56 protein-coding genes (2 of these 56 running past the window's edge) are annotated in these 56,328 nt (G+C 64.6%); 19 read left to right on the top strand and 37 right to left on the bottom strand.

What is annotated here, in order from left to right; all coding sequences use genetic code 11:
• Positions 1–376, bottom strand: partial view of an SDR family oxidoreductase gene (locus tag ABZ293_RS26390; protein WP_355184833.1) — the 5' portion only. It extends 317 nt beyond the left edge of the window; the window shows 376 of its 693 coding nt (coding positions 1–376); the start codon lies at positions 374–376; the stop codon falls past the left edge of the window.
• A gap of 361 nt (positions 377–737) precedes the next feature.
• Between ABZ293_RS26390 and ABZ293_RS26385 the strand changes: the two genes are divergently transcribed.
• Entirely contained in the window at positions 738–1,346 is a 609-nt protein-coding gene (locus tag ABZ293_RS26385) for an alcohol dehydrogenase catalytic domain-containing protein (protein WP_355184831.1), read from the top strand.
• 193 nt (positions 1,347–1,539) lie between these two features.
• Here ABZ293_RS26385 and ABZ293_RS26380 read toward each other — a convergent pair whose 3' ends face one another.
• Genes ABZ293_RS26380 through ABZ293_RS26365 form a run of 4 tightly spaced genes read right to left on the bottom strand, consistent with a single transcriptional unit; the run spans position 1,540 to position 4,678 of the window.
• Positions 1,540–2,700, bottom strand: coding sequence for an acyl-CoA dehydrogenase family protein (locus tag ABZ293_RS26380; RefSeq protein WP_355184829.1), 1,161 nt, complete (start codon positions 2,698–2,700; stop codon positions 1,540–1,542).
• Positions 2,691–3,734, bottom strand: coding sequence for an acyl-CoA dehydrogenase family protein (locus ABZ293_RS26375; RefSeq protein ID WP_355184827.1), 1,044 nt, complete (start codon positions 3,732–3,734; stop codon positions 2,691–2,693). The genes ABZ293_RS26380 and ABZ293_RS26375 overlap by 10 nt, the downstream gene beginning before the upstream one ends.
• A gap of 42 nt (positions 3,735–3,776) precedes the next feature.
• A complete protein-coding gene (locus tag ABZ293_RS26370; protein ID WP_355184825.1) occupies positions 3,777–4,238 on the bottom strand; it encodes a hypothetical protein in 462 nt (153 codons plus the stop codon).
• Positions 4,239–4,252: 14 nt separating this feature from the next.
• Positions 4,253–4,678: a hypothetical protein gene (locus tag ABZ293_RS26365; protein WP_355184823.1), complete on the bottom strand. Its 426-nt coding sequence runs from the start codon at positions 4,676–4,678 to the stop codon at positions 4,253–4,255.
• A 268-nt stretch (positions 4,679–4,946) separates the two neighbouring features.
• On the opposite strand from ABZ293_RS26365, the gene ABZ293_RS26360 reads away from it, so the two are divergent.
• Positions 4,947–5,978 (top strand): TylF/MycF/NovP-related O-methyltransferase, encoded by a 1,032-nt coding sequence (locus ABZ293_RS26360; RefSeq protein ID WP_355184821.1) that lies wholly within the window; start codon positions 4,947–4,949, stop codon positions 5,976–5,978.
• Between the two features lie 99 nt (positions 5,979–6,077).
• On the opposite strand, the gene ABZ293_RS26355 is transcribed toward ABZ293_RS26360, so the two are convergent.
• A complete protein-coding gene (locus tag ABZ293_RS26355; RefSeq protein WP_355184819.1) occupies positions 6,078–7,745 on the bottom strand; it encodes an AMP-binding protein in 1,668 nt (555 codons plus the stop codon).
• An 88-nt stretch (positions 7,746–7,833) separates the two neighbouring features.
• Between ABZ293_RS26355 and ABZ293_RS26350 the strand changes: the two genes are divergently transcribed.
• Entirely contained in the window at positions 7,834–8,931 is a 1,098-nt protein-coding gene (locus ABZ293_RS26350) for an acyltransferase domain-containing protein (RefSeq protein WP_355184815.1), read from the top strand.
• A 29-nt stretch (positions 8,932–8,960) separates the two neighbouring features.
• Here ABZ293_RS26350 and ABZ293_RS26345 read toward each other — a convergent pair whose 3' ends face one another.
• Positions 8,961–9,752 (bottom strand): hypothetical protein, encoded by a 792-nt coding sequence (locus ABZ293_RS26345; RefSeq protein ID WP_355184813.1) that lies wholly within the window; start codon positions 9,750–9,752, stop codon positions 8,961–8,963.
• Positions 9,753–10,130: 378 nt separating this feature from the next.
• Here ABZ293_RS26345 and ABZ293_RS26340 point away from each other — a divergent pair, with 378 nt between their 5' ends.
• The gene (locus tag ABZ293_RS26340; RefSeq protein ID WP_355184811.1) at positions 10,131–11,312 is read left to right on the top strand and encodes an acyl-CoA dehydrogenase family protein; all 1,182 of its coding nucleotides are present in this window, start codon (positions 10,131–10,133) and stop codon (positions 11,310–11,312) included.
• Between the two features lie 22 nt (positions 11,313–11,334).
• Positions 11,335–12,417: an acyl-CoA dehydrogenase family protein gene (locus ABZ293_RS26335; protein ID WP_355184810.1), complete on the top strand. Its 1,083-nt coding sequence runs from the start codon at positions 11,335–11,337 to the stop codon at positions 12,415–12,417.
• A 90-nt stretch (positions 12,418–12,507) separates the two neighbouring features.
• Here ABZ293_RS26335 and ABZ293_RS26330 read toward each other — a convergent pair whose 3' ends face one another.
• The 15 genes from ABZ293_RS26330 to ABZ293_RS26260 form a co-directional block, all read right to left on the bottom strand.
• Complete coding sequence (locus ABZ293_RS26330) at positions 12,508–13,446, bottom strand: thioesterase family protein (RefSeq protein ID WP_355184913.1); 939 nt, start codon at positions 13,444–13,446, stop codon at positions 12,508–12,510.
• A gap of 2 nt (positions 13,447–13,448) precedes the next feature.
• The gene (locus tag ABZ293_RS26325) at positions 13,449–14,327 is read right to left on the bottom strand and encodes a beta-ketoacyl synthase N-terminal-like domain-containing protein (protein WP_355184808.1); all 879 of its coding nucleotides are present in this window, start codon (positions 14,325–14,327) and stop codon (positions 13,449–13,451) included.
• Positions 14,324–15,445 carry a beta-ketoacyl synthase N-terminal-like domain-containing protein gene (locus ABZ293_RS26320; RefSeq protein ID WP_355184806.1) on the bottom strand — a complete coding sequence of 374 codons (1,122 nt, stop codon included), beginning with the start codon at positions 15,443–15,445 and terminating at the stop codon, positions 14,324–14,326. Before ABZ293_RS26320 ends, ABZ293_RS26325 begins: the two co-directional genes overlap by 4 nt.
• Before the next feature lie 37 nt (positions 15,446–15,482).
• Entirely contained in the window at positions 15,483–17,153 is a 1,671-nt protein-coding gene (locus ABZ293_RS26315; RefSeq protein ID WP_355184804.1) for an NAD(P)/FAD-dependent oxidoreductase, read from the bottom strand.
• Positions 17,140–17,823, bottom strand: a complete 684-nt coding sequence (locus tag ABZ293_RS26310; protein ID WP_355184802.1) for a DsbA family protein — start codon at positions 17,821–17,823, stop codon at positions 17,140–17,142. The genes ABZ293_RS26315 and ABZ293_RS26310 overlap by 14 nt, the downstream gene beginning before the upstream one ends.
• The gene (fabG, locus tag ABZ293_RS26305; RefSeq protein WP_355184800.1) at positions 17,820–18,584 is read right to left on the bottom strand and encodes a 3-oxoacyl-[acyl-carrier-protein] reductase; all 765 of its coding nucleotides are present in this window, start codon (positions 18,582–18,584) and stop codon (positions 17,820–17,822) included. The genes ABZ293_RS26310 and fabG overlap by 4 nt, the downstream gene beginning before the upstream one ends.
• Positions 18,581–19,672: a beta-ketoacyl synthase N-terminal-like domain-containing protein gene (locus tag ABZ293_RS26300; protein WP_355184798.1), complete on the bottom strand. Its 1,092-nt coding sequence runs from the start codon at positions 19,670–19,672 to the stop codon at positions 18,581–18,583. The genes fabG and ABZ293_RS26300 overlap by 4 nt, the downstream gene beginning before the upstream one ends.
• 55 nt (positions 19,673–19,727) lie before the next feature.
• The gene (locus ABZ293_RS26295; RefSeq protein ID WP_355184911.1) at positions 19,728–20,960 is read right to left on the bottom strand and encodes a beta-ketoacyl-[acyl-carrier-protein] synthase family protein; all 1,233 of its coding nucleotides are present in this window, start codon (positions 20,958–20,960) and stop codon (positions 19,728–19,730) included.
• A 13-nt stretch (positions 20,961–20,973) separates the two neighbouring features.
• Entirely contained in the window at positions 20,974–21,225 is a 252-nt protein-coding gene (locus tag ABZ293_RS26290; RefSeq protein ID WP_355184796.1) for an acyl carrier protein, read from the bottom strand.
• 423 nt (positions 21,226–21,648) lie between these two features.
• The gene (locus ABZ293_RS26285; RefSeq protein ID WP_355184794.1) at positions 21,649–21,924 is read right to left on the bottom strand and encodes a hypothetical protein; all 276 of its coding nucleotides are present in this window, start codon (positions 21,922–21,924) and stop codon (positions 21,649–21,651) included.
• 25 nt (positions 21,925–21,949) lie between these two features.
• Entirely contained in the window at positions 21,950–24,751 is a 2,802-nt protein-coding gene (locus ABZ293_RS26280; protein ID WP_355184792.1) for an aminotransferase class I/II-fold pyridoxal phosphate-dependent enzyme, read from the bottom strand.
• Between the two features lie 250 nt (positions 24,752–25,001).
• The gene (locus ABZ293_RS26275; RefSeq protein ID WP_355184790.1) at positions 25,002–26,207 is read right to left on the bottom strand and encodes a cytochrome P450; all 1,206 of its coding nucleotides are present in this window, start codon (positions 26,205–26,207) and stop codon (positions 25,002–25,004) included.
• A 229-nt stretch (positions 26,208–26,436) separates the two neighbouring features.
• Positions 26,437–27,708, bottom strand: a complete 1,272-nt coding sequence (locus tag ABZ293_RS26270) for an ABC transporter substrate-binding protein (protein WP_355184788.1) — start codon at positions 27,706–27,708, stop codon at positions 26,437–26,439.
• 37 nt (positions 27,709–27,745) lie between these two features.
• Positions 27,746–28,522, bottom strand: a complete 777-nt coding sequence (locus ABZ293_RS26265) for an ABC transporter ATP-binding protein (RefSeq protein ID WP_355184786.1) — start codon at positions 28,520–28,522, stop codon at positions 27,746–27,748.
• Entirely contained in the window at positions 28,519–31,206 is a 2,688-nt protein-coding gene (locus ABZ293_RS26260; protein WP_355184784.1) for an ATP-binding cassette domain-containing protein, read from the bottom strand. The genes ABZ293_RS26265 and ABZ293_RS26260 overlap by 4 nt, the downstream gene beginning before the upstream one ends.
• A gap of 399 nt (positions 31,207–31,605) precedes the next feature.
• On the opposite strand from ABZ293_RS26260, the gene ABZ293_RS26255 reads away from it, so the two are divergent.
• Positions 31,606–32,586, top strand: a complete 981-nt coding sequence (locus ABZ293_RS26255) for a hypothetical protein (RefSeq protein ID WP_355184783.1) — start codon at positions 31,606–31,608, stop codon at positions 32,584–32,586.
• On the opposite strand, the gene ABZ293_RS26250 is transcribed toward ABZ293_RS26255, so the two are convergent.
• The 3 genes from ABZ293_RS26250 to ABZ293_RS26240 all read right to left on the bottom strand — a co-directional run bounded on the left by ABZ293_RS26250 (position 32,564) and on the right by ABZ293_RS26240 (position 35,438).
• Positions 32,564–33,544 (bottom strand): AraC family transcriptional regulator, encoded by a 981-nt coding sequence (locus ABZ293_RS26250; protein WP_355184781.1) that lies wholly within the window; start codon positions 33,542–33,544, stop codon positions 32,564–32,566. The genes ABZ293_RS26255 and ABZ293_RS26250 overlap by 23 nt on opposite strands.
• 18 nt (positions 33,545–33,562) lie before the next feature.
• Positions 33,563–34,810 carry a hypothetical protein gene (locus tag ABZ293_RS26245; RefSeq protein ID WP_355184779.1) on the bottom strand — a complete coding sequence of 416 codons (1,248 nt, stop codon included), beginning with the start codon at positions 34,808–34,810 and terminating at the stop codon, positions 33,563–33,565.
• Between the two features lie 97 nt (positions 34,811–34,907).
• Positions 34,908–35,438 (bottom strand): hypothetical protein, encoded by a 531-nt coding sequence (locus ABZ293_RS26240; protein WP_355184777.1) that lies wholly within the window; start codon positions 35,436–35,438, stop codon positions 34,908–34,910.
• Between the two features lie 562 nt (positions 35,439–36,000).
• Between ABZ293_RS26240 and ABZ293_RS26235 the strand changes: the two genes are divergently transcribed.
• On the top strand, positions 36,001–36,624 hold the full coding sequence (locus tag ABZ293_RS26235) for a three-helix bundle dimerization domain-containing protein (protein WP_355184909.1): 624 nt from the start codon (positions 36,001–36,003) through the stop codon (positions 36,622–36,624).
• A gap of 10 nt (positions 36,625–36,634) precedes the next feature.
• On the top strand, positions 36,635–36,889 hold the full coding sequence (locus tag ABZ293_RS26230; protein WP_355184907.1) for a class I SAM-dependent methyltransferase: 255 nt from the start codon (positions 36,635–36,637) through the stop codon (positions 36,887–36,889).
• Positions 36,890–36,910: 21 nt separating this feature from the next.
• Here the strand turns inward: ABZ293_RS26230 and ABZ293_RS26225 are convergent, their stop codons facing one another.
• The gene (locus ABZ293_RS26225; RefSeq protein WP_355184774.1) at positions 36,911–38,656 is read right to left on the bottom strand and encodes an MOSC and FAD-binding oxidoreductase domain-containing protein; all 1,746 of its coding nucleotides are present in this window, start codon (positions 38,654–38,656) and stop codon (positions 36,911–36,913) included.
• Between the two features lie 89 nt (positions 38,657–38,745).
• On the opposite strand from ABZ293_RS26225, the gene ABZ293_RS26220 reads away from it, so the two are divergent.
• Positions 38,746–39,423, top strand: coding sequence for a TMEM175 family protein (locus tag ABZ293_RS26220; RefSeq protein WP_355184772.1), 678 nt, complete (start codon positions 38,746–38,748; stop codon positions 39,421–39,423).
• A gap of 9 nt (positions 39,424–39,432) precedes the next feature.
• Here ABZ293_RS26220 and ABZ293_RS26215 read toward each other — a convergent pair whose 3' ends face one another.
• The 5 genes from ABZ293_RS26215 to ABZ293_RS26195 form a co-directional block, all read right to left on the bottom strand.
• Positions 39,433–40,311, bottom strand: a complete 879-nt coding sequence (locus tag ABZ293_RS26215) for a DUF427 domain-containing protein (RefSeq protein ID WP_355184770.1) — start codon at positions 40,309–40,311, stop codon at positions 39,433–39,435.
• A 101-nt stretch (positions 40,312–40,412) separates the two neighbouring features.
• Complete coding sequence (locus ABZ293_RS26210; RefSeq protein ID WP_355184768.1) at positions 40,413–41,285, bottom strand: alpha/beta hydrolase; 873 nt, start codon at positions 41,283–41,285, stop codon at positions 40,413–40,415.
• 27 nt (positions 41,286–41,312) lie between these two features.
• Complete coding sequence (locus ABZ293_RS26205; protein WP_355184766.1) at positions 41,313–41,780, bottom strand: hypothetical protein; 468 nt, start codon at positions 41,778–41,780, stop codon at positions 41,313–41,315.
• 254 nt (positions 41,781–42,034) lie between these two features.
• Positions 42,035–42,736, bottom strand: coding sequence for a cupin domain-containing protein (locus ABZ293_RS26200; RefSeq protein WP_355184764.1), 702 nt, complete (start codon positions 42,734–42,736; stop codon positions 42,035–42,037).
• A gap of 154 nt (positions 42,737–42,890) precedes the next feature.
• Positions 42,891–44,063 (bottom strand): serine hydrolase domain-containing protein, encoded by a 1,173-nt coding sequence (locus tag ABZ293_RS26195; protein ID WP_355184762.1) that lies wholly within the window; start codon positions 44,061–44,063, stop codon positions 42,891–42,893.
• A gap of 156 nt (positions 44,064–44,219) precedes the next feature.
• Between ABZ293_RS26195 and ABZ293_RS26190 the strand changes: the two genes are divergently transcribed.
• Together ABZ293_RS26190 and ABZ293_RS26185 are read left to right on the top strand one after the other, a co-directional pair.
• Complete coding sequence (locus tag ABZ293_RS26190; RefSeq protein ID WP_355184760.1) at positions 44,220–44,867, top strand: GNAT family N-acetyltransferase; 648 nt, start codon at positions 44,220–44,222, stop codon at positions 44,865–44,867.
• 268 nt (positions 44,868–45,135) lie between these two features.
• Positions 45,136–46,020, top strand: a complete 885-nt coding sequence (locus tag ABZ293_RS26185; RefSeq protein ID WP_355184758.1) for an NAD(P)-dependent oxidoreductase — start codon at positions 45,136–45,138, stop codon at positions 46,018–46,020.
• Between the two features lie 65 nt (positions 46,021–46,085).
• Here the strand turns inward: ABZ293_RS26185 and ABZ293_RS26180 are convergent, their stop codons facing one another.
• Complete coding sequence (locus ABZ293_RS26180; protein WP_355184756.1) at positions 46,086–47,135, bottom strand: LLM class flavin-dependent oxidoreductase; 1,050 nt, start codon at positions 47,133–47,135, stop codon at positions 46,086–46,088.
• Positions 47,135–47,647, bottom strand: a complete 513-nt coding sequence (locus ABZ293_RS26175) for an SRPBCC family protein (protein WP_355184754.1) — start codon at positions 47,645–47,647, stop codon at positions 47,135–47,137. Before ABZ293_RS26175 ends, ABZ293_RS26180 begins: the two co-directional genes overlap by 1 nt.
• Before the next feature lie 116 nt (positions 47,648–47,763).
• Here ABZ293_RS26175 and ABZ293_RS26170 point away from each other — a divergent pair, with 116 nt between their 5' ends.
• Positions 47,764–48,294, top strand: a complete 531-nt coding sequence (locus tag ABZ293_RS26170) for a helix-turn-helix domain-containing protein (RefSeq protein WP_355184752.1) — start codon at positions 47,764–47,766, stop codon at positions 48,292–48,294.
• A gap of 161 nt (positions 48,295–48,455) precedes the next feature.
• Here the strand turns inward: ABZ293_RS26170 and ABZ293_RS26165 are convergent, their stop codons facing one another.
• Positions 48,456–48,731 (bottom strand): hypothetical protein, encoded by a 276-nt coding sequence (locus ABZ293_RS26165; protein ID WP_355184905.1) that lies wholly within the window; start codon positions 48,729–48,731, stop codon positions 48,456–48,458.
• A 298-nt stretch (positions 48,732–49,029) separates the two neighbouring features.
• On the opposite strand from ABZ293_RS26165, the gene ABZ293_RS26160 reads away from it, so the two are divergent.
• The 6 genes from ABZ293_RS26160 to ABZ293_RS26135 all read left to right on the top strand — a co-directional run bounded on the left by ABZ293_RS26160 (position 49,030) and on the right by ABZ293_RS26135 (position 52,600).
• Positions 49,030–49,179, top strand: coding sequence for a hypothetical protein (locus tag ABZ293_RS26160; protein WP_355184750.1), 150 nt, complete (start codon positions 49,030–49,032; stop codon positions 49,177–49,179).
• A gap of 179 nt (positions 49,180–49,358) precedes the next feature.
• Complete coding sequence (locus ABZ293_RS26155; RefSeq protein ID WP_355184748.1) at positions 49,359–50,207, top strand: SAM-dependent methyltransferase; 849 nt, start codon at positions 49,359–49,361, stop codon at positions 50,205–50,207.
• 77 nt (positions 50,208–50,284) lie between these two features.
• Positions 50,285–50,644 (top strand): hypothetical protein, encoded by a 360-nt coding sequence (locus ABZ293_RS26150; protein WP_355184746.1) that lies wholly within the window; start codon positions 50,285–50,287, stop codon positions 50,642–50,644.
• A 79-nt stretch (positions 50,645–50,723) separates the two neighbouring features.
• Positions 50,724–51,179 carry a MarR family winged helix-turn-helix transcriptional regulator gene (locus ABZ293_RS26145; protein WP_355184744.1) on the top strand — a complete coding sequence of 152 codons (456 nt, stop codon included), beginning with the start codon at positions 50,724–50,726 and terminating at the stop codon, positions 51,177–51,179.
• Positions 51,176–51,598, top strand: coding sequence for an organic hydroperoxide resistance protein (locus ABZ293_RS26140; protein WP_355184742.1), 423 nt, complete (start codon positions 51,176–51,178; stop codon positions 51,596–51,598). Before ABZ293_RS26145 ends, ABZ293_RS26140 begins: the two co-directional genes overlap by 4 nt.
• A gap of 15 nt (positions 51,599–51,613) precedes the next feature.
• Positions 51,614–52,600 (top strand): zinc-binding dehydrogenase, encoded by a 987-nt coding sequence (locus ABZ293_RS26135; protein WP_355184740.1) that lies wholly within the window; start codon positions 51,614–51,616, stop codon positions 52,598–52,600.
• 15 nt (positions 52,601–52,615) lie between these two features.
• On the opposite strand, the gene ABZ293_RS26130 is transcribed toward ABZ293_RS26135, so the two are convergent.
• The gene (locus ABZ293_RS26130) at positions 52,616–53,632 is read right to left on the bottom strand and encodes an NADP-dependent oxidoreductase (protein ID WP_355184738.1); all 1,017 of its coding nucleotides are present in this window, start codon (positions 53,630–53,632) and stop codon (positions 52,616–52,618) included.
• A 483-nt stretch (positions 53,633–54,115) separates the two neighbouring features.
• Between ABZ293_RS26130 and ABZ293_RS26125 the strand changes: the two genes are divergently transcribed.
• The gene (locus ABZ293_RS26125) at positions 54,116–54,763 is read left to right on the top strand and encodes a hypothetical protein (protein WP_355184736.1); all 648 of its coding nucleotides are present in this window, start codon (positions 54,116–54,118) and stop codon (positions 54,761–54,763) included.
• A 4-nt stretch (positions 54,764–54,767) separates the two neighbouring features.
• Here the strand turns inward: ABZ293_RS26125 and ABZ293_RS26120 are convergent.
• Positions 54,768–55,591, bottom strand: a protein-coding gene (locus ABZ293_RS26120) for an IS5 family transposase (protein ID WP_355184734.1) whose coding sequence is annotated in 2 segments (ribosomal slippage) — positions 54,768–55,241 and positions 55,244–55,591 — 822 coding nt in all. Because the reading frame shifts where the segments join, the coding sequence is not laid out codon by codon here.
• Between the two features lie 70 nt (positions 55,592–55,661).
• Positions 55,662–56,328: the 3' portion of a phytanoyl-CoA dioxygenase family protein gene (locus tag ABZ293_RS26115; protein ID WP_355184732.1), read on the bottom strand. Its footprint extends 230 nt past the window's final position; 667 of the gene's 897 nt are visible here — the last part of the coding sequence; its start codon lies beyond the right edge, outside the window — the gene reads right to left on this strand; the stop codon is at positions 55,662–55,664.

Genomic DNA, 56,328 nt, shown 5'->3' with positions numbered 1-56,328 from the left:
AGTAGGGAATATCCGATTCTTGGATGAGCTTCTCCTGGGCGACCTTCGCCCGTAGGTAGCCGCTTTCCGGTAGCTGGTCGGCACCAACGATCGACACCGCGACGTAGTGCCTGACGCCGGCGGCCTTCGCGGCAGCCTCCAAGTTAGTAGTCGATTTTGTGAAGAACTCCATCGCGGGATCGTCGTCGAACGAGGGTGAGTTGGATACGTCAACAACCACGTCGGCACCGGTTAGAACGTTGGCGAGGCCTTCCCCGGTAAGTGTGTTGATGCCGGTCCTAGGCGACGCTGGCACCGCCTCATCGCCGTGGTCCCTCAGTTTGTCAACCACTTTTGACCCCAGGACACCAGTGCCACCAATCACAACGATCTTCATGGCTTTCCTTTCCGGATCTCTTCCGGGGCATATGAAGCCAGCCGGTCACAAGTGACAACCTGCGTGCACGAGATTTACTTGGTGATCCGCAATATTGGCGTAGAACCAGGCTAAGCCGTCCGTGGTGGGTTCCACAGTGAAGATTGCCAAAAACCTGCTTCCTAATGGACTCCGGCACGATCGGAAAGCACGTGGATCTTCGATCCGGCTTTGCCACGGTCGACCTGGCTCGGCACGACCACCGAGGGTCTCACCGGGCAGGACGGCGATCGTCCCGCGCTTTCCCATAGATCATGCCGCCGCGACGGTACAGTCGGGGCTAGGTTGGAATGTCCCAGGTCACGTCGCTGTTGGACCGGGCATGCGTGCGGTCGTCTACTCCGAGACCGGCCCGTCGTCGGTCCTGCGGCTGGTGCAGCGCCCCGAGCCCATTCCGGGTCCGGGCGAGGTGGCAGTCCGAGTTATGCGTGCGGGCGTCAACCCGACGGATTGGAAGTTCCGCGCGGGTCTGGCGAATATCGTCGGCGAGGTCCCGCCAGGGCAGGACGGCGCGGGCGTCGTGCAGGCGGTCGGGGCGGGCGTCGAACGGTTCGCGGTGGGCGATCGGGTGTGGCTGCTGCTGGCACAGCACGGCCGGGCCTACGGCACCGCGACCGAGGTGACGGTGCAGCCGGTGAACCATGTCGCGCCATTGCCGGAGGGGGCGTCTTTCGATCTGGGAGCCTCGTTGGGCACGCCCTTCGTGACCGCGCACCGGGTGCTGACCTCCGGGGTCGTGTCACGGCTTGCGCCCGGCTCGCTGGCGGGGCAGGCCGTGCACGACATCACCGCCGCACTCGCCGACAACGCCCTGCACGTCGGAGAACACGCCGGCCTGCCGCTGCACCACTACGACCTGCCCCGCACCGCAGCCGCCCACGACGCCGTCGAAGACGGCGCGATCGGCAAAGTTCTGCTCGACCTCGACTGAGCGGCATCGAGCGACGCTCGCCCGATGACAGATCGCTGCCCGAAACCTGCTGCGACAAACCAGGATTCACGCCGCAAGCAGGCCGGAACACTGAAATCCGACCGGTGCGGGCCCCGGCTCCGCCGCGGCGTCCAAGGCCACCACCCCCGCGCGATCGCCGCCCGGACTCAACCGTCCCGGACACCACAGAAAGCTACCTGCGGGTGACTTTGGGCAGGCCCAAGCCGACCTCGGAAACTATGTCCCGCATCACCTCATTGACGCCGCCACCGAATGTGATCACGACATTCCGTTTGGCATGAACGTCCAACGCTTTCAGGGCCCGCGCGGTGGCTGGGTCACTGAGGTCTCCCCAGGCATAGATGATGTCTTCGGCGATGCGCGCGACACGTTGCACCCGAGTGGTGTGGAAGACCTTGGAGGCCGCCGCATCCGCCTGACTGGGCCCGTCCGGTCCGGTCGATGCCACTACCCGCCAATTCATGACATCGTTGACCTTCAGCACCGCGAGAATCTCGCCCAGGCACTCCCGTACATCGTCTCGATCGAGCGCCCCTGATGAGACGGCCCACTTGTGCACCAGATCGTAGATGGCAGCGATCCGGCCGGATGGGCTGAGCATTACCCGCTCGTGATTGAGCTGGGAGATCAGATATTTGACGCCTCTGTTCTCCTCGCCGACCAACATCGATGCCGGTACCCGCACATCGTGGAAATAAGTGGCGTTTGTGTGATGCGCTCCGTCGAGTGAAATGATCGGGGTACAACTGAACCCCGGATCCGCGGTGTCGGCGATCAGTATCGACAGGCCGCGGTGCCGCGACTCGACGGTGCCGGTTCGAGCGGCCAGCCAGATGTAGTCCGCGGTGTGTCCGCCGGTCGTATAGGTCTTCTGGCCGTTGATGAGGTAGGAACCGTCGCTTTGCTTCTTCGCGGTGGTCGACAGCGAGAACAGATCGGTGCCGGCGTCCGGCTCGGTGTAGCCGATCGCGAATTCGATTTCACCACGCAGAATTCCGGGCAGAAACCGCTCTTTCTGCTCGACTGTTCCATAACGCAGCAGCGTCGGGCCGACGGTCTGCAAGGTGACCGACGACAGCGGGATGCTCGCACGTACCGCCTCGGACTCGAAGATCTGCTGTTCGAGCGGGCCGAATCCCTTGCCCCCGAACTCCTTCGGCCACCCCACCCCCAGCCAGCCGTCTTCGCCCAACTGTCGCACAATCCGTTTCGCCACCATGCCGTGCCGGTCGTCCAACAGGGTCCGCGCATCCTCTTCACTTACGAGAGTTTCGAAGTACGAACGGATCTCGCGCTGCAATGACCGCTGTTCCGGTGTCAGACCTATGAACATCGTGTACCCAACCTCTCGAGATTCTGCCTCTCACCGCCGCAGTGCCGGACCACGTCCTTGGCCAGTGAGAAGTACCTGTGCATCGGATAGGTGACGTCGACACCCAGCCCCCCGTGCAGGTGGTGGCACATCTGCATCGCCGCGCGGCCCTCTGCGGCAAACAGGAAAAGTGCCGCGTCCAGTTCGGTGCTCGCACAGCCGCCGTTGTCGATAGTCCAGTTGCAGAACAACGACACCGATTCCAATGCGGTGGCAAGAACGTAGACGTCAGCGATCTCTTGTGAGGCTGCCTGGAATGTCGACAGTGGGCGCCCGAACTGAGTTCTCGACCGCAGGTGCTCGGCGGTGAGTTTCAGTGCGCCACTGAGCAGCCCGCTCGCATAGGACAGGAAGACCGCACGATAAAGGTCGGCATACAGTTCCTGTGCATCGGCATTCACGGACAACAGCGTCGTGCATCGCGCGTCGGCGAGCTCGAATTGCATATCGACGGGGGCGTCGGCTTGTTCAGTTCCCAGTGAACATTCGATCGCGGTCGCGGTTATCGTCTGGTCATCGATATCGACCAGAACCGGTCCGCTCGTGGTGGGCGCGATAAGCCACCGTGCCTGCTGCGCGTGTGAAGCAGCAGCGAATCGACCGGTGATCGTTTGACCTTGCGCTCCCGGATCGGCTGTCGTCGTAGGGAGTTCACCGCCGCCCGCGATACCCGCACTGACTGCCGTCATCTGTCCGTCGAGCACGCCTTTGCACCAGTCGGTGATATTCGCGCTCGGTGATCGCGAGGCCACCAGCCCGGCGATGCCCGCTCCCAACAACGGCGTTGTGAGAGCGACTTCGCCCAGGGCGCGAGCCACGATTCCCACTTCGACAGCACCCAGACCGGCGCCACCGAATTCCTCCGGGAACCCCAGCACGTGCAGGCCGCCATCGCACAGCATCCGCCACGCGTCGGCAGAAGTCGGTTCCCGCGAAAGCACACCGCGGACCGCCTCGTCGACGGCGAACTGTGTCTCATCGAATCCGAAATCCATTTACCAGCCTTCTCGATAGAACAGACGTAAATCGACCGCGCATCAGGTAATTCGCCCCTTGGGACGCAAGGCCAGAATTACCTGCTCGATTCGCATCACCGTGGTGTCGTCGACGGTGCTGTGCCCGCTGATGATCGCGTTATCTCCGATTACGCGGTCGATTCGCACGTGGTGGTACACGACATCGCCGGGATCGACGGGTCTGTCGAAGCGCACACCGGACAAGCCGCCGAGGATGGGCACCTCATCGGCGATGCCTTGCCCGGGACGCCACGCCTGTGCCAGCAATACCGCAGCCGCCTGACCGAATGACTCCACCAGTAGCGAACTGGGATACGAATAATCGAGCCCGTCCACGCCTTCGTACCACACGGCTTCCACCGTTATCGCCTTGATGCCGGTGACCCGCTCCCCCGGCACCAACTCGACTATCCGGTCGAGCAGCAACGCCGGCGGCCGGTGCGGGAGTAGTCCCATGATCTGTGCCGGCCCGAATGCATCCATAACGCGTGGATTCATTACGCACGCCTGTCATATCGCAGCCGGACCCGAGCCGCCAATTCCGGCTCACCGTCTCCGCGCACCGACCGGATGGTAGCCACGCACCGAAAACTGTCATCGGCGGCAGTTGTTCGTCCCGCCACAACGATTCGGTGATCGGGAAAGACCGGATGCAGGAATCGAGTGTGCTCGATCTCGGTGAGCAGCATCGATATGCCGTGTGCGGCGGCGTGAGAAACAGCTACGCGGTGGACCGATTCGACGAGACACACACCGGGGAAGATGAGAAACCCCGGGTAGTGCCCTCGAAAGATCGCCTCGTCGGCACTGACGGTCCAGGTCGCACAGAATTCCTGTGGGTCGGCGTGCTGCTGCCAATCGATCGGTGCACGGACCGGACTCGCGTTCGGCACGCCACCTTCCACGCGGTCGAGAACACGCATCGTCTCCTGCCTCCTGGTACGAGTGCGAGCGATACCGTCGGATGAGCGGGTATCGGGGATCCAGCCGAATGTAGGCGCGTGCTGGACACTCGCACCGCGAGTGGCACATAGCGGCCAGCGCTGCGTATTACTGCCCGGCCCGAGGCGACATCTTCCTGCGAGCGGGCAGGCTCTCGATCCGCTGGCCGGTAGATCTCTAATTTCCTCGGTCTCCCGCTGCGGCGCGCAGCTGCGTGTGGTGATCGGCCAGGTTACGACGGGAGAAGCCATGACGATCTACCAGACGCGGCCCGGTACGTTCCTCGCGTGGGGAACAGAGGGCGTTCGCCTGGGGCACAGCGACAGTCCACTCGACCTGCGGCAGGTAACGCCCACAATTGCCGATTTGCTATCCCGCTTCTCCCAACCAGCGCAGGTCGATCAGGTTGTCGCTGAGCTCGAAGCCCACGGCGCGAGTGCAGCGGTGACCAGGGCCGCAATCGAACACCTCGTCACGGCCGGGCTCCTGCGTGATAGTCAGGACCAGCAGGCGTCCAATCCCTCGCTCCGGGTGGCGGCGATGGAGGTGCCTCGGGCGCTGGGTACCTTCCCAGACATCCGACAGCTCGACCCGCAGTTCGTCGAACTGTACGAGAGCCTGCAGCACACCACTCAGACCTCGGTATCGATGAGCTACGCGCTGCGGCTCGCCACGAAATACGTCGCCGACGCCCGGATTCCGGGTGATGTCGTCGAATGCGGTGTGTGGCGGGGAGGCAGCGCGGCTATCGCGGCGGCGACATTGGTAGCGGCGAAGGACCTCGACCGCACAATCTGGCTGTACGACACTTTCGCCTGGACCTGGGATCCGCCATCTGAGGTGGATCAACTGCAGCTTCCGTCTGGGGCGATGAAGCTCGGGGACCTCCTAGCCAGTGTCACCGACAGCGTGCAGGACGAAGGCAGTGACCAGCAATCGGTGCTCGACACAGTGTGCGGCACAGGGTATCCGAGCTCGCGGGTCCGCTGCGTCGAAGGTCTCGTGCAGGACACGATTCCCGAGCAGGCGCCCGACAGCATCGCCATTCTGCGACTGGACACCGACCTCTACGACTCGACGCGCCACGAACTCGAGCACCTGTATCCGCTACTGTCGGTGGGTGGCGTGCTGATCGTCGATGACTACGGGAAATACAGCGGGGCAACCCAAGCGGTCGACGAATACTTCGCGAAAGTGAACGAACCTGTGTTGCTGCATCGTATCGACACACAGGGCCGAATCTGTGTAAAGGCCTCCGCGACAACCAGTCCGGCGAAATAACACCGTATATGCGGTGGTCCGGGCACATCGGCGTACGCGGACCACCTACCCGCCAAGGGGCGCCATGTGAGCGAATACGGCCCGGCCCCCGATACTCGGTCAGCACGGCGAACGTCCGTACTTCGCGAACTGTGCGATTATTTCGGCCTTGTCGGCCTCACTCGCGCGGTGATAGTGAAACGACTTGCCTCGACGAATATAGATCGGGTCATGGACCAGCCAAGCGGCCCTGCGCAAGGCGGGCTTGTCGACTTTGCGCGTGGCGGTCACCGGCATCCGGTGGATGATCCGCACATATCGCGGCGCCCACTTGGTGCCGAGATCGCCTTGCCCGCAAAGGAATACACCGAAAGCCTCGGCATCGAACCTGGCATCGTCGACCAGTTCGAGCGCCGCCATTACCTGATCTCCGGTTCGTTCGTCGGCCACCGGATACACCGCGACGTGCGCGAGGCCCGGAAATCGTGCGAGTATTCGCTCCACCGGCGCTGTGGAGAAGTTCTCACCGTCGACTCGGATCCGGTCCCCGGACCGCCCGGCGAAATAGAAGAACCCGGCCTCATCTCGATATCCCAGATCGCCGCTGCGAAATACATTGCAGTGTAACCGATCTCGATCTGCTTCGGGATTGTTGTAGTAACCCTCGAACAGGTGCGCTCCGGCGACATTGACAATTTCCCCGATCGCCGCCCCGGGATTTAATAAACGTCCGTGGCTATCGAATCGCGCTCGGGGACACTGCCTTCCGAACTCATCGTGGATTTCGATATCGAGGAATTCAGGGGGACGGCCGAGAGAGTTCGGCGGAGAGTCCGGCGTCAGACGTATCGAGATGACACCTTCGCTCGAGCCGTAGCTCTCCACCGGACGGACTCCGAACCGCCGCTCGAATTCGGCGCGGTCGCGCGGCGTTGCTTCGGTGCCGAAGACGATCCGAAGTCGAGTGTCGGCCTCGAGCGGCGATTCGGGCGCGGTGAGAAGATAGGCGAGCGATCTGCCCACATAATTGAAATAGGTTGCGCCGAACCGCCTGATGTCGGGTAAGAATCCCGATACCGAGAACTTTCGCCGCATGGTGAATGTCGCGCCGGTGAATACCGATGGCGCCCAGCAGGCCATGATCGCATTGCCGTGGAACAACGGCATTGAATTATAGGTGACATCGTCCCGAGTGATCCCGAACGGGTTGGCCATGGCGAGTGCAGCCAGCCGGCCGGTCGAGCAGATGACCGCTTTGGGCGCCGCGGTCGAACCGGAGGTGAAGGTCAGCAGCAAACGGGTAGCTGGGTCCTGAGCGGCGGTCGCGATCATCCGGTTGTGCCGTGCCGCCGCGACCAGCTCGGTCCATGCGGCGGAATCGGCAATAAATATTCGTTCCCCGTCCACGCCGGTATCTATTTCGGCGAGCATGGCCGCCCGCGCACTGTCGGTGACGATCAGATCGCAGTCGGCTCCCCGGATATCTGCGGCAAGTTCGCGGCCGCGTCGGGTCGGGTTGATACCGACCACGGTCGCGCCGCACAGTGACGCCGCGCCCAGTAAGAAGATGTATTCGGGTTCGTTCTCCAGCAGAACACCGACATGAAACATCCGGCCGTAGCGGCAAAGCTGCGTCAGTACGGTCGCACGGGCGAAACATTCGCGCACGACTTGATGCCAGGTCCACCGGGAATCCTCGAACAGGAGCCCTGGGTGATCATCGTCGGCACGCTCCAGCAACAAGTCGGCGAATACCGGTGACCGCTGGGTGAAAGTATTGTCGGGCATGAAGATCCTCTCGCGAGCGAATCAAGAGGTGGATCACTCTAGAGCTGACGATCAGCGGCCAGGTATCGGTTGACACATTGCGGCCACTATGCATGCGGATGCTTTCGGGCAGCGTCAGTTTGCTGTCAGATCCGCGGCTCACGGGCCGAATGCTGGTCTACAAAAGAAAGATCCGCGCGTATCGAACAAGGAGCCAGCCGTGGAGTTCGACCCCGCAGTTCCACCTACTTGCATGTTTCCAGGCCAGGGTGCATATCTGGAGGAAACCTTCCTGGAATACGCAGATCGGTGGCCGCAGATCGGTCGGACCTTCCAGGAAATCGATAATGGGACCGTGGATCTCGGAGCCGCGGCGATATCACCGATCCTATTGGACGGATCCCCACCCAGCCTCGATCAGCTACTTGCCGACGATCCAGATACGCTGCAGCTGGCACTGTTCGGGACCGCTGTCGCCGCCTACAGAATCATGATTTCGAAAGAGCTCCGCCCACATTCGCTGACCGGGCACAGCCTCGGCGAGATAGCCGCTCTGGTCGCCGGCGGAGTCTTCACGACAGGTCAGGGCGCCCGGATCGTCCATATCCGGTCGCAGTGCCTCGAGATGGCGGCCGAATCCGGCGGTATGCTCGCGGTCCGTGCGCAGGCGAGCAGGGCGCAAGCATTGGTCGATGCCATCAATATCGAAGGTCTTGTCGTCGCCGTCGAGAACGGCCCACGTCAAACGGTGCTCGCCGGCCCGGCGGAGGCATTGACGCTCGCGGAATCGATTGCGCGCGATATCGGGGTGACCGCCGTGAGAATTTCATCCCCGTACCCGTTTCACAGCCCGCTGCTCGAGGCGGCCGCCGCGAGTTTCGGAAAGCGCCTGCGTCATGAGCTCGCGAGCACGGCGGGTTGCCTGCGGACTCCGGTGTATTCGCCGATCATGCAGCGGTTCTACACCGACGATGACGACTTCGCCGAAATTCTCGCCGACCATCTGGTGCTGCCGGTACGTTTCACCAGCGCGTTGCAATACCTCGGCACGGCCGGAGTGCGCACGTTCATCGAATGTGGCGCCCGGGACGCGCTGACGGGAATAGTGCGCAAAACCTTACCGACGGTCAGCGCATCCCCAACCTTCATCCGAGGTAGCCGCCGGTCCACGTCGGCCACATCGGTCGTCGCCGCGCCCGTGGCGTAGCATCGGACGCGGCGCGACCGAGGGGCACGTCAGGTGGATTCGAGAAGACCGAGTTCTGCTGCGCGAACACCGATTTGGAATCGGGTGGTCACACCGAGTCGCACCATCATGTCGGCAACGTATCTGCGGTAGGTTCGCAGCGACACCGATAGCTGGCGCGCGGCGACCTCATCTTTGAGCCCTTGGTTGAGCGCGCGCAGCACGGCCAGTGCCGTGTCGTCGAATTCGTTGGATCGCAGGCCGAGATGAACCGACAGGTCCGACGCCGAGTCCCACAGGATCCTGGCGAACTGGTGGATCACTCGCAACAACGCGGCATCGCGGACCACGAAACCATGTGGTCGCTGCTCTCCGAGGCCACCCCAGATGGCAGCTACCTGCTTGTCGATAATGATCATGTTGTAGAAGTCCGCGTCGACCACCCTCGTCTGCGCGTGTACCTGCGGGTGCTGCAAAAGCATATCCGGGCTGCGGGTTTCGACGTAGTGGCGCGAGTACAGCAGTCGGACCTCGCGTCCCGCGGCAAGTAGTTGCTCGACCAGCGTCCGACTGGACTGATAGTGCGGTTGGATGCGCAACGGACTGGACACCACCAGCATCGCTTCCTTGCGTGCCCGTTGGAGTAGCCGCTGAAGTTCCTGCTCCCAGCCCTCCCCCGGGCGCACCCGCACAATGTCGTGGGTGCCCGCACGGTCGTCGCGGCATTCGTCCATCGCACGGTCGATCAGTTGTCGCGACTTCGCGAGCAGTTCCACGATGTCGTCACCACCATCGTGGTTTCTCGGCTCCTGTCGTGAGAATCCCGTCACGTCGTAGTTCACCCTCGGCCTCCCCGTCGAACTTCCGCCTGCAACAGCTAGCTTGCCATTGATGATCGCACGGTCAAACACATTGGTGGACAACGGCATTAGCGGGCATACCGGACATCCCTGAGCCGCTCCGACGACACGATGCACCGTTCCAGCAGAATGTGACGTGTCGATGAACACGTTTCACTTCCGGATTTCCGTCAATCCTGAGCGTCGACAGCATCACGATGGCGGCGCGCAGGCGAAGTGTCGGCGATTGCCGAGGCAGTCCTGACCGTGGCATCTTGCTGTCACGGCGCCTACAGTTTCCTGCTGCTGCCGCCGCTTTATATCTAGCAATAACGTGTTCTAGCTTTGAAGAGAACCGACACGTTACAGCAAGGGACGCGAATGAATATCGATTTCACCGAGGAACAGCAGCAGCTACGTAAACACTTGCGCGCGTATTTCGCCGATCTGATGACACCGGAAATACGCGCAGCATTGGACGGCCCGGGCGGCGAATACGGTGCGCCCGAAGCCTACAAGCAAGTCGTTCGCTCCCTCGGGCGCGACGGCTGGCTCACACTGGGATGGCCGGCGGAATTCGGGGGGCAGAACCGGCCGGCGATGGACCAGCTGATCTTCAACGACGAAGCCGCCGCCGCAGGGGTGCCGTTCCCGTTTCTCACCGTGAACACCGTCGGCCCGACCATCATGAGATTCGGTACCCCGGAACAGAAGTCGTTCTTTCTGCCACGCATCGCGCAGGGCGACCTGCACTTCTCCATCGGCTATTCCGAACCCGAGGCGGGCACCGACCTCGCCTCGCTGCGCACGCGCGCGGTCCGCGACGGTGACCAGTTCGTCATCAACGGGGAGAAGGCCTGGACCAGCCTCATCGAATACGCCGACTACATCTGGCTGGCCGCACGCACCGATCCGAAGGCGTCCAAGCATCGCGGACTGTCCATCCTGATCGTCCCCACCACCGCAGCAGGCTTCTCCTGGAGCAAGATTCACACCATGGCCGGTCCCGGCACCAGTGCCACCTACTACGCCGACGTGCGCGTCCCCACCACCAACATCGTGGGCGAACCGAACGCGGGTTGGCCGTTGATCACCAATCAGCTCAACCATGAGCGAGTGGCGCTGACTTCCGCTGCGCCATTACAGGAGTCGCTGCGGCAGGTGTGGGAGTGGTCCGAGCGAACCACCCGCGCTGATGGCTCGCGGGTTATCGACGCCGAATGGGTTCGACTGCACCTGGCACGCGTGCACGCCAATATCGAGTACCTCAAGCTGCGCAACTGGCGCATCGCCTGGGCCGCCGACTCCGGCGAACTCGGCCCGGCGGACGCCTCGGCCACCAAGGTGTTCGGCACCGAATTGGCCACGGAGGCATACCGTTTGCTGATGGAGGTGCTGGGCACGTCGGCGATCGTGCGCACCGACTCACCGGGCGCCGTACTGCGCGGCCGGATCGAGCGTTTCCACCGATCGTCACTGATCCTCACCTTCGGCGGCGGTACCAACGAGGTACAGCGCGACATTATCGCCAAAACTGCTCTCGGACTGCCCGTTACCCGCTGATCTTTCCCAAAGGAATCCCGTTATGGACTTCAGTTTCACCGAGGAACAAAGCGATCTGGCCGGGCTGGCCCGGACCCTGCTCATCGACTGGACGACAAACAACACTCCGGACGGCACCGGTTTCGACCGGCCGCTGTGGGCAGCGTTTACGCGGGCCGGACTGATCGAGGCCGCGCTGCCCGCTCCGATCGGCGGCGGATTCGGTCTGGCCGAGCAGTGCAGTGTGCTCATCGAGATCGGCCGGGCCGTCGCTCCGGCCCCGTACCTGACGAGCGTCGCGGTGGGTGCTTGCGCGATCGCGACGTTCGGTGACGACGAGCAGCGGCAGCGGTGGGTCGCACCGGTCGCGTCCGGAACCGCAACGCTCGCGGTAGCACTCGCCACCGAAGACAACCGATTCCGGGCCGAACCCGCCGCGACCGGCTGGCAGCTCAGCGGCACCCACAGTGCCGTTCCCGCAGGAGCATTCGCCGACGCGTTTCTGATCGAAGCCACGACCCCGCAGGGAACGCTGCTGCTCGTACTCGACCGCGACACCCCCGGTCTGCGCGTCACCACACAACACGTCGTCGACAGCACCGACGCCGCACTGCTCGAACTCGACGGCGTCGCCGTGGGCACCGCGAACTCCCTGGGGGCGCCGGGCAACGGCGCGGCCGAATGGGCACATCGTCGCGCGACCATCGCCACCTGCGCCCACCAGCTCGGTGTTGTGGAACGCGCATTGGAACTCACCAGCGAATATGCCCTGACTCGAAAGCAATTCGACAAACCCATCGGCTCGTTCCAGGCCGTCCGGCAGCGTTTGGCCGACGCTCACATCGATGTCGAGGCGGTGCGCCTGACACTCTGGCAGGCAGCCTGGCGCGAAGCCCAGGGGCTGCCCGCAGACGCCGAAGTCGCCACCGCGAAGTTCTGGGCTGCCGAGGCCGGCCACCGCGTCGCACACACGATGGTGCATGTGCACGCGAGCATCGGCATCTTCCTCGAGTACCAGGTGCACAGGTACTTCCTCGCCGCCAAACGCAGCGAATTCCTCTTCGGCGCGGCCACCGAGCAGCTGCGGGTCCTGGCCGACGCCCTCTCGTCCGCTCCGAGGTCGTGACCAGGCCACACACCTGAGACCGGATGTGGCGACGCAAGACCCGGGTCCCACGCCGCCACATCGGTCGTCACAATCCAGTCGATACCGCCACTATCGTGCCAGTGCACGGCACAGACGCTCGTCGAGGTCGCTGAGCCCCCAACTCGCACGATCCTCGAGCCTGGCGTACCCATGGGTGATCGCACCAGCGGCAACGTTGACAAGCGTCTGGCCACGTTGCACATAGCATTCCATGCCGACGGTGAACGTCAGGTTCTTGAACACATCGTCGACGACCAGCACCACATGCAGGTCTTCCTCCATATAGGCCTCGTCGAGCATGGTGATCCGTGATCGAGGCACCACCGGAATGAGCTGCTGGTCATCGAGCAGCATGCGGATGGAGACACCACGGTCGGCGAGGAACCGATCCACGGCGTCCTCCATGATCCGCAAATATCCGGACATCTGCAGCCGCTCGGTGAAGTGGCAGTAGAAATAGGGGATTCGGAAGGTCCACGCAAACCCATTGCGCCCCTGGGTCAGTCCTGCCACATCCGTGGGAAGACCGCTTGCCGGGGGGCTGCCGAATCCCGATGCCGGCGCCGAGCGCCGAATCTCGGGAACGACCGCGCTCGCGAGTTCCGGCGCCGCTGCGGCGCGTGGGCTCGCCCATCGGGAATCTTCGCGTAGGACAACCGATACCCGCGAGCGCGCCAGTTTGATCTCGTCGCCGTCGCGGTCGCCGACTATGACGACTTCGTAAGTAAGCTCACCGTCGTTCGCCGCGCGCGACCGGACGATCAGTCGGACGGCCTCGTCCAGGTTGAAGACATGAATGATTCGGGTATCGATATCGACTATCTCCCAGCACAATCCGTGGTCGGCGTACAGACTCCGCACATCATTTCCGAGACGGCGAAAATGGGCGATCAGCGCCTCTTCAACCAGGTAGTTCACATGCTTGAACCCGATCCACGGGCCGATGTTTGCACCCTCATATCGCGGACGCAACTCGACCTGCGTGCCCGGCTCCACCGACGATGTCATGGTCACTCTCCAAAGGTAGTAGGGGAATTCGAGGTGATCAGGCAGGCGGTCAGCGGCGTGCCGTCACCACCGGTAGTGAGAAGTGAGCGGCCGTGACCGGTGGCGGCGAGCACGGCTTGAACGATCCCGAGCGCGCCCGAGGCCGCGCCGATCCGCTCCGCGAGATCGACCACTTCCTCGGCGTGCACCACTGGTACGAGTTCGGCCGGCGTGCCGAAGTCCGGTGTGTACCAACGGTTCACCGGCGTTGCGGCGACCGAAGCGGATACCTCCGGGCCGCGCACACACTTCCCGACAACCGCATGCGGTGGTGATGTCGCGAGGTCGGCCCGTTCGACAACGATGCAGCCCGCGCCGTGAAACAGTCCGGAAGGTATTCGGGCGGTGGCAAATCGACGGACGGCCGCATTGTCCACCTCGACTCCAACGACAACTACTCGTGCCGCGCGCCCCGATCCGAGCAGCACGGTAGCCCAGTCCACCGCATCAAGGCCGGAGTTCGCACCGCTGCACAGCATGAGGTTAGGGCCGAAAAGCCCGAAACGGATAGCAATCGAGGAGGCGATAACATTGCTGGACGCGTTCGGAAGGTCCATCGGCCCCCGCTCACCGGAGTCAACGCCATCACCGACGATCCGGCAAACGGTGTCGAGATTTCCGTAGTTGGAACTGACGATCACGGCGGTGACGGCGTCGGAACAATCGTCGATACCCGCATCCCGGAATGCGGTATACACACCCGCCAGGCCGAGCCGTGTCGCCTCGTCCTTGTATCGCAATCCGCGTTTACCGAGAACCTCCACCGGGTCGTGCGCGGGGAAGCCCGCCGCGACCACGGCGGCGCCGACGATCACCGGCGCATCCGGCGCCGGCCGCATCATGCGACACGCTCCACGATCGCGACGGCGTTGACGCCACCGAAACCGAAGGAGTTCACCTGGGCCACTCGTAGATCGGCGGACTCGATCGGCGCTGTCGCCAAGCGAAGTGGTTTCGCCTCGTCGATGAGGATCGCGAGATCAGGAATCGCCGGAACCGACCCGGTGTGCAGGGATTCGATCGCCGCGACCAAGCTGAGCAACCCGGAACTGCCAGAGGTGTGTCCGGTCATCGCCTTGATCGCGGTAACCACCGGCTGTGTGGCACCGAAAACTTCGGTCAAGGCCGTGGCCTCGGCAGCATCGTTCAGTGCGGTGCCGGTGCCGTGGGCAAGGACGAGATCCACGTCGGCGGGTCGCACCCCCGCGCGACGGTGGGCATCATGCATGGCTGCCACGATGCCCCCCGGATCGGGTGCGGTGACATGGCCGGCGTCGCAGCTGATTCCCACGCCGCGCAGCACCGCCCGGGCCGCCCCGCCGCGACCCAGCACAATGGCGGCCGCCCCGTCGCCCATGAGCACGCCTTTGTGCCGGGCATCGAACGGACGCAACTCCTCCATTGGGGGCTGCACCAGATCGAGCGCGGCGAACATACTCACCGCGATCGTATCGACGCCGGCGACGACGACGGTGTCGGCTCGGTCGAGTGCCAACAGATCCTCGGCCATCCCCAACGCATGCAGCGAGGCCGCGCACGCATTCGACACGGTGTGCACTTCGGCACACCCGAACCGATCGCGCAGCGCAGGCCCGAAATCCAGATCCGGCGATCCGCCGGCCGGACCAGCCTGCCATGCCAGCTCGACCGAGCGGAACTCGCGCAGTCCGGTTCCGATGATGACCGGAATGCCGGTCAGGTCGTCGAGCCGAGCCTGGGCCATCGCCTCGGCAACGGATTGGACCAGCAACCGCGTGGCGTAAGCAGTTGTGTCGGGTCCGGAATTGTCCCTCGGATATCCGTGGTGCGTGCGGTAATCGTGGGTTGCGAAGCGCTGGATTTCGGCCACACCGGACCTGCCTGCGCACAGTGCTGCGAAGAACTCCGTCAGTGTTTCGCCGATCACCGCGACAGCTCCGGCTCCGGTGATCACCCAGCTGGTGTCGATCTGTGTATTCATCAACTCTCACAAAGCGTTCGACATCACGACCGCATGGTCATGATCGGACAAGGGTCAGTTTCGGCAGTCCCGGAGCATCGCGACGCAAGCTGCCGCGCGACACCCCGAGCGGGTCCCATTCGGGTGATCGCGACGCTGAACGCGCCGGGTCGGCCAGTACCGCTCCGCCATACGCTTCGCGCAGCAGATCGCGGCCGAGAATCTCTCCTGCGCAACGGATTCCGCTCACCGCTGCGCCGGCAATGCCGCTACCGTAACGGGTGCTCTGCCCGACAACGTGTAGGCCCGCCACGGCGGTGGCCGTTTCCGGTCGACTCGCCATCCCACCCCAATCGGCTAAACCATAGGGGGTCCCCCCGCTGGAGCGGGTATAGCGCTGATGGCTCAGTGGGGTCGCCGTCTCCAGGTGCACGATGTCGCCGGAGATCGGTCCCATCACCTTCTCGGCGGCGATCAGCAACTCGGAGGTCAGGTGCTGTTTCCATGACCGGTATCGCGGATCGCGGCGGTAGCGAATGTCGCTGCCCCACCTCAACATCGGCGCTGGGCACGGCCCCATGACCTGGACGCTGGCATGTCCGGGCGGGCATGCCCACGGCCGCTGCGCCGGACGAGCGGAGGCGCAGGATATGAAGGTAAACGGCGCTCCGCCGGTCCTGTCATCGAATCGCCGGTAGGCCTCGTCGATGTCCTCGTGGTCGAAGCACCACAGATTGGCACCGTCCAGCCCTTGCGGCTCATTGGCCAGCCCGAGATACAGGATGGCCCACGCATTGCGCATTCGCGCTGTTCGTGTTCGTCGCACCACCTGTTCGGAGAAGCCCGTGGTGTCGCTGCAGAGATCGAGCACCGTCCGGCGGAAGTCGGCATTGGAGATCACCAGGGCCGCATACACGCGCTCGTCGTCTTCGAAACTCACCCCGGATACGACGCCACCGTCGGTGTGGATGGCACGCACCCCGGTTCGCGTACGTACCTGCCCGCCGTGCGCTTCGATCATCTCGACCAGCGCCGCGACCAGGGTCTGGCCGCCACCGTCCACGTAGTAGGCCCCACGCAGGTAGTGATCCATCACGCTGGCGTGCGTGGCGACCGTGACCTGCGCCGCAGCGGCGCCATAGTTGCCGGATTGCGCCGACAGCACGGTTCGTGCCAACGGTGAGAGCCGATATTCGTCGAACAATCGGGCCAGCGGCCGACGGCTCCACGCCAGTGCGCCTGGGTAACGCCTTGCCAGGCCCGCCACATCTTCCGGTGCAATCAGGGTGGCTCGCATGATCGCACCGATCGCCTCGAAAACATCTGTGCAGGCCGCGATCGCGGCGCCCTCCTCGGGCAACGCGGCGCGCAGCCGGTGCCGGTAGGCGGCCCAACCCACCGGCACATCGATGATCCGACTGGGCAACACGATGCGATCGAATCCTTCAAAGTTCATGGGCCGCAGGCGGACCCGATCGCTCACACCCAAGCCGTGCAGGATCGCCGGCACGATCCCATCCGGTCCGCAATCACCGAGGTAATGCACGCCGACATCGAATTCGTAGGCGCGGCGACGACGGAACACATGGGCGTTGCCGCCCGCGACATCGTGCTGCTCTACGACCAGGACCCGACGGCCAGCGGCCGCTAGATACCCAGCACAGACCAGCCCCCCGATCCCCGCACCGACAACGATCGCGTCCCAGACCGCCGGTTCAGCCGCAGCCACCGGCATGACCCATATCGCCACCGACCGGCAACGGGACGGTGAAGTCGGCCGACTCGGCGGGCTGTGCCCCCATCGAGGACGCAAAGGCGTCCAACCGTTCCACACCCCAGAATTTGTTGACCCCCCGCACGAAGAACGGCACACCGAAGACGCCGTCCTGGTAGGCCGCCAGTAGAGATTCCACCGCGGCAGCGCGCACCTGCGGAGTCGACACCGACGCCACCATCTGGGCACCGTCGAGTCCCAGGTCGCAGGCGACCGCCTCGACTGTCTCGGGGTCGCAGATGTCGCGCCCCTCGCACCACCGGGCGCGGGTCAACGCCACCGCGAGTTCGGGCATGCGGCCCTCTCGCTCAACGGCCAGACATGCCAGGTGCGGAACCTCCCACCACGGGTTGCGATCGACTGGCCAGATCAAGGACAGTCCGCGGGCGGTCGCCGCGCGCCGCACGTCCTGCAGGATGTACAGATGCTTCTCCCGTGACATCGACGCGTAGCAGAAGCCGCCGCCGGCCTGTTGCAGGGCGGCCAGCATGGTGCGGTCAGGATCCCAGAACGGCACCCATGTCAACGATTGCGCGAGATCGCGATGCCGCGACATCAACTCTTCCAACGCTAGCCACGAATAGGGGCTGCGCAATGAGAAGTAGAACTTCGGTTCGGCCTTCACAGCGACATTCCCCCATCCACCTGAAAGACACCCGCGGTGACGTAGGCCGCGCGCGGTGAGCACAGAAAACTCACCATGTCGGCCACTTCCTCGGCAGTTCCCCACCGTCCCAATGGAATTCGACCCAGCGCCGACTCACGCAGTTCGGGGTCGAGCACTGAGGTCATATCGGTATCGATGAAGCCGGGCGCGACGACGTTGGCGCGCACTCCAAAACGCGCCACTTCCTTCGCCATGGCCTTGGTCATCCCGATGATGCCCGCCTTGGCGGCGGAATAGTTGGCTTGCCCGACGTTTCCGTGAATCCCGGAGATGGAGGAAATGGTGACAATACTGCCCGCGCGCCGCTTCAGCATCGGGAAGATGACCGCACGGCATACCGAGAAGGCACCTGAAAGATTGACATCTATCACTGTGTGCCAATCGGCTTCCGACATCCGCATCATGGGGCTGTCACGTACGATCCCGGCCGAGGTCACCAGCGTGTCGATTGGTCCCAGCTCCCGTTCGGTGGTGTCGACCCATGCCCGCACCGCATCCGCATCCGCCGCGTCGAGCTGGGTGGCTACCGCCCGCGCACCAGCCGCCTCGGCCTCGCCGACACAGGATTCGGCCGCGTCGGACCGGGACCAGTAGCAAAATGCCACGTCGTATCCGTCCGCTGCCAGACGAGTAACCACCGCGCGGCCGATACCGCGGGAACCTCCGGTCACCAAGGCGACGGGCCGAACTTCGGCATTGCTCATCGGGTTACTGCTCATCGAGTCTCCCCTCGTGGCTCACATCGGCGGATCAATACGCATCCGACCGCGCCGTCCAGATCGACCGATGTGAGCAAGGAATACGGTTGGTCAGCCGAGTAATCGGCACTGAGAAGCGTCGCCAGCTGAAACCCTCCGGTCGCCGCCCCGCAATCACCGACCAGATCGGCGATCGAACGAATCTCCGTGCGAGGCAGCACGTCCCGCACCGCCGCGGATTCACCGGCGGAGAACCCCTCCCACGGATCGGTTCCGGGGGCACCGGCGACCACCGTGAGCGACACCTCGTCGGCCCCCACGCCGGAGACATCCAGCGCTGAACGCAACAGCCGCGCCAGCACATCGCGCACCGGGGCGCCGGCCCCCCACACTCCCTGTTCCGCCCGGACCAGATCTGCAAGCACGTTGCGACCGGCAGCGAGTGCGGACTGTCGCGGCTCCAGAACGAACACCGCGCAGCCCTCCCCAAGAGGACGATCCAGCCGCTCCGCGGCCAGATACTCCACCCACGCGCGATGCGGTGAGAATTCCTCGGCCATCCCGCACAACACCATGCGGGCTCGATCGCGGTGGTAGAGCCGCGCGGCGTACTGCAGCACCGACACCCCAGCCGCGCGTCCCCCTGCGATAGTCGCGTTGGGTCCACGCAACCCGTGCCAGATCGCGCACTGCCCAGCCGCGCGATTCATCACCGCATTGGGGAATCGAGCGGGATCGACCTGGAACGGTTTGTCCTGGACGTAAGAATCCTTGACGAACTCCATCATGCTGCGCAGGCTGCCGGTCGTAGTGCCCAGGACCAATGCCGTCTCCGCACCGTGGCCCACTCCTGGCAGTTCATCGAGTACCTGTCGGACTCCCTCGACGGCGAGGCCGGTAACCCGGTCCATCGTCCGAGTGCCTTTGGCGCCCAGCGTTTCTCGCACATCGAAATCGCTGACCAGCCCGACCCGCGTAATCGGGAGACGGTCCTGGCCGGAGTCGACAGCGCGTAATGCCGAAATTCCCGATCGGATTCCGCTCTGGAATTCCTGTACGCGCACTCCGAATGGAGACAACACCGACCAGCCGGAGAACACCAATGTCATCGGGTTCTCGCTTCCTTTCTCCGTGGGCGCCGACCATGTTCGCCTGCGGACATGATCACTCCCCGTAACGGCCGAGGATCAGCACGGCATTATTACCGCCGAACGCCAGACCATTGTTCTGCACCACCCGCAGATCGGCCGGGCGAGCGCGGTTGGGAACTACATCGAGTGCACAATCGGGATCCGTGTGGCGGTGATTCACAGTCGGCGGAATGAACCCGTTAGTAATAGCCAGAGAGCACGCGATCGCAGCCAGCGCACTGGCAGCGCCCATAGCGTGACCGATCATCGATTTTATCGATGTAGTCGGTGGCGGGCACTCGCCGAATACGTGGCGGATTGCGCCCGCTTCGGTTACATCGTTCGCTCTGGTGCCCGTGCCGTGAGCGGAAATGAAATCAATATCCTGGGGCCTGATACCGGCATCCTCGTGCGCCAACATCATACAGCGACCGAAGCTGTCGAGATCCGGTGCCACGGGGTGCTTGCCGTCGCAGTTGAGACCGTATCCGAGAATCTCCGCATAAATTCGCGCCCCGCGTTCGAGTGCCGAATCCAAAGACTCCAGAAAAAGCATGCCGCCACCCTCACCGGTCAGAATTCCGTCTCGATCGGCATCGAACGGCCGACATCGCTCGGCCGCGATTGTGCCGACCCGATAGAAGCCGGAGAAGGTTTTCCGGCACACCGCGTCCGCCCCACCCACCAGTGCGAATTCAACATCCCCGCTGCGAACAGCATCTGCGCCATATCCGATGGCGTAATTGCCAGCCGCGCACGCAGTGGGGATGCTGACGGCCTCCACGTCGGTCAACGTCAGCTCGCGGGCCACGCTGGTCGACAGGCGGCTGACCGGGATTCGGCGGGCAAGCTCGGGTTCCATGCCGTCCGGACCATCGTCGAGCCAGCTCTGCATCATCCGATCGAGATCACGCGATTCGCCGTCAGTTGTGCCGACGGCGACCAGTCCGCGACGATTGCGCAATCGACACTCGCCGACACCGGCGTCTGCTAAAGCCATTCGGGCCGCGGCGACCGCGAATTGCGTCGCCCGCCCAAGTTCTTCGGCCCGATGCGCACCCAGCCATTGTTCCGGAGCGAAATCTGAAACCTCACACCCGATTGTTTTCGGATATCCTGTGGTATCGAACGCCGCGATCGGGGCGGCGCCATGACGACCAGCGCGCAATGCATCGAGAAATTCATCGGCACCGATACCCACACTCGTAACAGCACCGAGGCCGGTAATTACAACACTGCGCCCCGAAAGATTGCCGGTTGCACTCATGGCGCTCCCGTCCTCAGGCCGCCCTCGCCTCCTCGACAACGGCATACACACCCTCGAGGTTGACCAGACGCTCGAGTTCGGACTGATCGATCGTAATCTTGAAGGTGCGTTCCAGCTGCGCGAGGATTTCGATGGCCAGCAACGAATCAGCGCCATGGTCGTCTTTGAACAGGCTACTGTCGGTGACTTCTTCCGGCTCGAGTTCGAGGATCGTGCAGACGGTTTCTTTGATCTGATCTTTTTCGCCAGCAGCCAGAACGGGCATCGACTGTTTCCTTTCTGAATGAACCGATCGAAGAGTTCGAAATCGGTTGAATTCAACTTAGCGTCGAATGCGACACCGGATACCTGCGTGGCATCTAGCTGCCAGCGGCGAACTATCCGGGACATCGCATCCGCATCTTTGTGCATCACAATCGATCAGACGATCCGGCGCCCAGAGACAGCGCGGGATGGGAGGTGAAGATGTTGCACACCACATGCACTCGCCGAGCCCGGTGGGCCGCAGAAAGGTGATGTTCACATGATGACTGATCGTTTGCGCGGCGAGATCGCCGATCACCTGCAGCATTATGTCTACGCTCTCGTCGATCCACGCGACAGCATCCCGTCCTGCGTCGGTCAAGGCACAAGAGACCGGGTTTTGCAGTACGAATTGGATGCCGCGCACTGGGGCAAGAAAGGGACCTCAGAGCGGCGCCACCAAAAGTTCGCTCGCATCAGGGAAATCGAACGTGCTGGCCGCGAACTCGACGCCCGGATCTTGCGGCGGGGTCTGACCGCCACCGAGTACAGCCGGTCGAAGGTACATCATCGACCTGCTGAGAACACTCTCCATCGCGCCCTTGCGCGACGCGCTGCCGAAACCTCTTGGGCGCGTGGGAAGTTCTACCAGTTCGGCGCGGCGTGCCGGCGCCGAGTTCATGGCGAGTGCGCGATGGGCATCGTCATGGTCGGCCGCCACGGCAATTCGCCGCTCTGCTGGACGCCTACGAGACCCCGAACCCGACGGTGGCCGACGCCGGAGCCGCCTTCGGCGCACCGTCGGCCGCTGCGGTACTTGTGTGCCGACCCGCGGCCAGCCGCGCGAGCGCGGCCTCGGTGAAGACCGACAACCCGAGGTCGGGGTTGTATCCGTGAATTTCCTTGACGTCGAGTTCGGCCAGGAAATACAGGATCTCCCGCGAGAGCACCTGGCCGGGGACCAGCACTGGGAAGCCGGGCGGGTAAGGGACGACGAAGGTGGTGGATACCAGGGTCTTCCCCTTGGCGAGCCGCCGCCCGGCGTCGCCGAGCAGGACATGTTCGCGGTCGGACTCCTCGTACCCGGCGTAGAAGGCCGATCGCATATCGCCGAACGAGCTGGCGCCGTCGGGACGAAATGTGCTGTCGAACTCACTGAAGTCGGGCAGTGCCGGCAGATACTTGGTGATCTCGTCGACCCGACGCTGTTGCAGGGCGTGATCGGCCTTACCGGCCGCGCTCTGGCTGCGCTCGAAGTCGGTAGCCACTCGGCGCAGCACGTCGAGCAGGTAGTGCACGCTCGACCAGGTGACGCCGATCGTGAAGATCAGTAGCACACTGTTGATCGAGGTCTTGTTGATCTGGATGCCGAACCGGTCCATCAGGATCTTCTCGCGGAACTCGTACCCGTTCATGCCGGTCTTGCCGATGAACAGGGTGACCCGGGTCGGGTCGAGCACGAACTGATCCGAGCGCCACGCCTCGTTCCACTCTGCCAAGCCGCCCTGCCTGACCTGTCGGTACGAGCTGACTTCAGAGGCCCGGAACTCGTCGGGCACCAGGTCGGCCTCATCGAGGATGCGGAACCACTTGCCGATCAGCCGGTCTTTGCGGACGCGGTGACGGAAGACCAGCGCCATATCGTAGACGTTCCGGACCAGCTGGAAGCCCTCGATGTCGACCTGCCGACGCGCCAGATCCAATGACGCCAGGAGTTGCTGGTTCGGCGAGGTCGAGGTGTGGGTCAAAAACGCCTCATCGAACGCCTCTCGGACCAGAGCTCGGAAATCTTGGTCGCGGACGTGGATCATCGACGCCTGCCGAAGCGCCGACAGCGACTTGTGGGTGGAATGGGTCGCGTATACGCGCACCCGCGCGCGCCCAGGGTCGGGAAGCAGCCGATGGTTGCTCCATTCGGCGCGGTCGACGCCCTGCATCGACGCACGCCACGTCCGGTATTCCTCGGCGTACCCGGGCGAGGACAATGTCGATTCGAGTTGCTCGGCGGCAACCATCGCGGTCCGCTGCCGTGCCCACGGCACGGCGGTCGCGAATGCGTACCACGCCTCGTCCCACAGGAAGCAGATGTCCGGCTTGATCGCCAGGACCTCCTCCATCACGCGCCGGGGGTTGTAGACGACGCCGTCGAAAGTGCAGTTGGTGAGCAGCAGCATGCGCACCCGGTCCAATTGTCCGGCCGCCTCGAGGTCCAGCAGCGCCTTCTTGATCGTGTGCAGGGATACCGCTCCGTAGATCGCGAACGGCTCGAGCGGGTAGGCGTCCAGGTACATCGGGTACGCCCCGGCGAGCACCAGGCCGTAGTGGTGCGACTTGTGGCAATTGCGGTCGATCAGCACGATGTCGCCCGGCCGGGTCAGGGCTTGCACGACGATCTTGTTCGCGGTGGATGTTCCGTTGGTGACGAAGTACGTCTGATTGGCACACCATGTCTTCGCGGCCTTGTCCATTGCCGTCCTGATCGTGCCGTGTGGGTCCAGTAGTGAGTCCAGCCCGCCGGAGGTGGACGACGTCTCGGCCATGAAGATGTTGCGGCCATAGAACTCGCCCATGTCCTGCAGCGACTTGGAGTTGAAGATGCTGGCGCCACGCGCGACGGGAAGGGCGTGGAATTGGCCGACCGGCGCGGCCGCATAGGCCCGCAGGGCGTCGAAAAACGGTGTGGCGAACCGGGTCCGGATGCCGGCGAGCACCGTGCTGTACAGGTCGGTGACATCGTTGAGGCGATAGAACGTGCGGTCGTAGACGTCCGGCTCTGCTTCGGTCTCCGCGGCGATCGACTCGTCGGTGAGCAGATACAGGTCGATATGCGGCCGCAGCTGCCTGATCCACTCGCCGCATTCGACCCAGTTCTGGGTGCGGTCGGTCACCACCACGTCGTCGTTGGCGCCGAGCAGTGTGGTCATCAACGGCACCCGGTCGGGTGAACGAAGTGGCAGGTCATGCCGGATGATCGCCGCCTGAATCTCGCCGTTCAACGCGACCGCGGTGATGGCGTCCTCGATGCTCGACACGACGAGCAGTTCGAACCGCACATCGTCGGACGGGTCGCGCAGCGCCCGCAGGCTCTCCGCCAGGCTCTCGGGAGCCTCGGGCGGGGAATCGTCACCGAGCAGGACGGTGAAGAACTTTTGCTGTTTTGCCCGCGCCACGAGTTCCTGATCGGCCAACGGCACGGAGGTGTCGAATACCGCCGCACCGTCGCCGTACTCGGAGAGCAGGCGCACGGCCAGCGACACCTCCTCGGTGAGCCGCGCCGTTGCAAGATCGGCGACATATCCGCGAAATGCGGCCAGTCTCGCCGCGCCCGGGTACAGCCAGTACCGCTCGTAGGCGCCGAGACGATCGAGGAGGCGCCGCACCCGGGCGGCTTCGTGGGTGGTGTCCAGCCCGGCCCGGTTGACATCGGCGAGCCGACGGCACGCGTCATCGAGCAGATTCCACGTGTCGATTCGCGAGTACGACGGGTTCGCTACCGCCGCCAGCGCGGAAACACTAAGCCCTTTCGGGTGCTGTCCGTCTCGGTGCATGTCGTCAGTTTCGCCACTCGCTCGGTGGGCGAAGTGATCTGTCGAAGATGACAGATCACCCTGGAACACTCATCCCGCAATATTGTCCCTCGCCGTCGAGCAAATTCCTAGCTGTCCGGCAGTCGTGGCGGCGGCCCCGCCGATGAGACCGACATCGGCCCCGAGTTCGGCCACCGCTGCGCCCTCAGCGAGGGCCGCCTCGATGCCTCCACCGGGCCACGACTCCATGTGTGCGACCGGGACGCCGACTTCACGCAATGGGTTTCAAATGCACTGGGAGGCACAGCGGTCCGGACGTCATGAACTGGGGCGGGTACGGGAGCTGTTCGGGATCGCAGGCCAGGCTCAACTCGGGGAACCGGCTGAAGAGTGTGGCCAATGCGATACGGATCTCCAGCCGGGCCAGGGGCGCGCCGAGACAGACATGCGGCCCGCGGCCGAAGGCCAGCTGATCGCGGTGGTCGTGGTCGATATCGAAGGTGTCGGCATCGGGATAGTGCTCCGGATCCCGGCCGACTCCGCCGTACCACGTGATGAGCGCACCCGCGGGAATATCGACTCCGGCGATCGTGACATCCTGCAGCGGATAGCGGAGATTGACGGTGAACACCGACGAGCGGTAGCGCAGGACCTCCTCCACGACATCGCTCCACCGGTCCTCGGCCTGGGCCTTGGTGAGCTGATCGGGGTGGGTGCACAGCGTGATGATCGCGTTGCCGAGCAGGTGCACGGTTGTCTCGTGCCCGGCCGCGATCGCCAACCACAGCATGCTCACCATCTCGTCGGTTGTCAGGCCACTCCCGTCGGGCTCGAGCAGCGCCGTGGTGAGATCGTCGCCGGGCGCGCGCCGTTTGCGCTCGATCAACTCCGCGAGATACACGGTCATCGCCTGCATCGCTGTCTGCATCTGGTCGGCGGTGCTGGTATGCGATACGAGCGTGGTGGTCCAGTCCCGGATCAGTTCTTGTTCGTCTTCGGGAACCCCGAACAGCTCGCAGATCACCCGCACCGGGAGCGGGGTATTGAACGCGGAGACGAGATCGACCGGGCCGTTGTCGAGGGGGAATGCATCGATGAGTTCGTTGGTGATTCGCTGGATACGAGGTTCGAGCGCAGCCACTCTGGCGGGTGTGAATGCCTTGCTGATCGTCTTGCGCAGCCGTCGGTGATCCTCGCCGTCCTTGTTGAGCATGTGGTCCATGTCGGTGAGGGTGCGCATCGGCCAATCGGCCGGGATGGTGCCGTCATGCAGTGCCGGGCAGTTCTTGGCATTCTTGCTGAAGAGCGTTCCGTCACCGGCGAGCAGCTCACTGGCGGCGCGATGACTGACCGCCGCCCAGACCGCAACGCCGCCAGGAAATTCGATGGGAACGATCGGACCGCGCTCGCGGATGCGTTCATAGGTCTGTAAGACCGTCTCGCCAGGGGTGGGCAGCTGGATGGCAGATTCCGTCATGTCGGCTCCAATGGTGTGATCGACAGGTGGCACGACAGATCGTGTGAGTGCGTGCCGGGTCAGTGTCGATCGCGAACGGATGGCTGGCCCGGCGAATCGGTATCTTGTGCCCGGTAAACGAATTCCGAGGCGCAAGAACATAACTCGGGGTCGGATCGTCGAATTGGTCGAGGCATGCATCGGCGAGGCGGCGGATCGGCACCGCCTCGCCGATGACGGGGTCGGATGGCTATGCCGGCGTGAGTGCCTTCATCAGCGCAGCGGCAGTGGCCTGATCGATGCACGTCGGCTTACCACCGTTGGCGGAGTGGAATACACCGCCTTTGGTGTTCCCGGTGAAGTAGCACATCGGGAACCCCGGTTGGCCTTCCGTGAAGCTCAGTGGCGGAGCGAGGCCGTCGAGGGTCTCCTCGCGCAAAGCGCGCAGGCCCTTGATCGCATCCGCGCTCGTCGAAGACGGGGAGAGGTTGGCTGCTTTGGCCGCCGCCAGGAACAACTGCCCGCCTGCCCACGGCCACAGCAGCGGCGCGCTGAAGTCCCCACTCCCCCGCAGGCCCGGAATGTATTTGTCGAGGGCGTCGCCGAAGTCCTTGATGGCCGGAATCGAGTCATCGGTGTACAGCGCGTTCGAGCCCGCGAAGATACTGCCCTCGAAGTTCGGGTCCGTGGCCCACGCTCGCTGCAGACTCACGCCGGTCGGAGCCTGAATCGGTTTGTAGCCTTGCTGCGCACACGATGCCGCGATGCGCGAAATCGCCTCGACAGACACGCCGGGGAATACGGCGTCGACCCCCTTGTCCTTGAATGCCAGACAGGGAGCGATGTAGTTCGGCGCGGCAATCGCGACTTTCTCCGCCGAGAATCCCAGACCGGCCTGTTCGGCCATCGGTTTCAGCATCTGTGGAAGCTGCTCGCAGACCGGGATTTCGGCACAGTAGTAGACGCCGAGGGTCTTCGCGCCCGCCTGCTTGGCCTGGGCCACCTCACCCAGCATCAGCACCGGCAACGTAGTTCCGGAGGCGAAAAAGTTCGGATCGGTAATGAACGGGGCATCGACCGGCTGTCCGCCGATGACCGGGATGCCCTTGCTGTCAACGTAGTTCTGCCAACTCGAACTGACCAGGCTGGTCTGGCCGACGATTGCGACCACCTTGTCCTGTTCGACCAGCTTCTTCGCGACGGCCAGCGCTGTTGTCGGATTCTGCTCGTCGTCGTATGAGACGAGCTTGACCGGGTGCCCATTGATTCCGCCGCGATCGTTGACCCACGACGCCCAGGCCTGCAGCACATCGCTGGCATGTCCTACCGACGCGGCGGCCGGGCCGGTGCAGCTGCAGATCGACCCGATGAGGATCGGGTCGCCCTTCAGCCCACCGTCGGAAACCCGCGCCGGGCCAACGGATTCGGGCCCACCGCTGGTCGAGTCGGCGGAACACGACGTGAGCGCGAGCGCCGCCGCCAGCACCGGCGCGGCCCACCACAGAAACCTTGTCTTCTTCATTACTCCACTCCTGTACGGATACCGAGCATTCGATTCGCTACGCCCATCGCCCGGCCGCGGTTCCGGGTGGGTGTCCTGCCGGCAACGCCGGCAAGTCTGTGTGGCTGCCGTCGATGCCGAGATAGTTCTGCAGCACGGCATTTCGGTCGATATCTGCGGCGGGCCCGGCGAACGCGACGGTGCCGCGGTTGAGCAGCACCACGTGATCGGCCATCGTCATGGCGCGGTCGACATACTGCTCGACCAGCACAATCGCCGAGCCGCCGGTGCGCAATTCGCCCAGCGCCGTGAAGATCTCGTCCACGACCAGCGGAGCCAGGCCCATGGACACCTCGTCGAGCAGGACAACCGATGGATCGGCCAGCCAGGCGCGCCCCAGTGCCAGCATCTGCTGCTGTCCACCGGACAGCGAGCCCGCCTGTTGATCGAGCTTCGCCCGCAGCGCGGGAAAAACATCGAGCACGTCGTCTGCGCTGACGCGGCACCACGGCGGCGTCAGCAGGCGCAGGTTCTCCCGGACCGTCAAGTCCGCGAATACACCCCGGCCCTCGGGGATCAGGCACAGGCCGGCGCGGGCGCGGCGCACCGGACGAGCGCGGGTCAGATCGGCCCCGCCTATTGATACCGTTCCCGATCGCGCCCGAAGAAGGCCGGAGGCCACCCGCAGCAGCGTCGACTTTCCGGCGCCGTTCGGCCCGAGCAGCGCCACGACCGACCGAGGGGCAACCGCGAGGTCGACGTCGTGCAGCACGATCGTCGTGCCGTATCCCGCAGTGATCGAGCGCAATTCGAGCGCATAGTCGGTGCCGGTCATGCGACGGGCTCCGTCATCCGGCGTTCGTGGGTGACCGGCTCGCCGAGGTAGGCATGCTGCACTACCTCCGACGCCCGCACCTGCGCGGGCGAGCCGCGGAAGATCAGGCGACCGAAGTCGAGTACGAAGATCTCCTCGCAGATCTCGAGCACCAGCGACATGTCGTGCTCTACCAGAACGATTCCGACGCCACGTGCGGCGACGATCTGCCGCAGGATCTGCCCGAAGCACAGGGTTTCCGCGCGATCGAGGCCCGCACTCGGCTCGTCGAGCAAGAGGATCCGGTACGGCCCGGCAAGACATCTGGCGAGCTCGACCAGTCTTCGTTGCCCGGTGGACAGTGCACCGACGCGAGAATCGGCAATGGATTCGATACCGCACAATGCCATCGCGGAGGCCGTCGCGGTGCGCACCCGCCGGACTTGTCCGTGGGCCGAGACCAGTTGGGCCAGCGGGTTTGCCCCGGCGAGTGGACCTTCGGCACCCATCGCGACGTTTTCGGCGACGGTAAGGGAGTCGAACAGTTCCGTCTGCTGAAAGGTTCGCCCGATGCCCAGCCGCGCGCGGCGCGCGGTCGAGGCTCGGCCGATCATCAGATCCTGCAGTCGCACCTCGCCGGCGTGGGCCTGGACGAGACCGGTGCAGGCATCGAACGTGGTGGTCTTGCCCGCGCCGTTAGGGCCGATGAGTCCGGTGATCCGCCCGGTGCGCGCGTCGAACGAGAGGCCATCGACGGCCACTACCCCGCCGAAGCGAACCGAAAGATCATGGACATCCAGCACCATTGCGGGCTGCTCGATGGTGGGTTCCGCCGCGCGGACCACCGAGGACCGGTTGCGGCGAAATGCGTTGTCCAGCCAGGATCGAATCGAGCCGGGCACGTCGAGGCGGCTCGCGGTGGCAGCACGCAGCACCACCAGGATGCCGAACAGCAGCTGGAGCCACAGCGACATCCCGGCGACATGGAGATACGACGGCACCAGGATGAGAGCTACCGCGGCCAGCAGCGGATACCACGGCTCCCGGCCCACCACGATGACAATGACCGCGAAATACGTAACCGATAGCAGCGGCTGGTAGTTTGCCGCCGAGGCGGTGGTCTGGGCCATACCAGCGAGTGCGCCCCCCACTGCGGCAAGAAATGCCGAAACACAGAAGACGAGAACGCGGGTGACTTCGACTGTGACACCATTGGTCCGCAGCGCGATCGGCGATTCGGCCAGCCCCCGAAGCAATCGGCCGAGCCTGCTCTTGTCCAACGCCACCACAGTCAGCGTGCCCACCGTGGCCAGCACCAGCACGAGACGGTAGAACGACGCGTCGGAATCGAGTCCGAATACGCTGGGGCGCGGCATTTTCAGGCCAAGACCGCTGGTGCCGAACATGTAGGGCTCGCTGTAGAACATCATCTGAACTACGACGCCGAATCCGAAGGTCGCCAATGCCAGATATAGGCCGCTGAGGCGAATGGCCGGAATCGACAAGACCGCACCGATCGGTACGACCACCAGTCCGCAGCCGATGAGCGCAAGTGGCCACGGCAACTGCCGATCGACAGCCAGGTGCGAGAACGCGCAGGCTCCGATCGCGGTAAAAGCCATATGGCACAAAGAAACTTGACCGGACGTACGGACCAACAGACCGAGCGACAGAAAGACGAGCGTCATCGCCAGCGCCACAGTCCAATCCGTCAAGTGGATGCCCGCGAACAGCGGAACCAGCCCGAGCACAACCAACACCGCGACCCCACTCGCGCCCTGCAACACCGGTGGAGCAGTCCAACCGGACCGAATCCGCCGGACCACCCGATCCCGGTCCAACAGGTAGCGACGCGGCATGATCAGCAATACGAGGAACAACGCCAAGAACGGCAGTGCGGCGGGGATTCCGGCGGCGAGCCCGGTGGTGAAGTAATGCGTAGCCAACGCGGCGAGCACCCCGATGAGCAGTCCACCGCCGAAACTCCAAGGCAGACTGGTGAATCGGCCGATGGCCGCCGCGCCGAACGCCTGGATCACCAACAACGTCAACTGCATGGGATCGAGCGGAATCAACGGCGCGAACAGCACCCCGGACAGCGATGCCAAACCAGTGCCGACGCACCAGGCCGATCGTCGCGTGCGCACCGAGCTCGTCCCGGCCAGATCGAGCAAGGCCGCATTCCCGACGACCGCGCGCATCGCAATGCCGCCTCGGGTGAACCGCAACGCGCCCGATAGTGCGGCGGTCGCGAGTACCGCGACGCCGAACGTTGCCACATCCGACCACTGCACCCGCACACCGAAGGCGGCGAATCCACCCTGGGGCAGGAAGATCGGAACGATGCGCGTCGCCGTCTGCCCGAAGTACAGAGTCACCCCCGCCTGGACAACCAGCAGAATGCCGACCGTCGCGGCGATCCGCAGCTCCAATGTCGCCCGGTCGACAATGCGGGACAACAATTCCAGTGCCAAGCCCATGGCCGGACCGATCCCGAGCACACAAATCGCCAGGGCGAGTTGCCATACAACACCATCGATGACGTGCAACGTGTAGAACGCATACGCCGACACGGTGGCCATAGCGCCGTGGGCGAAGTTGAACACTCCCGACGTCTTATAGGTGAGCACCAAACCCATTGCGGCCAGCCCATAAACCGAGCCGGATACAATTCCGGCGATTACGAACGGCAAGAGATCGGCCACGATGTACTCCAATTCTCGCTGATCGCCGACCCGCCGCGACCGTACGAAAGCGCCAGAGCAGACTTGCCTGACCTGATCGGCTGCTGATCGACGGCTGGGGCGAGCTGTGCCAGGTCAGTGTCGACGGCTGACGCAGGCCTCGCCATGCAAATCCACAGCTCCTGCCTCGCAACAGAATTCGACGGCACAAAAACAAAGCCGGGCAGCGATGCAGATGGTGGGAACAGCCGGTGCATCACGAGTCCCCACCAGCGAGAACACTCGGAACCGTCACTGCCCTGTTCCGTCGCTAGAGTTCCCCGCACCGCATGGATGAAAGGACGGCCAACGGTGACGAATCTTTCTCTTCCAGTAACCTATTTGGTGGGCAGCGCCAACGCTCCGACACGCCAGACGGCGATGCGGAAATTCGAATCGCTGTGGCACTATCTGCCCTCATTTCCGGAGGGAGACACGGCTTTTCCCAGCTGGATCATGCCGCGCCTGCGTGCCACCTTCGCACTTCCGGGCATGACGAAAGTCGACAACGGAAATATCGAGCTGGGATACGAAGGTATGCCGAGCTACGAGTACCGGGGCGAAGCTGAACTCGAGATCCCTCCTGTGTTGCTGGGCTATTTCGAGCAGGCCGAGGCGGCCAAACCGATTCTGGACCGCATGATCCACGAGCACGGCGAACAGAAGCCCTATCAAGCGAATATCATCGACCCCTACGACCACGCTTTCTTCGCTCTGGGAGCGGCCGGCGTCACCGACCACTACGAGTCTTTCCGCAAACCGGCACTGGAGGAGATCGCGGCCATCCATCGGTTGTTCCACGGCGATGTGGTGTTCCAGCTGGAGAGCCCCGGACGCACGGTGACAATGGAAACCATCGAGTCGCAGGAGGAACGCGCGGCAAAGGCGGTCGCACTGGCGTCGGATCTGGCCGAGTTCGTGCGCCGTATGCCCGCAGGCGCCCGGGTCACCATCCATCTGTGCCGCGGCGATTGGGAACACACCAGCTGGATGAAGCAGATCAACGGATACGAACCGGTCGTCCTGCTGGCCAATGCAATCGTGGCGGCATGGCCCGAGGGCAGAACTCTGGAAGGAATTCATCTTCCGCTCGCCGGCGCCGATGTGCTGCCACTCGTCGACACCCCGGATATGTATCGGCAACTGGAACAGCTGACCACCGACGTGCCGATCTATGCCGGCATCGTGCACGAGCAGGCCGATGCGGAACGAATCGTCACGGCACTGACACAGGCCCGGCAGTACTACAGCCGCCCATTCGGTGGCCTCAGCACATCCTGCGGTATGGCTCGGATGACCGAAGCCGAGATGGATCGGGCATTGCGGTTGCTCGCCGAGCTCATGGAGCGAGTGACCGGGTAGCGCTCTCTGTGGCGGCGGCACTTGGGCCGAGAGTCGCTGTCGGCCGGACCGTCTCGGCCAACCTGCGCTTGCGAAATTCTCGGGGTGTCTCGCCGTATCGTGCCTTGAAGGCGGCGGAGAACCAGGTCAGGGTGAAGCCGCTGCGTGCGGCGACCTCTCCGATTGTTGCTGTCGTCTCGGGGTTTTCGAGCATGGTCCGAGCCGCCCGCAGCGCTTCGTCCTGGCGCACTTCCCGGTACGTGGTGCCCGCCTGATGCAGCGCGGTGCGCAGCTGTCGCGGCGACCAGCCCAATGCCCGCGCCGCCTCGGGCAGCCGGAGGTCCGCTGCTCCGATGTGCTGGCGCACGTACTGCCGGACGGTTTCGGCGAGCTCTGTCAAATGAGTCTGCTGTGGGCGGCTATCACCCTCGGTCATCATGCAGAGCAGCTCGGCGATCCGGTCGCAGACCGCGTTGAACTCCCGGCTGGTCAGCGCGGACCGCTCGGCATGCAGATCGCGGATCATGCCCGCGGCGATCCTGCCGAGACCCGAGCCGAGGTCGAGCACCGGACGTTGTAGGCCGGGTCGCGCGAACTCGGCGCGCGGCACCTGGAAGCCATAGGCCACCGAGGCGGGAATATGCAACCGGCACTGCCGATCCAGTGCTACCACCGCCGCCTGCCCTGGCGCGATCTGGGTCATTCCGCGCTCGTCGGCCGCGGCGAACTGTCCCCGCTGCGGGACGACCACCCAGTAGAAGTCCTCGGCCGAAACCCGACGGATGTTCGACGGGGTGCGGAAGGCCAGCCGGTCACCGGGCTGATCCCAGCGCAGTAGGCGGTAGGTGGTTGTCTGCTGGACGGTCATGGCCACCTGCCAGCGCTCGGGTTCGCGGTAGCGATGATCCATCGGGACGAAACTGTTTGCGGTTTCGGTCCATTCGTCGACATCCGCGATGTCGAGCTCGTAGTACTCCATTGCGACACCTCGAATGGTTCAGCCGGTGACAATGATGAGGTCGGCTCCGCTGAACAGCAAGTCGGACGGGCGTGCCCGAGACGGCTGCTGCGCCGGTACCAGACGCGCGGCCGGTGCGAGAACGCGCAATTCCCGCAGGAACACCTCGACTGCGAGCTGCGCCAACTGCTTGCCGGGGCAGACGTGTTTACCGAATCCGAAGGTCAGCGGAAGTTTGCCGGGGCCGTGCAGATCCAAGGGGTTCGGGAAGGCCCGCGGATCTCGATTGGCGGCGGCGAACATCACCAGGACCGGCCCTGGCGCGAGCACGGTGCCGCTGCGCAGCGTCAGCGAGCCCACGACATGCCGCTTCCAAGCCACCAGACCCGGGTCGAGCTGAAGCACCTTGGCCGCGACGTGCGTCGCCGATGCCTGGTCGGCGAGCAGATGCCACCATTGCCGGTCCGGATTGCTCAGCAGGCGCTGCAGGCCCTGCTGAATACTACCGCTGATGGTATGCACGCCCGCGGCCAGCGAGTTGGCCATAGCGGACACGGCAACTCGACGGGGAATGCGGGCAGCGTGCAGACGGCCGGGCAATCCATCCATCCGATCCCGTCCGCCGGATGATGCGATGGCGGCGGCGCTCACCGTGAACAGCCGACCGAGACCGGCGACCGCCTCGGCCAATTCACGGCCGCGCATCCGCCGACCCAGCAGTCCGGACTGGGCCCCGCTCCACGTCGCCACATGCCGCCAGTCCGCAGGCGGCAAACCGACCGCGGCACCAACGATCCGGGCCGCGTAATCGATCGACAGGGACGTCACGTCGAGGGTGTGGTCACTCGCGTCGCGTTCGGTGCGCAGCGCGTGGTGGAAATGCTCGGTCAACTCTTCGATCTTGTGCGGGCGCTGCGCCGTCGGCACTGTGAAATGCCCCGCCGGGCCCGCCAAGGTGTCCCATACCCGTTTGTGCAGGACACCGTCGGTCAGATCCGCGGTCGCCTTCGCCGGCAACGGAACCAGATGCCGACAGAGATGGCCGACGGCGCGGGGATTGGCCGCAATGCGCCCGAAACCGACCAGCGGCTCCAACGATTTCGCGTTCGAGATGCCGGGGCGGGCCGCTTCCATCAATTCCCGCACGTCGTCGTAGCGCCAGACCATCCGTAGGCCGGAGTGATGTCGATAGCTGGGTTCGGGCCAGTCGTGCAGCTGCCGATACCGCTCGTCACGTTCGGCGAACGAGAGCTGGTTGGGGGTCAGCTCCTCGAATGGGAATTTCATTGTCAGATTATCGGTTTCGTTGAGGTTGATGGCCATGTACATCACGCCTGTTGGAAGGTAAGGGTGCGTCGATGCACTCGCGGGATCGGGAATTTGCTCACCGCGGCCGGCGGCGACCGCATATCGCTCGACCGGCCGGGCGGTAGTCGGCTCGGTCGTGGAAGTGCCCGGTGACATGTACGGCACCTAGGCCGGGTGGTGTGTTGCGTGCCACTCGTTCCGCTGCGAGCAGACCGAGGATGCCGGCGCCGGCCAGAATTGCTTCCGAGCGGTGCGCTCCGCCGAGGTTTCGTTCGGTCAGGGTCACGCACAGGCCGTCGGTCGCCACCTCGACGGCCGCGACCGGGAATAGCCTCCGCACCGCTGTCACAATGTTGAATCCACTGTGCCACTGCGGAACTCCCGCTGGGGCGATCATTCCGGCCAACTTGTCGATCGGCCCGGCGCAGGCAATACCGACCGCGGCGATCTCGTCGTCTCCGGCGACATCGAGTAGCAGATCCCGGCAACCGTCCCACACCGCATTCGCCGGTATCGGGATTCGCAGGATGTCACGCGTGCAGACGCGGCCGGCCACCCGACTCGCGGCGAATTCCGCCGGGCCGATGTCCAATGCCAGAACGGTCATGAATCATCCACCACCACAACGCCTTTCGTTGGTTGTGCAATGCGGGTAACAGGCGGGCTGGCTCCCTCATGGGGACCTCCGAGGTTGGTCGACCGTGCGCCTACCCGAGCAGTGTCGGCCACCGGTGCTCGCTGCTTCGACCAAGTACACATTCCGTGCCGATCAACGCAGATTCACTGCCCCTCAGCGTAAAACCAGCGGGTATTCGCGCCGGCTCCGACCGAGCGGCAACCGCCGCCACCCACACAGCAGGCGCATCAACCAATCGACGCGCCAGCCGGCCCGGCACCGGGGTGGGGCATGCCATCGTCCGTGCACGTCGAGATGGATTGACTTCGCCATCCTGCGAAAGGCTGCTGCGCTAACGGTTTTCGCGACACGCATCGTACCGAGGGGTTTCTTCGGCGGTACGCCGTGTCGTAATCTGCGGGTTCTATCCGGTTCATCCCCAGTTCGGTTGCCGCGGAAGGGCGCCGGTGTCACCCTGACTGATGTGGTTACGCCCGAGCGGACGAACCAGGCCGGGTACGCCGAGATCACCCCGGCCTACCGACTCCTCGATATCGTGCACGCCACCGCGCTCGCCCGCGCCGAGCGGCGGCTGCAGCGGGAGTTCACGATCTTGTTCGATGCCAACACGATTCACCGTTACCTCCACGACTCATACGCCCAGATCGGGGCGCGCGCGGCGGTGCAGCTGTATCTGCCCCTGCTGGCCGAGCGCTTCGCCCGGCAGCAGCTGCACGCTCGGGCCAAGGTGGAGGGCCGCATCGAACACACGAAACCGGTGGTGCTGTTCCTGTGCGCGTTCAACGCGGGCCGTTCGCAGATGGCTCTGGGCTTCTTCGAGCATTACGCACAGGATCGAGCACTGGCCTGGTCCGGCGGGTCGGAGCCGAGCGGTGCGCTGAACGCGGCAGCGGTCGCGGCCATGGCCGAGGTGGGCATCGACATCTCCCACGAGTTCCCCAAGACCTGGACCGACGAGATCATCCTGGCCGCCGACATCATCATCACCATGGGATGCGGCGACTCGTGCCCGGTCGTACCCGGCGTCCGGCACGAAGACTGGATCGTGGACGACCCGGCCGGTTTGCCGGTGGCCGAGGTGCGACCGATCCGCGACGATATCAACCAACGCGTGATCGACCTGCTGGCCAGCCTCGACCTCGCGGTGGCCCGCTGACCGGCGAGAAATCGCGGTCCGAGCCCGCCGAGCAGCGCCGGGTTCGCCGTCACCGGCATGCAGTCGATGGAACCGCACTACGTCACCACCCCTCGACCATTGGGCCGACGCCTTGCACGAGCACCGCGACCGCGCCATCGAGCTCACCGGACCCGACACCTACAACGCCTACCTCTGGTACCTGACCGGATGCGCCGACCACGCCCGCTGCGGCCGCATCGACGTCGTGCAATTCACCTGCACCAAACCCGGTACACCGCAGTGAACCAGATCGGACAAATCCCCACTAGAGATCCAGGATGAGGTCCGTCTCTGGTTGTGAGCAACAGACGAGCACGGTGCCCGGTGCCGGAGGTTCCAGCGGTCGGGGTCCGTATCGGACCGCACCGGCGAGAATCGGTGTCTGGCAGGTGTGGCATACGCCGGTGCGGCAGGACCATTGAGTGGGTATGTCGCAGGCTTCGGCGAATTCGAGGACGGTGGCATATCTATCGTTCCACGGCAGGGTGAGCCCGCTGCGGGTAAAGGTGATGCGAGGCCCGGTGCCCGGGGGCCCGGGCGCTGGATGCGGGGCGGCGCGGGCGACTCCGATGAGGCCGGGGTTGATCGCCGGTCGTGACCCGAACAATTCGGTGTGGATGCTGGCGGCGTCCAGGCCGAGTTCGGTGAGCGCCTCGCGCATGGCAGTCATGAACGCGTCGGGGCCGCACAGGTAGACGGTCGCGGCGGTGGGCAGGTCGAGGGCGGCCAGGGCGTCGTGGTCGAGGCGACCTACGGTGACCGCCGGAGCCAGGTTCGCGCCAGAGCTTTCGCGGGTATAGAAGACGTGCTCATGGCCGTGGACGAGGGAGCTCAGAAGTTTATGGGCCTCGTCGGCGAAGGTGTGCTCGGCAGCTGAGCGCGCAGTATGCACCCACCAGATATCGCGCGTGCTGTGGGCGGCGGCGAGTGTGTGCAGCATCGCCAGCACCGGGGTCACCCCGATTCCGGCGGACAGCAGGATCACGGGGTCGGTGTCGTTGCCCGCGGGTAGGACGAAATCGCCTCGCGGGGAAGCGACTTCGAGCACAGCGCCGACCCGGAGGCGCGTGTGGAGGTAGGTACTGACGACGCCGTGCGCCTCGCGCTTGACGCTGATTCGGTACGCACGGTCGGACGGCGCCGCGGACAGTGAGTAGTTGCGGACCGGTGGTGGGTGGGCTGCGCCGGGCAGGCGGAGGGTGAGGTACTGGCCGGGTTGCGGCCGGGGCAGCGGGCGGCGGTCCTCGGCTTCCAGGTAGATAGACGTCACGGCTGCGTTCTCGGGTACGACGCGGGAGACGCGCAGTGTCCGGAAGCCGGGCCAACCGACGGATTCGGTACCGGGCAGTGGAGTGGTGGGTGGTCTGGTCGCCGCGTCGAGCAGGTCGTGAAACGATGCCTGCCAGCCGGGGCTGAGCGCGGGGATGTCGACTGCTTTGCGGAGTTGGTCGGTGTCGCGATCGGGCAGGTAGAGCAGCGCGTCGATGGTGGCGACGCTCATTCGGTGCCGACCCAGGCGGCTACGGACGATCTCGTCACCGGCTTGCACATGGCCTTCGGTGATGACCCGAAAGTAGAAACCAGGCCGGTGCTGGGCGACGAGCAGCGCAGGCATCTCGGGCTCGCCCAGGCGCATGCCGACCCGGAAGCAGGTGACGCGGGGCTGGGTCACCTCGAATTCGGCGTCACCGATGCGATAGCGGTCGCCGATGTGGACTTCGTCGTCCGGTAGGCCGTCGACGGTGAAGTTCTCACCGAACCGGCCGTATTCGAGGTCGTCGCGTCCGAGGTAGTGCCGCCAGAAGTCGTAGGACTGACGTTGGTAGACGAGTACGGCGCGTATTTCCCCGCCGTGACCTTTGAGATCACCTTGGCCGTCCCCGTCGATATTGAGCTTGCGGACCATCAGCGGCCCCGCGACGGGGTATTTGAAGATGCCGGTGTGGACGGTCCGGCCCTGCCACGGCACGTCCTTGGGTAGCCCGATGTTGAGTGACAGTAGCCGTGGCATCCCGCTCGCCTCCCTCCTGCCACGGTGTGGCATCGGCGATGTTGTCGACCGTACCCGTTCGGCAGCGGTCGGTACCGCACACTGGGGCAATGGCAGAACCCGTTGGTGAGCAGACCGGCTCGACAGCCTTCGGCGCCGAGCGCGATCCGGCGCGAGTCGTCGCGTTCAGCGATGCCGTCATTGCCATCGCCGTCACTCTGCTCGTCCTGGAGATCCGCGTACCGGAAGATACCCAGCACCTGCTCCACGGCCTCGCCACGCTATGGCCGTCCTATCTCGCCTACGTCATCACATTCATGTTGATCGGGCAGATATGGGTCAATCATCACGTCATGTTCGACCACATCCGTCGTGTCGACCGGGTGGTGCTGTTCCTGAACACCGTGCTCCTGATGGACATTGCGTTCTTGCCGTTCGCCGCCTCCGTGTTGGCCCACGCCTTCCACGACGGACACGGTCAGCGCACGGCGGTCGTGTTCCACGGCCTCACCTTCGAATTGGCAGCCATTCTGTTCAATATCATTTGGGACTACGCGCGTCGAAACCACCGGCTGCTCGCCGCCACCATTGATCCCGTCGGCGCGCGAGCCATCGCCTGGCGATTCCGACTGGCCCTCGCTTGGATCGCAACTGGAATCCTGCTGGGTGTCGTGCTTCCGGTTCTCGGCCTAGCCGTGATCGCCGCATTCATTCCCTTCTACTGGCTGCCAATATCGGGCGAGACCGCCAGGGCGAAGCGACGGCGCGCCCGCCGCGGGCAGCCATGACCAGAAGGGCTACCGATGCTGGATCCGACTCCGCTCGCGCAGCTCGTCGGGGTCGAGACCGCGGTCGATGCCATGCGGAATGACGACTTGGCCGGGCTCGAGGACGAGCTTCCTACCGCCGAGGTATACGTCGACGATGTCGGGTTCGAACGACACCCACCCCGACACCGCGGCGACCTCGGGCCATGCCTCCAGGTACGACCATGCGGCACGCTTGCGCTGCCCGATGTCGTAGTAGCTGGCCAGGCCCTTGTAGGGGCAAAACGTCTGGCCCTGCACGGGGGTCAGGGCGGAGTCGTCGATATCGTCGCGGGGGACATACCAGCGGGGTGCGAAGCCCGATTCGTAGACCGCGACCGGACGTCGTGTCTCGGCGACGACCCGATCACCGTCGCGGACGACCAGGTGCCGCGAGGTCCGGCGCATATCGATGCGGTGATAAAGGTCAGCCGCATGGCCGACGATGCGGTCGTCTTCTTCGTAGAAGGCATCCATCGACCGCCAAGCGAAGGCGACGCGGTCTCGCAACACGGTGGCGTAGGCCGGGAGGTCGGTGAACTGCCAGGCGGCTCGCTGCGCCTGATCGTCCGCGGTGTGCACGCTGAACCACGTCGTCGTTCCGAGGTCGCGATGTTTCGTCGTATGCGACTCCGGCACCAGGACACCCTCGCGAACATCGGCGCGCGGGAAGTATGCGACCGGGTAGCGGCCCGGCTCATGCAGCAGGACGACGTCCTCGCTATCGGCCATCCACTGCCCACCGAATTGCACACGCATCCGTCTGCGGAGCGGTTCGGCGAACAACAGCCGTTCCGGCAGCGGCTCGGCCACCAGGAACTGCCCCACCGACCTGTCCGACAACGGTCCTTGCTGCCATGCCAGACCCATTGCCTTCTCCCTTCGTCTGGCCGATGTGCTCGTTGGAGGCGAATTCGCGCGATATGGGGCTCGACGTTCTCTTGGTCAGCGCCTTGGGGATTCTGCGTAGGTCAGCGAGTGACGGTTGCGCGGCTCATGAAGTCCCGGATCAGTTCGGCGACATCGTCGCCAGCACTCTCCAGTAGAAAGTGCCCGCCATCGAGCAGGTGGATTTCCGCGTCCGGTACATCCTCGGCGAATGCCCGGGCGCCTTCTGGGCCGAAGATCTCGTCTCCTCTGCCCCACACCGCCAGCAGCGGCGGGTGGCAGCGGCGCAGATACTCGTGCAGCGCCGGGTACATCGGTGGATTGGTCGCATAGTCGCGAAACAGCGCAAGCTGGATGGCGTCATTGCCCGGCCGCGACAGCAGCGCGAAGTCGTGATGCCAGGTATCCGGGCTGACCAGGCTCTCGTCGGCGACCCCCGTGAGGTACTGCCACCTCGTGGTCTCCAGGGTCAGCGCGGTGCGGATGTTGGCCTCGGTCTCGGGCGTCTGCGCGCGCTGGTAATCCCAGACGGTGGTCCAGAAGCTGTCCACGAAGCCAGCGTCGTAGCCGTTGCCGCTCTGCGAAATGATCGCGGTAATGGCCTGCGGATCAGCCAAAGCAAGGCGCCAGCCGATCGGCGCACCATAGTCCTGCACGTAGATCGCGTAGCGCGGCACATGCAGCTGTTCGAGCAGCCCGGCGGTCAAGTCGGCCAAGGCGTCGAAGGTGTAGTCGAACTCGGCTACCGAGGGAGCGGCGGACAGCCCGAACCCGAGGTGATCCGGCGCGATCACATGGTATCGGTCAGCCAGCGCGGGGATGAGGTTGCGAAACATGAACGAGCTGGTCGGGAAGCCGTGCAGCAGCACGATCGCCGGGGCGTCGGCGGGACCGGCCTCCCGATAGAACAGCCTCTGGCCTTGCACGGTCGCGGAGCGGTGATGAACAGCGGTCATCTCTGACTCCTCTTGCCCGTTATGAGGTCACGAACGTTCCGCCGTTCCCGCGCCGGTGTTACGAGCTTCGACAGCCTTGACGGTCTTATCGAGCGCCTGCTTCAAGACGCGCTTGCCGACCGTCCCGACCACCACGCCGAGCAACCGGCCCCTGAGGTTCTTGCCCTCGCGCACCACGACAACATCCATATCGGTCTTCCCGTCGGGCCGGCGAGCAAAGGAGTATGTGTGGCCCGAGTGGCCGCCCCATAAGTTGGAGTCGGTGGTCGTCATGACGACGCGATTGGGGTCCGACCAGTCGTAGTGCAGGCGTTCCCAGATGCCGCGCGACCCCTCGGTGACGTCGGCCTCGTTGCGGCCCCGGGCATGCACCTCGAGATATTGGTCGGTGCTGTTGCCGAACAGCTGTGAGCGGCCGGGCCCGAAGTCGGTCAGCGCCGCGACAAACTGCTCGGGCGTCGAGCTCGTCGTCTCCTTGAAGTGAATGGTGGACATATCTGCTCCTTAGTTTTGGCGGGATGTCCTTCCAGCGTGCAGCGGTTGCCCGGCGCCGTCACCGCGGTGACGGGTGATGACGAGATGCCTGCTCTCGATCGATTGCCTACCCCGCAAGGATCGCGCCACACCGGCTATTCGGATGCAGTTACCGACCCGCAACACCGTCGGCTGGACCAACCAGCTCGCACGCCCGGTGATTGCCGTACCTCGATTCGGCCGTGCCCAGTTGTGGTAGGGCTGCACGTCGGCGTTCAGCGGCGTTTGGTGATGACAACGGGGGCGATGTCGGTGGGTATGGCGTCGAGCGCCGAGGCGGGGATGCCCAGGGTGGTGGCGAGCACGTCGCGTGGGATGGCGTTGAGTGCGGCCTTGATTCCGATGTCGTCGGAGCCTTCGCGGACGCTGGTGTTGAAGATGATGAGTACGTCGAGCGGCATATCGGTGCGAGCGTTCTCGAAATAGTGGAAAAAGCCCTGCGGCGCGAAAACGAGATCGCCCTGTCCGGCTTCGAAGACGTCGTTGCGGTAACTACCGTCGAGGTGCGTGCCGAGGATCGTCCATTTCGCGGATCCGGAAACGACGTAGTTCAGCTCCCAGGCGGTGGGGTGCCAATGCGGTTCGCGGATGCCGCCGACTTCCAAACGGACCAGGTAGACCGCGCCGTTCTGTCCGGACAGCACGGGAAAGTTGTCTTCGGTCGCACCGCGCAGGTTGCCGCCGTCGAATTGCTGCGGTTCCGCAGCGGTGATCTTGAACAAGTGCCGCGCGTTGTTGAGATTGGCGTTGATCTCGTTGGTAATCGCCAGATCCGTCTCGCTGGCGGCCTGCGACAGGTGCGCGGCCACCGCGCCGCCCACCCCGGCGCCGCCGAGCGCGGCAGCGCCGGCACCGAGCGCGGTCCGGCGATTCATTCGGCCCTGGTGATCCTCGCCCGCATCGTCTTCTTCCGGCATGTCGATTCCGCTCTTTTCGGGGTCGTCGGATCAACAACGCTATCGCTGACCAGGGACGATGGCGGCTCGGCGCGCCGGATCGGAAACCTGGGCCGCCGATGCCACATTTGCTCGCCGTGGTTGTGGTGGGTGGTGATCGGTCGCAACTGTCGGATCAGGCGACCACGCAACTGATAGCGGCCACCGCGGTGGAAAACTCGTCGTTGGTCTGTTCGGTGTTGACACTGATGGTTGCCGCGGTTCCCTTGGGCGTGGCGATCGCCAGAGTGCTGAAGCCGGGAATGCCGCCGGAGTGCCCCCAGACCTCCTTCACTTCCTTCCCATCCTTCCCGCAAGGCATCTGAAATCGGATCAGGCCGAGACCGTAGGTCATCTCTGTCGAGGGCGACATCGGCATGGTTTGTTCCATCTGCCCGAGTTGTGTTGCCGGAAGGAGTTTTCCGGTCACCAATGCGGTGAAGAACCGGTTCAGGTCGGCGCCGGTGGAGATGATCGCGCCGGCAGCGCCTGCCCACGCCGCCTCCGAGTCGGTGGCGTCGACCCACTTGCCGTCGACACTGCGGTAGCCGAGCGGGTGCGGATCGCGCAGGCCGGTGTCACCGGCCAACGGGATGTAGGTGTCGTGCAGTGCGAGGGGTTCTAGGATGCGGCTGCTGATCTCGGCGGCGAGCCGATGGCCGGTGATGTGTTCGATCAGCATGTCCAGCAGCACGTAGTTGGTGTTGGTGTATTGAAATCGCGCTCCCGGCTCGAACTGCGGCGGCATGCTCATCGCGATGCCGACCAGGTCGGCCGGTGTGAAGTCGCGGTAGGCCTTGCCGTCGGTCGTCTGATCGAGTTGCTGGGGCAGCTTGTGTGCGGGGTCTTCGGGGGCAAAGTCCGCGAGACCGCTGGTGTGCTGGAGCAGTTGGTGCACGGTGATCCGGTTGCCGTCATTGCCGTTGCCTTGCACCACACCCGGCAGGTACCGCTCGATCTGGGCGTCGAGTTCGACGGTGCCCTCCGCGACGAGTTGCAGGACGACCGTGGCGACGAAGGTCTTGGTGACGCTGCCGATTCGAATATGGGCGCGGTCGGCATAGGGCGCTCCGGTGGTGAGGTCGCCAGCACCTGCGGTGACAGTGTGCTGTCCATCCGGTCCGCTGATGACGGCCTGCGCGCCGGGCAGACCAGAGCGGACCAGGTCGGACAGCGCGTCGGAGACCTGCGCGGGCAGCGGTGCCGCCGTACTCGGAGTCGCCGTGCTACCGCCGCAGCCAGCCGTGGCCAGCAGGGCGGCGGCGACGATGGCGTACCGGCCGCACCGCCGAAATATGCTCGCACCCACGCTGCTACCTCTCTCCACCAAGCGACCAAGGTCATTTCGAGATGACAACTACGACGGTAGACACGAGGTACACCCACGCCTATCCGGTAACCCCCGGAGTTCGCCCTACCTCCACGGTCGTACCTCCCTGGTTTCGCCGTAGCCCGTAGGAGGTAGGTGGTCGAAAAACGTTGGACCCCTTGGGCGGTTTCCGGACAGGATGCTGCCGGTCGTCGCTACGGAGGTTTGCTGGTGGATGTGTTTCTGGAGACCGATCGGCTCGTGTTGCGTCGGTTTACCGACGCCGACGTCGACAACCTGGTCCGGCTGGACAGTGATCCGACGGTGATGCGGTTCCTGACCGGCGAGCCCACACCGCGCAGCGAGATCGAGCACCGAGTGCTACCCAGGATCCTGCGCGATTACCAGCAGAGTTCGGTCGGCCGCTTTGCCACCGTCGAGCGATCCACCGGAGCGTTTGTGGGCTGGCTGGCCCTGCAGCCACCACAGGGCGGCAGCAGCACCGACGTCGAACTCGGCTACCGGCTCGCCCGGTCGGCCTGGGGCCGGGGATACGCCACCGAGGGAGCGCGGGCGTTGATCCGGAAGGGATTCGCCCAACTCGGCGTCGGGCGGGTATGGGCCCAGACCATGGCGGTCAACATCGCGTCTCGCCGGGTGATGGAAAAGGCCGGACTCACCTACGTTCGAACCTTTCACCAACACTTCGATGACCCGCTCCCCGGCACCGAATACGGCGAGGTCGAGTACGAACTACACCGAGCCGACTGGGCGAAGCCGGAATCATTGGGTGACGCGCTCTAGTGGCCGAACCTCTTCGCCGCGAGGGCGAGGCGATAGCAGTACGGGCGCTGATGGTGTTGGCGCACTGGCACGGTAGTGGAAATCACCGAGCGAAACGCAGGCGTAGCTGCTCGGTAGCGAAAATCGCATCTCGAGATAGACCGCGGCGGCGCCCGACAAAGGGGACGATGATTCTGGCTCGGTCGGCATCGGCCCAGCTGCACGGCCTTCGACCAGCAAGCGGCCGCCGTTGAGTCGGTCGGCTGACGATGACAACGAGGAGTGTGCGATGACCGGAATGACCGTTGGTTTCGTCGGGCTCGGCGCGATGGGGCAGGGCATGGCCGCCAGCCTGCTTCGGGCAGGCAATCGGCTGCTGGTCTGGAACCGCTCCCCCGAGCCGGTCGCCGCGCTGGTAGCGCAGGGCGCCGACGCGGCCGGGCGGCTCGCTGACGTGTTCGCCGCCGAGGCGGTCGTCTCGATGCTGGCCGACGACCAAGCGGTCGAGCAGCTGCTGCTCGACCCCGAGCTGTTGGTCGGTGCGAAGGCAGCGGTGCATCTCAACATGGCGACGGTCTCGATCGCGCTCGCCGAGCAGGCCGAAGCCCTGCACACCGAGCACGGCATCGGCTACGTCGCCGCGCCCGTCCTCGGCCGGCCCCAAGTGGCCGCCGCGGGCGAACTGAATATTCTCGCCGCCGGCGAGGAGACGGCGCTGACGAAGGCAGCACCGCTGCTGTCCGCGATGGGCCGGCACACCTGGCATTTCGGCACTCGCCCCCACCACGCCAACGCCGCAAAGATCAGCGTCAACTTCCTGATCGCCTCCGCCATCGAGTCCATGGCCGAGGCGTGCAGTGTGGCCGAGACCCACGGTGTCCGGCCCACCGATCTGGTCGAAATGCTCACCGGCACACTGTTTCCCGGGCCGATCTACGCCGGCTACGGCGCAATGGTCGCCGAACGCCGCTATGAACCAGCCGGCTTCCGACTCCCCCTGGGCCTCAAGGACGTCAACCTCGCCCTCACCGCGGGCGCCGCGACGAATGTCCCGCTGCCCTTCGCCAGCGTGCTGCGCGACGCCTTCCTCGACGCCCTGGCCCACGGCGACGGCGATAAGGACTGGGCCGCCGTCGCCGCCGTGACCCGCCGCCGGGCCGGACTGCCGAGGTAGCATGGTCACGCCGGGCACCGGCCGATCACCGATTCCACGACGAGGCGCAAATGCGTTGGGGGCGCCTACACTCGATCGCCTAGTCCACGAATCAAATCGATTCCGCGGCCGAGGTTGTCGAGGCGCGCGTGCAGGGTGCCGCCCGCGGGGTAGAGGCGAACGGTGTCGACGCCGGTGTCGCGCCAGGTGCGCAGGCGGTCGCGGACCATATCCTCGGTGCCGATCAGCGTTGTGGCCATGACCATTTCATCGGTGATGAGGGCTGCGGCACCGTCACGGTCACCGCTCTGCCAGCGCTCGCGCACCCGAGCGGCGACATCGGCCCAACCTTGGCGGCTGTAGGCATTGTTGTAGTAGTTGGTGGTTCCAGAACCCATGCCGCCGAGGGAGAAGGCGAGCTCCTGCTTGCGGCTGCCGACAACGGCCGCCAACTGGGCCGCGTCGGCGACGATATTGATCTCCGCGCCCTGGCAGATATCGAGATCGGCGCGGGTGCGTCCGGATCGGGCCAGCCCGGCGTCGAGATGGCTGAGGTAGGCGTGCGCGCCCTCGGGGACGAAGCTGGTGCCCAGCCATCCGTCGGCGATCTCGCCGGTGAGTTCCAGCATCTTCGGCGACAGCGTGGCGAGGTAGATCGGCACTGCGACGGGCTGCATGCTCAGCCGCATCGGACGGCCCTCGCCGCCGGGCAGCGGAATGGTGAAATGATCCCCCTGGTAGGCGATTTTGTTGCCCGTGAAGACCTCTCGGATGATCTGCACGGTTTCGCGCATGCGGGTCAGCGGGCGCGCGAACGGAACACCGTGCAGGCCCTCGATGACCTGGGGACCCGAGGCGCCGAGACCGAGCAGGAAACGCCCCTCGGAAAGCTGGGCCAGGGTCATGGCCGTCTGGGCGATCAGCACCGGGGATCGGGTGCCGAGCTGAATGATCCCGGAGCCCAGCAGGATTCGCTCGGTGCGCGCCGCCAGAAAGCCCAGCGGCGTGGCCGCGTCGGTGCCCCAGGCCTCGGCCACCCAGCAGATGTCCAGGCCGAGCTTCTCGGCTTCGACGACGAATTCGGTGAGCTCGGACCAGCCGACCGAAGAGCCTTCGATCGTTGTGGCGGTACGCATTACGCCGCACCCTCCACCAGATCCTTGATGGCGGCCAGATTGGCTTTCATACCGGTCTCGAATTCACGCAATCGGACGAAGACGATCTTCTGCTCCTTGTCGGGCATGGCGTCGATGGCGTAGCTGAGTCCGGAGCGGGCCGGGCCCATTTGCGTCCATTGCTCGAGGACCGTACCCGCACCTTCGGACCGCATCCTGAAACGCCAAATGCTGGAGGGATATTCGGGGTCGCCGACCGCCCAGGCGAAGCTGCGCTCCGGATCGTATTCAACAATGGTGCTGATCGTCTCCCAGGATCCCAGCGCCTCGTGCGCGTTCTGCCCGCTGAACCGCGCGCCCACCCCGGGGTCGGTCGCGCCGTCCAGCCACTCGACGGCGCGCAGTTCGGCGCTGAGGCGCGGCATGAGGTGGATATCGCTCACGCATCTCCACACCCGATCCGGTGGCGCATCGATGTAGGTCTGCACCGCCACGGTCGGGGTGTCCGCGTACACCTGCCCGGTCCACTCCACAATCAGCTCCTTCCGTCGGGTGACGTCCATAGTTGCGTAGATAGACTTACCAGCGCAAGACTTGCTCTCGGCATTGAACAGCTGAGTCTTAATGAAAGACCCACTAGGATGACGACATGAAACGGACCTCGTTGGCGAACTGGCCCTGCTCCCTGGCCCGCACCATGGACCTGCTCGGCGACTGGTGGACGCCGCTGGTCCTGCGCGAGGCCTTCTACGGCATCCGCCGCTTCGACGAGTTCCAGCAAGAACTCGGCATCGCACGAAACACCCTTTCGGAGCGGCTGCGTCGACTGGTCGAGGCCGGGCTGATGGAGAAGTGCGTGTACGAGACCATGCCCGTGCGCCACGAGTACCTGCTCACCGAATCCGGCCGCGACTTCTACGGCGTCATCGCGACCATGACCGCTTGGGGTGACCGCTGGCTCGCAGGTGCGGCCGGTCCGCCCATCGTCGCACGACACGACACCTGCGGTCACGACGCCGATGCAGAGGTGGTGTGCTCACACTGCAAGCAGCCGCTGACGTCGCAGAACGTCACCCCGCGGCCCGGCCCCGGATACCCGCCGAAGTTGCTGGAGCGCCCCAATATTCGACGGCGGTTCCACATCGACGATCCGGACCGCCAGCCTGCCGACCTCACCTGAGAGCACCTCTGTGAAACTTAACGAATCAGAAAGACGTTGCGTGCCAAGGAATTTGAACAAGAACCCACTCCAACGAGAGCGGACGACGCCGATCGGAAACACCGGCGCCCGCACACGCGATGTGTGCGGGCGCCCGGTTCGCGCAGACTGCTGCGAAGTTGCTATATCACCGCGTTCATGATCGTGCCCGCACTGGTCGCGACCGCACCACCGGCCATCGCGCTGGCGATCATCTTCGGCGACTGAAGCTGGCCACCGGACCATTTCTCCCAGGCGAACCGACCGCCGCCGTAGGTAATGGCGGATACGCCGGAGAGCTGAATCAACCAGGTGAAGTACCGACCCATTTGCATCAACTTGTCCGACATCGGCGGCGCCTCCGGTGTCGGATTACTGACCTCGGCCAGTACGGTGTCGTGTAGCGCGGCGAGAATCATGCTCAATTTCATGCTCCTTGTCGCATGCCGGTACTGCAGCGGACGTTCGGAAGAGCTTTCGCGATAGATCGCCATGGCGCGTTTAGCTCATCGATTCAACCTCACCAAGATCACGTAGCGACAACGACACACCGGTCGGTACATGACCCAACTCACACTGCCCAGAGCATGCCGGTGAGCTTTCCCGGTCTTACGATCTTGGTGGGGATCGCTGAATGCAGGGGATCGATAGCGAATCGGCGCGGCGCGGCGCCACCCACCGTTCTTGCCGACATCACCCGGAAATCGGGGAGCGCACATGAATTTCCTGCTACCACTACTCGTACTGCTGCTGGTCATTCCGGTCGCGGTGATCGTGGCCGTCTACACCACCGTCATCGCGACCTATTGGGTCGAGATCCGGCACAGCGCCCGGCGCAATCCACCTGATCTGCCTGCCGTGCGCTAGCCCGCTCCGCGGCCGGATCGGGCCCCCGAATCATTCCCCTAATGCCGCCCGAATCCCGGCGGGCCGAATGTCCCCCGGGCCTATCCTGAGCGAGCAAATTCGCAGTAGTGGGCCGTCGACCGTGGACGGCTCGGCGGTTGCGGGTACCCGACGGCCCGCCCGCCAGAGGAGGAATCGTCATGCCGGACAGCTGGACCGAAACCGTGACCGGATCACCGACCAAAATCGACACCAGCGTGGCTCATGAAGCGCGCGTTTACGATTATTGGCTCGGCGGAAAGGACAACTATCCGGCCGACCGCGCACTCGGCGACGCGATAGCGACCCATGTTCCAGCCATTCGCAGCATGGCCCGCGCCAATCGGGCCTTCCTCGGCCGGGCGGTGCGCTACCTGCTCGATGCAGGCATCACCCAATTCCTCGATATCGGCACCGGCATCCCCACCGCGGGCAATACCCACGAAATCGCCCAGAGCATCGATCCCACCGCGCGGGTCGTCTACGTGGACAACGATCCGATCGTCCTGGCACACGCCAGGGCGCTCATGTCGAGCACCCGCGAGGGCAGAACCTCCTTCATCCATGCGGATCTGCACGATCCGGCCTCAATTCTGCGCGATCCGGCGCTCACCGCGACGCTGGACCTGGATCGCCCCGTCGCGATCATGCTGGTCGCGATCATGATGTATTTCCGCGACAGCGATGATCCGCACGCGATCATCGAGAATCTGCTCGACGCGGTCCCGGCCGGAAGCCACCTGGTGATCACCCATCCCACCGCCGACTTCGACGACCGCGCCATGGCCAGGGTGGTGGCCTCGGCCGAATCGGCCGGAATCACCTTCCGTCCGCGCAGCCGCACCGAAACCGAAAGCCTGTTCGCCGGAACCGAATTGGTCGAACCGGGCGTCGTTCCCGTGGTCACCTGGCATCCGGAACTGGTCGGCCACCTGACGAGCGGTGCTCGAGCCGTCCAGACCGACCCCGAATCGGCGTGGTATTGGGCAGGTGTCGGCCGCAAGCAATGATCGCCACGTCCGTGCGCGGCATCGGCTGACGTTTGGGTCGGCACCGCTCGGCAACTCCACCGGTGAGGTGATCGATCATGGTCAACGATCTGGAGAAGCGATGGACGGCGGACAACCGGACCTTCCGCCGGGTGGCGATCTATGTGGCGACGGTCCTTGCGGTGGCCGCGGTCGTCTTCGTGATCACCGCGATTTGGGCGGCCAACCGCGCAGCCTGCGCGAATGCGGAGATGATGCTCTGTGATACGCCCGCGAAGACCGCGGTAGTCGGCGGGCCGACCGTGGTGCTGATGCTCGGCGGCATCGGCGCGTTCGTGCAGACCTATCGGGAGTGGCGGCGCGGCAGGAGCTGGCCGATTTGGCAGGGTGCGGGCTGGTTCCTGTTCACCATCATGATCGTCTATCTGGGCATCGGCGGCGGCAGCGTCGCGGGATAACCAGCCCGCGCACGGTGTTGTGACATGAACCACGGCCAATTGGTTGCGCACAATATAATTGCCCGCTACTGTAATGGACATGACCGATCACCTCACTCTCGACGAGCAGCTGTGCTTCCGGCTGTATGCCGCGTCGCGGGCGATGACGGCGGTCTATCGCCCGAAGCTCGAACGCCTAGGGCTGACCTACCCGCAGTACCTCGTCATGTTGGCGCTGTGGGAACGCGACGGTCGCAGCGTCGGCGACCTGTGCGAGGCACTCCTACTCGATTCCGGCACCCTGTCCCCGCTGCTCAAGCGGCTGGAGGCGGCGGGGTTGGTCGAGCGACGCCGGGCAGCGGCCGATGAACGTCGGGTCGATGTCCAACTCACCGAGCACGGCCGCCGGCTGCGGACCGAAGCACGGTGTCTGCCAATGGAAATGGGTGAGGCCAGCGGCCTGACCCCCGACGATTTCATCGCACTGCGCGAAACCCTTCGGCGACTTACCGATTCGCTGATGCTGCACCCCCGATCGAAAGAGAGTCAGACATGACCGTCCTGTACACCGCCGAAGCCCTCGCGACTGGCGACGGACGCAACGGCCACGCCCGCACCTCCGACGGCAAGCTCGACCTCGCCCTCGACATCCCCAAGGAAATGGGTGGCAGCGGCGTTGGCACCAACCCGGAGCAGCTCTTCGCGTCGGGCTACGCGGCCTGCTTCCACAGCGCACTGCGCCTGGTCGGCAAGCGCGAAGGCGCTAATGTCGACGATTCCGCGGTGGGCGCGAAGGTCGGCATCGGCCCGAACGAGGCGGGCGGCTTCGAGCTGACCGTCACCCTCGAGGTTTCGCTGCCGCACCTGTCCCCCGCCGAGGCGCAGGCCATCGCGGATAAGGCACACCAGGTGTGCCCGTACTCCAACGCGACCCGCGGCAATATCGACGTCCAGGTCACCCTCGCTGACGACTGACGAAAGGAATTCACCATGCGTGCCGTAGTCATCGAAAGTTTCGGCGAACCAAAGGATGTGCTCACCATCGCGCAGCGGCCGACGCCCGAACCGGGCGCGGGTCAGGTGCGGATCGAGCTCATTCTCGCGCCCATTCACAATCACGATCTGGCGACCATCCGTGGCATATACGGCTATAAACCGGAGTTGCCCGCGATTCCGGGCACCGAGGCCGTCGGCCGGATCGACGCGGTGGGCGCGGATGTGACCGGGCTGGAGGTCGGTCAGCGCGTGAGCGTTTCCGGCATCCACCAGGTGTGGGCCGAGTACTTCCTGGCCAGGGCGACGCAGGTGGTTCCGCTGCCCGACAGCATCTCCGATCAGACGGCGGCGCAACTGCTGGCAATGCCGCTCAGCTCCTTGATGCTGCTGGAGGATCTGCGGGTGGCGCCCGGCGACTGGATCGCGATCAATGCCGCCAACGGTGCGGTCGGCCGCCTGATGAATGTGCTTGCGCGGCAACGCGGTATCAATGTGCTCAATCTGGTGCGCGGTTCGGCGTCGGAAAAGGCATTGCGCGAGCTGGGCTTCGAGCCGGCCTTCGATACCGAATCCGAGGGCTGGCTCGACCGCGCCATCGCATCGACGGCGGGCGCGCCGGTCGTGCGCGCCGTGGACCAGGTCGGTGGGCGGGCGGCCGACGCGCTGCTCTCGCTGCTCGGCCCCGGTGGTGAGCTGATCTCGTTCGGTGCGCTCTCCGGTCAGCCGCTATCCATCAATCCGGGTCCGCTGATCTTCAAACAGGCTGTCATCAAGGGCTTTTGGGGTACCAAGCGGGCCGAGCAGACCAGCAGTGAGGAGATGCGGCGGCTGATCGGCGAATTGGTGGGCATGGCGGCAACGGGTGCGCTGCGACTCGACGTCGAGGCCACCTACCCGCTGGAGGCCGCGGCCGATGCCGCCGCCGCGAGCGAAACGCCGGGGCGGTCGGCAAAGATCGCGCTGTCGCCGCAGCCGGTGTGATCCGGCCCGGGTTCGCTATCCGACCCGCACGAGGAGCTTGCCGAAATTGCGGCCCTCGAGCATGCCGATGAACGCCTCCGGCGCATGCTCGAGGCCGTCGACAATGTCTTCGCGGTAGCGGACCCGGCCCTCGGCGATCCAACCCGACATCTCCCGCAAGAAGTCCTTGTACATCTCGCGGACGAATTCGCTCTGGATGAATCCGCGCACCGTCAGGCTCTTGGTCAGAATGCGACCGTAGAAGCCGGGCAGCCGATCGGGTCCGGCGGGCGTTCCGATCGCATTGTAATTCGCAATGAGTCCGCAAACCGGCACGCGCGCATAGGTATTCAGCAGTGGGTACACCGCGTCCGCCACCGCACCGCCGACATTTTCGAAATAGATATCGATACCGTCGGGGACTGCCGTGCGCAATTGGTCTGCGAAATTCGGTGCGCGGTGGTCGATCGCGACATCGAAGCCCAATTCCGTACGCACATAGGCGCATTTCTCCGGCCCACCCGCGATGCCGACCGCTCGCGCGCCCTTGATGCGCGCGATCTGGCCGACAGCGGAACCGACCGGACCGCTGGCCGCGGCCACCACCAGGGTCTCCCCCGCCTTCGGCTGCCCGATCTTCAACAGTCCGGAATAGGCCGTGAAGCCCGGCATGCCGAGCACACCGAGCGCGGTCGATATCGGCGCTTTGTCCGAATCCAGCTTGCGCAGCCCTGCCGCGGGCGCGACCTGATGCGTCTGCCAGCCCGAATAGGCCAGCACCACATCGCCTTTCGCCAGCGACGGATCACGCGATTCGAGCACCTCGGCGACCGTGCCACCGACCATAACATCCCCGACCTCGACCGACGCCGCATATGATTCCGCGGCGCTCATCCGCCCACGCATATACGGATCCAGCGATAAATACCGCGTGCGCAACAACACTTCCCCTGCGCCGGGCTCCGGCAACCCCACGGTCTCGATCCGGAAATTCTCCGGAGTCGGTGCGCCCTCCGGCCGAGATACCAGCACAATTCTCGTCGACTGGAACATATGCCTTATTGTAGTTGTAGTTCAGAGCTCACCACTGACCACTGGATCCCGAGTCGATCGCATGGTTTAGGGGCACCTTCGGATGCAACCTTCAGGTTGGCTTTGCGTCGCTCCGCAGCGGTCGGATCGTTTCCTCCTCTATTCAGATCGGTAGAGATCCGGCAGCCGGGCTCTGTGCGGATTCGCGAGATTTGTCGGCCGGTAGGTAGCTTAAATCGGATCTGGCCGGTCAGCGGGAGCGCCGGGATCGGCTCATCGGGAAGGTTTGGTAGAGCAGCATAATTCGGCTAAGACCTTGTCTCATGTCGGTCCTGTCCTCGCGAGGGTTGCATTCCGTCTGGGCCGGGCGGCGGTTTATCAGGCTCCAGCACTGGGGACACGACGAGCTGCTTGGCTGGTTGGATAGCGGATGTGTCGAATCTTCTTCGCCCGCAGGCTGTGGACTTACTTGCGAGACTTTCGGTCGACGGCACGGATACCAGCGTGTGGACAGATCTTTGGGACGAGCTCTACCACCAGCACAGTGGTGAGAACGCCTGTGCAGCGCTGCCCGAACTCGCCGAAATAGCGTCGAGCGGGACCCCGGCAGACCGGCTCCAAGCTGTCGAACTTGCCGGTGCGCTGATCGCGAGCGCCGTTCCGTACACCGCCGAGATCCGCGACCGATATGCCAGCGAAATCTCCGCTATGCTCCGTGAAGTTCGATCCGAGCTGGTTGAGGATTGTATGGGAGATGATCACGAGCCGGACGCGTTCGTATACCGCCTGCAGTCCATGCTTGCCTTCGAGGAGACGACGGTTTGGTCGCAGAAACTGGACGGATTGGTCACCGGGGAATTCGAGATCGAATGCCCGATGTGCTTCGCAACGATGTTCCTCGTTATCGGCAAGCACAGCTTCTTCACCTGCTGGGATGATTACGCCCTCGGCGACGTTGACAAGATCCCGCTGGTTGCGGCCGTCCCTGACCAGCTTACCGATCTCGGTGACCGCCTCTACCGCCTCGCTGTGGCGGGGCGGCAGCACACAGTCGCCCGGCAGCTCACCTTCCTGTTCGGCCGCGCCACATGCCCGGAGAACGCCCACGAGTTCACACCTGCCGACGCAGTCACCGCCGCCGCGACGTACTAGCAGGTCACGGCGTTGACCTCGCTTTCGTCAGCTTCTCGTAGCAGGTCAATGCGGCCGCGAGGGTGAGGAAGGCAAGGAAGTGCGAGGCTTTGCGGTCGTAGCGGATGTTGAGCCGGTGGTAGCCGGTCAGCCACGATATTGTCCGCTGGATCACCCAACGGTGGCGTCCGAGGCGCTGCGAGGACTCGATGCCCTTGCGGGCGATGCGGATGCCGATGCCACGACCACGTATCCATCGACGCGACTCGATGTTGTCGTATGCCTTGTCGGCGTGCAGCTTTGCTGGTTTACGCCGCCGCGGACCGCGCCGCGACCGCACGGCGGGGATGGCTTTGACGAGCGGTTTCAGCGCCTCGGCGTCGTTGGTGTTGGCCGCCGAAATGCCCACCGACAGTGGGATTCCCGCGCGATCGGACAGCACGTGGATCTTCGAGCCGAACTTACCGCGATCGACCGGGCTGGGCCTGGTCATGGATCCCCCTTTTTCGCTCGCACCGACGCCGCGTCGATCACTGCCCGCGACCATTCGATCAAGCCATGGCTGCCTAGCTCGTCGAGTATCGCGCAATGTAAACGGCGCCACAGTCCGGCCTCGGTCCACACGGTGAACCGGCGGTGCGCCGTAGGCACCGTCACTCCGAACGATGGCGGCAGCATCCGCGACGCGCAGCCGCTGGTCAACATGAACACCACCACCGTGAACACCGCCCGCTCATCGGTCCGCGCGGTACCCCCACCCTGCGGGCGCGGACTGAACCTGGGCAGCAACGGCTCAACCAGCTCCCAGAGGTCGTCCGGCACAAGACGTTTCGACAACTCGTCGGTCACGAATCGAACATCATGCCGCACAAGCGGTTACGACACACACCCAACGAATCACAACCACGTAAGACACGGTCTAAGCGCCCGTCTGTGGGACTGCCGGATCGGGGGTTTCGAGAAGCCGCTTCGGGTGCATGCCGTCGACAGCCCCCATGAACGGTGGGTGGATGCTGTAGCCGAGCATGCGGCGGATGTCCTCGGACACCGCTAGCGCGGTTTCTCGGCTGGTCGACAGCGTGTACGCCTCCTGAGGGCGCAACCACGGCTCGCAATACTGTGCGGTCACGGCGAGCCGAGCAGCGGTGGTCTGGTTCGCGCCGCCGCCGTGCCAGAGGGTTCCGAGGTAGAACACGCACGAACCAGCGGGCATCCGCGCGCTGGCCCGGGTGTCGGATTCGGTCGGTTGGCGTGCATCCCATCGGTGGCTGCCGGGCAGAATCACCGTGCTGCCGTTGCGATCTGTGAACGGGTCTATGGCCCACATCGTCGCGGCGCTCAGCGGCGGGCGGGGCCTGGGTATCGGATAGAAGCCGTCGTCGTGGTGCAGGAGCTGGGCCTGCTCACCGGGGAGGATGTTGATCACCTGCAGCTGGGAGAGCAGGTAATTCGGCAGGAACAGCCGGTCGAGCAGGGCCAGCACGCGCGGATGGTCGAGCAGCCGGTCGTAGGCGCGGGTCTTCTCGAGCAGGCTGTACACCCGCTGGGTTTGTTTGCCCTCGAACGTATTTCGGCCGAGTCGGCCC

Origin of the sequence: Nocardia sp. NPDC005998 (assembly GCF_040614395.1) — a bacterium.
Taxonomy (GTDB): domain Bacteria; phylum Actinomycetota; class Actinomycetes; order Mycobacteriales; family Mycobacteriaceae; genus Nocardia.
This window is presented reverse-complemented; position numbering and strand designations above follow the sequence as displayed.

Bases quoted from the DNA above. Each gene is read 5' to 3' on its own strand.
- ABZ293_RS26210 (WP_355184768.1), bottom strand. From the start codon at position 41,285: ATGACCGCTGTTCATCACCGCTCCGCGACCGTGCAAGGCCAGAGGCTG.
- ABZ293_RS26275 (WP_355184790.1), bottom strand. From the start codon at position 26,207: ATGACGGAATCTGCCATCCAGCTGCCCACCCCTGGCGAGACGGTCTTA.
- ABZ293_RS26300 (WP_355184798.1), bottom strand. From the start codon at position 19,672: ATGACATTGGTGTTCTCCGGCTGGTCGGTGTTGTCTCCATTCGGAGTG.
- ABZ293_RS26355 (WP_355184819.1), bottom strand. From the start codon at position 7,745: ATGCCCGACAATACTTTCACCCAGCGGTCACCGGTATTCGCCGACTTG.
- ABZ293_RS26385 (WP_355184831.1), top strand. From the start codon at position 738: ATGCGTGCGGTCGTCTACTCCGAGACCGGCCCGTCGTCGGTCCTGCGG.
- ABZ293_RS26245 (WP_355184779.1), bottom strand. From the start codon at position 34,810: ATGAAATTCCCATTCGAGGAGCTGACCCCCAACCAGCTCTCGTTCGCC.
- ABZ293_RS26250 (WP_355184781.1), bottom strand. From the start codon at position 33,544: ATGGAGTACTACGAGCTCGACATCGCGGATGTCGACGAATGGACCGAA.
- fabG (WP_355184800.1), bottom strand. From the start codon at position 18,584: ATGAGCAGTAACCCGATGAGCAATGCCGAAGTTCGGCCCGTCGCCTTG.
- ABZ293_RS26350 (WP_355184815.1), top strand. From the start codon at position 7,834: ATGCATGCGGATGCTTTCGGGCAGCGTCAGTTTGCTGTCAGATCCGCG.
- ABZ293_RS26295 (WP_355184911.1), bottom strand. From the start codon at position 20,960: ATGAGTGCAACCGGCAATCTTTCGGGGCGCAGTGTTGTAATTACCGGC.
- ABZ293_RS26265 (WP_355184786.1), bottom strand. From the start codon at position 28,522: ATGACCGGCACCGACTATGCGCTCGAATTGCGCTCGATCACTGCGGGA.
- ABZ293_RS26280 (WP_355184792.1), bottom strand. From the start codon at position 24,751: ATGCACCGAGACGGACAGCACCCGAAAGGGCTTAGTGTTTCCGCGCTG.
- ABZ293_RS26240 (WP_355184777.1), bottom strand. From the start codon at position 35,438: ATGACCGTTCTGGCATTGGACATCGGCCCGGCGGAATTCGCCGCGAGT.
- ABZ293_RS26165 (WP_355184905.1), bottom strand. From the start codon at position 48,731: ATGATTCTCGCCGCGCTACACGACACCGTACTGGCCGAGGTCAGTAAT.
- ABZ293_RS26180 (WP_355184756.1), bottom strand. From the start codon at position 47,135: ATGCGTACCGCCACAACGATCGAAGGCTCTTCGGTCGGCTGGTCCGAG.
- ABZ293_RS26185 (WP_355184758.1), top strand. From the start codon at position 45,136: ATGACCGGAATGACCGTTGGTTTCGTCGGGCTCGGCGCGATGGGGCAG.
- ABZ293_RS26220 (WP_355184772.1), top strand. From the start codon at position 38,746: ATGGCAGAACCCGTTGGTGAGCAGACCGGCTCGACAGCCTTCGGCGCC.
- ABZ293_RS26330 (WP_355184913.1), bottom strand. From the start codon at position 13,446: ATGACATCGTCGGTGGAGCCGGGCACGCAGGTCGAGTTGCGTCCGCGA.
- ABZ293_RS26290 (WP_355184796.1), bottom strand. From the start codon at position 21,225: ATGCCCGTTCTGGCTGCTGGCGAAAAAGATCAGATCAAAGAAACCGTC.
- ABZ293_RS26380 (WP_355184829.1), bottom strand. From the start codon at position 2,700: ATGTTCATAGGTCTGACACCGGAACAGCGGTCATTGCAGCGCGAGATC.
- ABZ293_RS26255 (WP_355184783.1), top strand. From the start codon at position 31,606: ATGCGGAAATTCGAATCGCTGTGGCACTATCTGCCCTCATTTCCGGAG.
- ABZ293_RS26370 (WP_355184825.1), bottom strand. From the start codon at position 4,238: ATGGATGCATTCGGGCCGGCACAGATCATGGGACTACTCCCGCACCGG.
- ABZ293_RS26145 (WP_355184744.1), top strand. From the start codon at position 50,724: ATGACCGATCACCTCACTCTCGACGAGCAGCTGTGCTTCCGGCTGTAT.
- ABZ293_RS26160 (WP_355184750.1), top strand. From the start codon at position 49,030: ATGAATTTCCTGCTACCACTACTCGTACTGCTGCTGGTCATTCCGGTC.
- ABZ293_RS26205 (WP_355184766.1), bottom strand. From the start codon at position 41,780: ATGTCCACCATTCACTTCAAGGAGACGACGAGCTCGACGCCCGAGCAG.
- ABZ293_RS26170 (WP_355184752.1), top strand. From the start codon at position 47,764: ATGAAACGGACCTCGTTGGCGAACTGGCCCTGCTCCCTGGCCCGCACC.
- ABZ293_RS26325 (WP_355184808.1), bottom strand. From the start codon at position 14,327: ATGATGCGGCCGGCGCCGGATGCGCCGGTGATCGTCGGCGCCGCCGTG.
- ABZ293_RS26365 (WP_355184823.1), bottom strand. From the start codon at position 4,678: ATGCGTGTTCTCGACCGCGTGGAAGGTGGCGTGCCGAACGCGAGTCCG.
- ABZ293_RS26360 (WP_355184821.1), top strand. From the start codon at position 4,947: ATGACGATCTACCAGACGCGGCCCGGTACGTTCCTCGCGTGGGGAACA.
- ABZ293_RS26130 (WP_355184738.1), bottom strand. From the start codon at position 53,632: ATGTTCCAGTCGACGAGAATTGTGCTGGTATCTCGGCCGGAGGGCGCA.
- ABZ293_RS26215 (WP_355184770.1), bottom strand. From the start codon at position 40,311: ATGGGTCTGGCATGGCAGCAAGGACCGTTGTCGGACAGGTCGGTGGGG.
- ABZ293_RS26375 (WP_355184827.1), bottom strand. From the start codon at position 3,734: ATGGATTTCGGATTCGATGAGACACAGTTCGCCGTCGACGAGGCGGTC.
- ABZ293_RS26340 (WP_355184811.1), top strand. From the start codon at position 10,131: ATGAATATCGATTTCACCGAGGAACAGCAGCAGCTACGTAAACACTTG.
- ABZ293_RS26135 (WP_355184740.1), top strand. From the start codon at position 51,614: ATGCGTGCCGTAGTCATCGAAAGTTTCGGCGAACCAAAGGATGTGCTC.
- ABZ293_RS26270 (WP_355184788.1), bottom strand. From the start codon at position 27,708: ATGAAGAAGACAAGGTTTCTGTGGTGGGCCGCGCCGGTGCTGGCGGCG.
- ABZ293_RS26150 (WP_355184746.1), top strand. From the start codon at position 50,285: ATGGTCAACGATCTGGAGAAGCGATGGACGGCGGACAACCGGACCTTC.
- ABZ293_RS26335 (WP_355184810.1), top strand. From the start codon at position 11,335: ATGGACTTCAGTTTCACCGAGGAACAAAGCGATCTGGCCGGGCTGGCC.
- ABZ293_RS26200 (WP_355184764.1), bottom strand. From the start codon at position 42,736: ATGCCGGAAGAAGACGATGCGGGCGAGGATCACCAGGGCCGAATGAAT.
- ABZ293_RS26225 (WP_355184774.1), bottom strand. From the start codon at position 38,656: ATGCCACGGCTACTGTCACTCAACATCGGGCTACCCAAGGACGTGCCG.
- ABZ293_RS26140 (WP_355184742.1), top strand. From the start codon at position 51,176: ATGACCGTCCTGTACACCGCCGAAGCCCTCGCGACTGGCGACGGACGC.
- ABZ293_RS26320 (WP_355184806.1), bottom strand. From the start codon at position 15,445: ATGAATACACAGATCGACACCAGCTGGGTGATCACCGGAGCCGGAGCT.
- ABZ293_RS26155 (WP_355184748.1), top strand. From the start codon at position 49,359: ATGCCGGACAGCTGGACCGAAACCGTGACCGGATCACCGACCAAAATC.